The organism is Roseivirga pacifica (assembly GCF_900111145.1).
GTDB lineage: Bacteria > Bacteroidota > Bacteroidia > Cytophagales > Cyclobacteriaceae > Roseivirga > Roseivirga pacifica.
This window is the reverse complement of sequence record NZ_FOIR01000001.1, coordinates 180,514-238,184: the sequence shown is the minus strand read 5'-3', so window position 1 is coordinate 238,184 and position 57,671 is coordinate 180,514. Positions and strand designations below refer to the sequence as shown.

49 protein-coding genes (2 of these 49 only partly in view) are annotated in these 57,671 nt (G+C 42.0%); 32 read left to right on the top strand and 17 right to left on the bottom strand.

Translation table 11 applies throughout. The annotated features are described in order from the left end of the window. From BMW98_RS01070 to BMW98_RS01055, 4 genes are all read left to right on the top strand, one after another. Positions 1-226, top strand: the end of a protein-coding gene (locus BMW98_RS01070) for a glycosyltransferase family 2 protein (protein WP_245733456.1). It extends 575 nt beyond the left edge of the window; 226 of the gene's 801 nt are visible here — the last part of the coding sequence; its start codon lies off the left edge, out of view; its stop codon occupies positions 224-226. Between the two features lie 254 nt (positions 227-480). Further along, the gene (locus tag BMW98_RS01065) at positions 481-1,239 is read left to right on the top strand and encodes a TylF/MycF/NovP-related O-methyltransferase (protein WP_162844632.1); all 759 of its coding nucleotides are present in this window, start codon (positions 481-483) and stop codon (positions 1,237-1,239) included. Next, positions 1,236-2,000: a class I SAM-dependent methyltransferase gene (locus tag BMW98_RS01060; RefSeq protein WP_090256540.1), complete on the top strand. Its 765-nt coding sequence runs from the start codon at positions 1,236-1,238 to the stop codon at positions 1,998-2,000. The genes BMW98_RS01065 and BMW98_RS01060 overlap by 4 nt, the downstream gene beginning before the upstream one ends. A gap of 6 nt (positions 2,001-2,006) precedes the next feature. Beyond that, on the top strand, positions 2,007-2,672 hold the full coding sequence (locus BMW98_RS01055) for a CmcI family methyltransferase (RefSeq protein WP_090256539.1): 666 nt from the start codon (positions 2,007-2,009) through the stop codon (positions 2,670-2,672). A 51-nt stretch (positions 2,673-2,723) separates the two neighbouring features. Here the strand turns inward: BMW98_RS01055 and BMW98_RS01050 are convergent, their stop codons facing one another. Beyond that, the gene (locus BMW98_RS01050) at positions 2,724-2,948 is read right to left on the bottom strand and encodes a hypothetical protein (RefSeq protein WP_090256538.1); all 225 of its coding nucleotides are present in this window, start codon (positions 2,946-2,948) and stop codon (positions 2,724-2,726) included. Positions 2,949-3,138: 190 nt separating this feature from the next. On the opposite strand from BMW98_RS01050, the gene BMW98_RS01045 reads away from it, so the two are divergent. From BMW98_RS01045 to BMW98_RS00985, 13 genes are all read left to right on the top strand, one after another. Then, on the top strand, positions 3,139-3,876 hold the full coding sequence (locus BMW98_RS01045; RefSeq protein ID WP_245733454.1) for a FadR/GntR family transcriptional regulator: 738 nt from the start codon (positions 3,139-3,141) through the stop codon (positions 3,874-3,876). Between the two features lie 172 nt (positions 3,877-4,048). Next, positions 4,049-7,114, top strand: a complete 3,066-nt coding sequence (locus tag BMW98_RS01040) for a SusC/RagA family TonB-linked outer membrane protein (RefSeq protein ID WP_090256536.1) — start codon at positions 4,049-4,051, stop codon at positions 7,112-7,114. Between the two features lie 10 nt (positions 7,115-7,124). Continuing rightward, entirely contained in the window at positions 7,125-8,540 is a 1,416-nt protein-coding gene (locus tag BMW98_RS01035; RefSeq protein WP_090256535.1) for a RagB/SusD family nutrient uptake outer membrane protein, read from the top strand. Positions 8,541-8,558: 18 nt separating this feature from the next. Beyond that, on the top strand, positions 8,559-9,410 hold the full coding sequence (locus BMW98_RS01030; RefSeq protein WP_090256534.1) for a PKD domain-containing protein: 852 nt from the start codon (positions 8,559-8,561) through the stop codon (positions 9,408-9,410). Positions 9,411-9,418: 8 nt separating this feature from the next. Next, complete coding sequence (locus tag BMW98_RS01025) at positions 9,419-10,291, top strand: polysaccharide lyase family 7 protein (protein WP_090258171.1); 873 nt, start codon at positions 9,419-9,421, stop codon at positions 10,289-10,291. A gap of 25 nt (positions 10,292-10,316) precedes the next feature. Then, positions 10,317-12,578 carry a polysaccharide lyase 6 family protein gene (locus BMW98_RS01020; protein ID WP_222843591.1) on the top strand — a complete coding sequence of 754 codons (2,262 nt, stop codon included), beginning with the start codon at positions 10,317-10,319 and terminating at the stop codon, positions 12,576-12,578. Beyond that, entirely contained in the window at positions 12,575-14,818 is a 2,244-nt protein-coding gene (locus tag BMW98_RS01015) for a heparinase II/III domain-containing protein (protein ID WP_090256532.1), read from the top strand. Before BMW98_RS01020 ends, BMW98_RS01015 begins: the two co-directional genes overlap by 4 nt. Positions 14,819-14,822: 4 nt before the next feature. Continuing rightward, a complete protein-coding gene (locus BMW98_RS01010) occupies positions 14,823-15,200 on the top strand; it encodes a cupin domain-containing protein (protein WP_090256531.1) in 378 nt (125 codons plus the stop codon). Between the two features lie 24 nt (positions 15,201-15,224). Continuing rightward, positions 15,225-16,487 carry an MFS transporter gene (locus BMW98_RS01005; RefSeq protein WP_090256530.1) on the top strand — a complete coding sequence of 421 codons (1,263 nt, stop codon included), beginning with the start codon at positions 15,225-15,227 and terminating at the stop codon, positions 16,485-16,487. A gap of 26 nt (positions 16,488-16,513) precedes the next feature. Next, positions 16,514-17,275, top strand: a complete 762-nt coding sequence (locus tag BMW98_RS01000; RefSeq protein WP_090256529.1) for an SDR family NAD(P)-dependent oxidoreductase — start codon at positions 16,514-16,516, stop codon at positions 17,273-17,275. A gap of 69 nt (positions 17,276-17,344) precedes the next feature. Further along, positions 17,345-18,370 carry a sugar kinase gene (locus tag BMW98_RS00995; protein ID WP_090256528.1) on the top strand — a complete coding sequence of 342 codons (1,026 nt, stop codon included), beginning with the start codon at positions 17,345-17,347 and terminating at the stop codon, positions 18,368-18,370. Positions 18,371-18,382: 12 nt separating this feature from the next. Then, on the top strand, positions 18,383-19,597 hold the full coding sequence (locus BMW98_RS00990) for a 6-phosphofructokinase (protein WP_090256527.1): 1,215 nt from the start codon (positions 18,383-18,385) through the stop codon (positions 19,595-19,597). After that, a complete protein-coding gene (locus tag BMW98_RS00985) occupies positions 19,597-20,271 on the top strand; it encodes a bifunctional 4-hydroxy-2-oxoglutarate aldolase/2-dehydro-3-deoxy-phosphogluconate aldolase (protein ID WP_090256526.1) in 675 nt (224 codons plus the stop codon). Before BMW98_RS00990 ends, BMW98_RS00985 begins: the two co-directional genes overlap by 1 nt. A 77-nt stretch (positions 20,272-20,348) precedes the next feature. On the opposite strand, the gene rlmD is transcribed toward BMW98_RS00985, so the two are convergent. Then, positions 20,349-21,809, bottom strand: coding sequence for a 23S rRNA (uracil(1939)-C(5))-methyltransferase RlmD (gene rlmD, locus BMW98_RS00980; RefSeq protein WP_090256525.1), 1,461 nt, complete (start codon positions 21,807-21,809; stop codon positions 20,349-20,351). Between the two features lie 224 nt (positions 21,810-22,033). Here rlmD and BMW98_RS00975 point away from each other — a divergent pair, with 224 nt between their 5' ends. The 4 genes from BMW98_RS00975 to BMW98_RS00960 all read left to right on the top strand — a co-directional run bounded on the left by BMW98_RS00975 (position 22,034) and on the right by BMW98_RS00960 (position 29,085). Then, positions 22,034-23,623 carry a SulP family inorganic anion transporter gene (locus BMW98_RS00975; protein ID WP_090256524.1) on the top strand — a complete coding sequence of 530 codons (1,590 nt, stop codon included), beginning with the start codon at positions 22,034-22,036 and terminating at the stop codon, positions 23,621-23,623. A gap of 27 nt (positions 23,624-23,650) precedes the next feature. Further along, positions 23,651-24,460, top strand: a complete 810-nt coding sequence (locus BMW98_RS00970) for an SDR family oxidoreductase (protein WP_090256523.1) — start codon at positions 23,651-23,653, stop codon at positions 24,458-24,460. Between the two features lie 50 nt (positions 24,461-24,510). Next, on the top strand, positions 24,511-24,969 hold the full coding sequence (locus BMW98_RS00965; RefSeq protein WP_139177328.1) for a hypothetical protein: 459 nt from the start codon (positions 24,511-24,513) through the stop codon (positions 24,967-24,969). A gap of 111 nt (positions 24,970-25,080) precedes the next feature. Then, the gene (locus tag BMW98_RS00960; RefSeq protein WP_090256521.1) at positions 25,081-29,085 is read left to right on the top strand and encodes an AAA domain-containing protein; all 4,005 of its coding nucleotides are present in this window, start codon (positions 25,081-25,083) and stop codon (positions 29,083-29,085) included. On the opposite strand, the gene BMW98_RS00955 is transcribed toward BMW98_RS00960, so the two are convergent. The 4 genes from BMW98_RS00955 to recQ all read right to left on the bottom strand — a co-directional run bounded on the left by BMW98_RS00955 (position 29,082) and on the right by recQ (position 34,529). Then, on the bottom strand, positions 29,082-29,552 hold the full coding sequence (locus BMW98_RS00955; RefSeq protein WP_162844631.1) for a gliding motility lipoprotein GldH: 471 nt from the start codon (positions 29,550-29,552) through the stop codon (positions 29,082-29,084). The genes BMW98_RS00960 and BMW98_RS00955 overlap by 4 nt on opposite strands. Further along, positions 29,542-30,849 carry a PSP1 domain-containing protein gene (locus BMW98_RS00950; protein ID WP_090256519.1) on the bottom strand — a complete coding sequence of 436 codons (1,308 nt, stop codon included), beginning with the start codon at positions 30,847-30,849 and terminating at the stop codon, positions 29,542-29,544. Before BMW98_RS00950 ends, BMW98_RS00955 begins: the two co-directional genes overlap by 11 nt. Positions 30,850-31,006: 157 nt before the next feature. Next, entirely contained in the window at positions 31,007-32,296 is a 1,290-nt protein-coding gene (gene purD / locus BMW98_RS00945; protein WP_090256518.1) for a phosphoribosylamine--glycine ligase, read from the bottom strand. A gap of 34 nt (positions 32,297-32,330) precedes the next feature. Beyond that, positions 32,331-34,529, bottom strand: a complete 2,199-nt coding sequence (recQ, locus tag BMW98_RS00940) for a DNA helicase RecQ (RefSeq protein ID WP_090256517.1) — start codon at positions 34,527-34,529, stop codon at positions 32,331-32,333. A 73-nt stretch (positions 34,530-34,602) separates the two neighbouring features. On the opposite strand from recQ, the gene BMW98_RS00935 reads away from it, so the two are divergent. Beyond that, positions 34,603-35,571, top strand: a complete 969-nt coding sequence (locus BMW98_RS00935; RefSeq protein ID WP_090256516.1) for a KpsF/GutQ family sugar-phosphate isomerase — start codon at positions 34,603-34,605, stop codon at positions 35,569-35,571. A 23-nt stretch (positions 35,572-35,594) separates the two neighbouring features. Next, the gene (locus BMW98_RS00930) at positions 35,595-36,665 is read left to right on the top strand and encodes a mannose-1-phosphate guanylyltransferase (RefSeq protein WP_090256515.1); all 1,071 of its coding nucleotides are present in this window, start codon (positions 35,595-35,597) and stop codon (positions 36,663-36,665) included. Here BMW98_RS00930 and rlmB read toward each other — a convergent pair. After that, positions 36,662-37,414, bottom strand: a complete 753-nt coding sequence (gene rlmB, locus BMW98_RS00925) for a 23S rRNA (guanosine(2251)-2'-O)-methyltransferase RlmB (protein ID WP_090256514.1) — start codon at positions 37,412-37,414, stop codon at positions 36,662-36,664. The genes BMW98_RS00930 and rlmB overlap by 4 nt on opposite strands. Next, on the bottom strand, positions 37,414-38,628 hold the full coding sequence (locus BMW98_RS00920) for a GWxTD domain-containing protein (protein WP_090256513.1): 1,215 nt from the start codon (positions 38,626-38,628) through the stop codon (positions 37,414-37,416). The genes rlmB and BMW98_RS00920 overlap by 1 nt, the downstream gene beginning before the upstream one ends. 106 nt (positions 38,629-38,734) lie before the next feature. On the opposite strand from BMW98_RS00920, the gene BMW98_RS00915 reads away from it, so the two are divergent. The 6 genes from BMW98_RS00915 (at position 38,735) to BMW98_RS00890 (ending at position 45,440) form a co-directional block, all read left to right on the top strand. Further along, positions 38,735-39,508: a class I SAM-dependent methyltransferase gene (locus BMW98_RS00915; RefSeq protein WP_090256512.1), complete on the top strand. Its 774-nt coding sequence runs from the start codon at positions 38,735-38,737 to the stop codon at positions 39,506-39,508. A gap of 39 nt (positions 39,509-39,547) precedes the next feature. Beyond that, positions 39,548-40,576 carry a S1C family serine protease gene (locus BMW98_RS00910; RefSeq protein WP_090256511.1) on the top strand — a complete coding sequence of 343 codons (1,029 nt, stop codon included), beginning with the start codon at positions 39,548-39,550 and terminating at the stop codon, positions 40,574-40,576. 392 nt (positions 40,577-40,968) lie between these two features. Continuing rightward, positions 40,969-42,498: a carbon-nitrogen hydrolase family protein gene (locus tag BMW98_RS00905; protein WP_090256510.1), complete on the top strand. Its 1,530-nt coding sequence runs from the start codon at positions 40,969-40,971 to the stop codon at positions 42,496-42,498. Further along, entirely contained in the window at positions 42,495-43,442 is a 948-nt protein-coding gene (locus tag BMW98_RS00900; RefSeq protein ID WP_090256509.1) for a succinylglutamate desuccinylase/aspartoacylase family protein, read from the top strand. Before BMW98_RS00905 ends, BMW98_RS00900 begins: the two co-directional genes overlap by 4 nt. A gap of 5 nt (positions 43,443-43,447) precedes the next feature. After that, on the top strand, positions 43,448-44,806 hold the full coding sequence (mgtE, locus tag BMW98_RS00895) for a magnesium transporter (protein WP_090256508.1): 1,359 nt from the start codon (positions 43,448-43,450) through the stop codon (positions 44,804-44,806). Positions 44,807-44,885: 79 nt separating this feature from the next. Next, a complete protein-coding gene (locus BMW98_RS00890) occupies positions 44,886-45,440 on the top strand; it encodes a thioredoxin family protein (RefSeq protein ID WP_090256506.1) in 555 nt (184 codons plus the stop codon). A 52-nt stretch (positions 45,441-45,492) separates the two neighbouring features. Here the strand turns inward: BMW98_RS00890 and BMW98_RS00885 are convergent, their stop codons facing one another. The 5 genes from BMW98_RS00885 to BMW98_RS00865 all read right to left on the bottom strand — a co-directional run bounded on the left by BMW98_RS00885 (position 45,493) and on the right by BMW98_RS00865 (position 50,031). Continuing rightward, complete coding sequence (locus BMW98_RS00885; RefSeq protein WP_090256505.1) at positions 45,493-46,467, bottom strand: alpha/beta hydrolase; 975 nt, start codon at positions 46,465-46,467, stop codon at positions 45,493-45,495. Between the two features lie 6 nt (positions 46,468-46,473). Further along, on the bottom strand, positions 46,474-47,403 hold the full coding sequence (locus BMW98_RS00880; protein ID WP_090256504.1) for an aspartate carbamoyltransferase catalytic subunit: 930 nt from the start codon (positions 47,401-47,403) through the stop codon (positions 46,474-46,476). Then, positions 47,404-47,952: a bifunctional pyr operon transcriptional regulator/uracil phosphoribosyltransferase PyrR gene (gene pyrR, locus BMW98_RS00875; RefSeq protein ID WP_090256503.1), complete on the bottom strand. Its 549-nt coding sequence runs from the start codon at positions 47,950-47,952 to the stop codon at positions 47,404-47,406. Positions 47,953-48,058: 106 nt separating this feature from the next. Further along, on the bottom strand, positions 48,059-49,627 hold the full coding sequence (locus BMW98_RS00870) for a hypothetical protein (protein ID WP_090256502.1): 1,569 nt from the start codon (positions 49,625-49,627) through the stop codon (positions 48,059-48,061). Continuing rightward, positions 49,624-50,031 carry an EVE domain-containing protein gene (locus tag BMW98_RS00865; RefSeq protein ID WP_090256501.1) on the bottom strand — a complete coding sequence of 136 codons (408 nt, stop codon included), beginning with the start codon at positions 50,029-50,031 and terminating at the stop codon, positions 49,624-49,626. The genes BMW98_RS00870 and BMW98_RS00865 overlap by 4 nt, the downstream gene beginning before the upstream one ends. A gap of 89 nt (positions 50,032-50,120) precedes the next feature. Here BMW98_RS00865 and polX point away from each other — a divergent pair, with 89 nt between their 5' ends. The 3 genes from polX to BMW98_RS00850 are packed head-to-tail and all read left to right on the top strand — an operon-like array spanning position 50,121 to position 53,105. Next, on the top strand, positions 50,121-51,833 hold the full coding sequence (polX, locus tag BMW98_RS00860) for a DNA polymerase/3'-5' exonuclease PolX (RefSeq protein WP_090258170.1): 1,713 nt from the start codon (positions 50,121-50,123) through the stop codon (positions 51,831-51,833). Next, on the top strand, positions 51,826-52,839 hold the full coding sequence (locus BMW98_RS00855; RefSeq protein ID WP_090256500.1) for a glycosyltransferase family 9 protein: 1,014 nt from the start codon (positions 51,826-51,828) through the stop codon (positions 52,837-52,839). The genes polX and BMW98_RS00855 overlap by 8 nt, the downstream gene beginning before the upstream one ends. After that, the gene (locus BMW98_RS00850) at positions 52,836-53,105 is read left to right on the top strand and encodes a hypothetical protein (protein ID WP_090256499.1); all 270 of its coding nucleotides are present in this window, start codon (positions 52,836-52,838) and stop codon (positions 53,103-53,105) included. Before BMW98_RS00855 ends, BMW98_RS00850 begins: the two co-directional genes overlap by 4 nt. Positions 53,106-53,315: 210 nt before the next feature. Here the strand turns inward: BMW98_RS00850 and BMW98_RS00845 are convergent, their stop codons facing one another. The 4 genes from BMW98_RS00845 to argB all read right to left on the bottom strand — a co-directional run. Continuing rightward, positions 53,316-54,251: a M23 family metallopeptidase gene (locus BMW98_RS00845; RefSeq protein ID WP_090256498.1), complete on the bottom strand. Its 936-nt coding sequence runs from the start codon at positions 54,249-54,251 to the stop codon at positions 53,316-53,318. Between the two features lie 232 nt (positions 54,252-54,483). Further along, a complete protein-coding gene (argH, locus tag BMW98_RS00840) occupies positions 54,484-55,821 on the bottom strand; it encodes an argininosuccinate lyase (RefSeq protein ID WP_090256497.1) in 1,338 nt (445 codons plus the stop codon). 10 nt (positions 55,822-55,831) lie between these two features. After that, positions 55,832-56,905 (bottom strand): M20 family metallo-hydrolase, encoded by a 1,074-nt coding sequence (locus tag BMW98_RS00835; protein ID WP_090256496.1) that lies wholly within the window; start codon positions 56,903-56,905, stop codon positions 55,832-55,834. Beyond that, positions 56,905-57,671, bottom strand: partial view of an acetylglutamate kinase gene (gene argB / locus BMW98_RS00830; protein WP_090256494.1) — the 3' portion only. The gene runs 19 nt beyond the window's last position; only the last 767 of its 786 coding nucleotides appear in the window; its start codon lies off the right edge, out of view — the gene reads right to left on this strand; the stop codon is at positions 56,905-56,907. Before argB ends, BMW98_RS00835 begins: the two co-directional genes overlap by 1 nt.

Below are 57,671 nucleotides of genomic sequence, written 5' to 3'. Positions count from 1 at the left end.
AACCTTGAGGTTTCTTCTTAAGCATCGAATTGCTGTTGAGTATATCCCCGAGATATTGGTATACATGAGGACAGGCGGGAATAGCGATCAAGGAATTGCTCAAAGGATAAGGTCCTATAGAGAAGATAGAATAGCTTGGAAAAAGGCTGGTTTGAAACCAAGATTTTATACTGTTATTTTCAAGGTTTTGAGAAAGCTCCCTCAGCTTACCAAGCAAAAGCGATAAATGCCGAATTCGGTTTTGGCCTAATGTCAATTTTCCAGAAGAAGTAGATAGTGTTTAGCAGAGTAGCTTGTTTTTTTGGATATATAGTCTAAGCGAAAATTAGTTTTGACTAGAGTAAACGATTGTAAAACTAGGTTCTAATTTTCTTTAATCATTAAATAGACTATAATTGACTTATGATTTTTTGTCATCGGTTATAAATGCTGCCCTCTATTAACAAAAATGCTAACATCTTTTTTAAGCTTTTATCCAGGTTGCTCAACAAGCTTTTTGGGAAGTATTTATATGTAGCTATCATGACAGACTTTACCTATGCTAAGGATAATCTTTTAACTAAGAATTCGGCTTCTTTTCTTGAAGACCCTCAGTTTAGAAGAGCTTACCTTGCTGGTAAGCAGACTGATAAGGATCGTTTTTTGAAAGGGGTAGACCTAGAGTGGAGAGTTCATGTTCTTTGTTGGAGCGCAAAGTACGCCACTAACTTGAATGGAGACTTTGTAGAATTAGGTGTTAGGACAGGTTTCTTCTCTAAGAGTATTATGGAGTTTGTTAATTTCGAAGAATTAGACAAGCGTTTTTTACTTATAGACAGCTTTAGAGGAGTAATACCTGAGCTCTTGAATTCAGATGAGTTAAGGAGAGAATCAAATAATACTGATTCAGTAAAAGTTTGGGAGAGCGTATATAGTCAGTTGGAAAAAGAATATCAACACACCCCCAAAGTGGAGGTAATAAAAGGCATTGTACCGGAAGTTTTGTTTGGGGTTAAATTCGATAAGATTGCATTCATTTCTCTAGATTTAAATAGTGCTTTGCCCGAAAAACATGCATTAGAATTTTTGTGGGAATACATTGTTCCGGGTGGCATAATAGTATTGGATGACTACGGCTACCCCGGGTATGAAGCCCAACAAGCTGTGCATAACGCTTTTGCTAAGAGTAAGGGCACTCATGTTCTTTGTTTGCCAACTTGTCAAGGCATTATTGTTAAGCCAAATTTGGATTGTAAATGAAATGGACTGGCGAACGATTAGTCACTCATGTTGATGCTCATTTTGCCTATGAGCATTTGCATCGTTACTATATTGCTATGCAATTTGCAAATGGTAAAAAGGTGCTTGATGCGGCATGTGGCGAAGGGTACGGTAGTGCTTTACTAGCAAAAAACGCAGACAGTGTAACGGGTATTGATCTCAGTGATAAGGCAATAGACCACGCTAATGAAAAGTATGGTGATTATAAAACTAACTTCGTAAGAGCAGATGTATATAGTTTGCCATTTCCTGAAGGTGAATTTGATTTGATTGTTTGCTTTGAGACTATAGAGCATGTGAATAGTCCTAATAGAGCCATCGAGGAGTTGAAAAGAGTATTGAGCCCAAATGGCTTGTTAATTATATCAACTCCAGATCGTGACAGTAAACATCACTTAGTTAGTAAAGCACATAATCCTTTTCATTTAAAAGAATTAAACCAAGAAGAATTCCAACATTTAATTAATCAGAATTTTATCAATAGTGATTTTTTATATCAAAAAACAATCACGGCCTCTTTAATAACATCAGGAGAGTCCATAGGTGAATTAAAAGAATATTCTGGGTGGTTTGATGGTTATGCTGAGGTTTGTCCAAAGAATAATTCGCAATATATGATTGGTTTTTGCTCGGATAGTTCATTGCCATCAGTACTGAGCAATAGTATCTTAAGTTATGAGCCTATACATAAATCGCTCATTAAAAGGGTGATGTTGAAAATTAGAAATTTGTTTAGATAGATATAGATGAGCTTACTAAAGAAGGTGTTTAATCAGTTTAGGTCTGCTAATGTTAATTCGGATATAGTTTTTCAAACTAATTTAAAACTCATAGAAAAGGCTCACCATCAAACAAGTTATCGAGGAGTAACTATGGTCAAATGTCCTTTTGACTTGGTATTGTATCAAATGATAATTTCAGAAGTTTGTCCCGATCTCATTATAGAAATAGGAACAAAGAAGGGAGGATCCGCTCTTTATTTTGCTGACCTCCTGAGAAATATTGGTTGTGGGGAAGTACATACGATTGACATAGAGCAGGCTGTCGATGAAAAAGTATTAAAGGCAAAAAATATAACTCTTTTTGAGGGCGGTTGGCAAAATTACCTTCTTGAAAACTGTCAGGGGTTTAAGAGAATAATGGTGATTGATGATGGTTCTCACGTTTATGATGAGGTCTTAGCGGCTTTTGAAAAGTTTAATAAGTTAGTTTCAGTTGGATCCTATTATATCATAGAAGACGGGATTATAGATCAGCTTAATATAAAGAAGGCTTGGTACAATGGCGGCCCCCTTAAGGCTTCCTTGGATATTTTAGATAAAGAACCTTCATTCGTTTTCGATAAGAAATACAATGATTTTTTTGGCCCTAACGCCACTTTCAATCCTTTAGGTTATCTAAAGAAGGTTTAAATATTAACCATGGTGGTTATAGAGTAAAGGGAGGCATATTTCATAAATCTCTTATTTAGGTAGCTGGCTCTCCAGCAGCATCACACTTTCCACATGGCTGGTGTGAAGAAACTGATCTACCAAATTGAATTTTTGTAGGACGTACCCTGCTAGAGAAAGTTGCTCAATATCTCTGGCTTGGGTGGCTGGATTACACGAAACATAAACCATTCGTTTAGCCTCCGAGTCAATGATTTTCTTGAGGGTTTTGGGAGCAACTCCCTCCTGTGATACGATTCACGCCATCTGTTGTCTAGAGTTTTAAATGTATAGACAGTAGTAATATTCGGTGATAATATGTTGTTGCAGTGGAAATGCGTGGCTTATCCATTAGGCAATCGTTTGCAATTTTTTTACGAAAGGTTTTGGAAGAACAATTTTTTTTGCAAAATTGGTCAACCAGTTACTGGTAAACTAATCTTGAATTGTGAAAGAATTACTAAATAGTTTTAGCGAAATAGTTGTTGAAAAGCCTTCTGATAAGATCATTCATCAGATTAAGGAGTTGATTTCATCGGGACAATTAAAGCCTGGTGATAAGCTGCCTTCTGAAAGGCAACTTAGTGAGCGTTTTGCTGTAGGCAGAACTTATGTAAGAGATGCCATACGTAAGTTGGAGTTCTACGGGATACTAAAAACGCTACCGCAAAGCGGAACGGTGGTTGCCGGTTTTGGTATTGCTGCTTTGGAAAGTTTGATTACCGATGTACTTAAGTTAGAGGGTACAGACTTTCATTCACTTGTTGAGACTCGGGTAGTACTTGAGATCAACTCTGCCAGGTTTGCTGCTCTTAGAAGAACGACTGATGATATTGTCGCATTGAAAAATGCTTTAACCTCTTACGAGAAGGCTGTTTCGACCGGTAAGGCTGCGGTTGAAGAGGACTTGCTTTTTCACCTTACAATTGCAGAGGCCAGCAAAAACTCTGTGTTGAAATCGCTGATGTTAATTGTTACTCCTGATATACTTACCTATTTCAAGGAGAACGATGTATGTAGCGGAAACAGACCCCTGACGGCTTTGGAAGATCATCATGTTATTCTCGATCATATTGTTAATCAAGAGCCTGATAAAGCGGGCGAATCGATGCGCGAGCATTTGAGTGACATTCTAAATTTTTCGAACAAAAACTTAAAACCCAATGAACATATAAAGTCGAAATAAAAAGAAAATGGATTGACAAAGCCAATCCATTAAAGAGCAGGAAATACAAACAGTACAATAGCCAAAAGTCCAGTATGTATCTACTCTATGTCATCAAAGATAGATGATGGTTGAGTAATTATCAAATTCATAGATCCTGCCTCTATACTTCAATCCATCTAAAAACTAAATAATGAAAAGATTTCTTAAGACTACATCATGGGTCATTGTCCTATTCATGATGATGAGCAATCCGCTGTTGTTTGCTCAACAAACTCAAACCATAAGGGGAACCATAACTGGTGATTTTAATGAAACAATTCCTGGCGTAACTATTAGAGTTAAAGGAACAGAGTTAGGAGCAATATCAGATGCAGAAGGTAAGTTCACAATTGCTGCATCACCTACTGATACACTTGTTTTTTCCTTTATTGGCTATGTTACACAAGAGGTAATGGTTGGTAATAAAACCACTTTAGAGGTGGTGCTAAAGACCGATGTTAAGGAACTAGACGAGGTGATTGTTATTGGTTACGGAACAGAGAAAAAGTCACATTTAACGGGTGCTATTTCCAAAGTAACTAATGAAAACCTTGATAAGCTACCTGTTGCCAGAGTTGATGATGCGCTTGTAGGCCAGGTATCGGGTGTTAATATTAGTAGCACTGAAGGAGAGGCTGGTTCTGCCCCAACCATAAGGATTAGAGGTACGGGTTCGGTTAGTGGTAGTTCGTCTCCATTAATAGTTGTAGACGGTTTGGTTGTAGACGAAGATTACCTGAGTGCGCTTGATATGAACTCAATCGAGTCGTTTGAGGTATTGAAAGATGCTGCCTCGGCAGCTATCTATGGTTCTAGAGGTGCTAATGGAGTAATTATAATTACCACAAAACAAGGGGCTGCAGGAGATACCAAGTTCAGCTATAACGGTTATTACGGCCTTAAAGAAGCCAGACAGAGCGATGCCTACTACTTTTCTATTGCAGAAACAGCTGCCGCAGAATTGGAGGCCAATGGTGAGTTATCGGACAGAACGCTTTACAAACAGCTCATTGGTGTAGATAGAGATTGGCAGGATGTGATTTTTGATGGTGGGGCTATTCAAAGCCACTCTATTACTGCGCGTGGGGGAAATGACCGAACTAAGTTTAGTACCGCCTTGAGCTATTTGCACGATGAAGGTGTGCTGTTGACAGATGACTTTAAGCGTTACACCTTTAACCTAAATGTTGAAACTCAAGTAAGTGATAAATTTAAGTTTGGCGCTCGATTCTCACCTTCATACTCAGACAGAAGAAGGTTTGATGGTTCTACACACGATATTTTAAGACAGACACCATGGCTACCAGTTTACCACGATGAAAACACAATTCAGTTTGTAGATAGAAATGTGTATCCAGATGTTCAGGTAGGAGATTATGCCCTACAAAGACATTTCGATAACTATGACTTGTATGGAGATGGTAGTGTTCTGGTAGATATCAGCAATACATCGAATACCAACCCTGCGGCAAAGGTTCTTGAACGAGACAGAAACGATTATAAGTTCAAGGCTTATGGGCAAATTTTTGGTGAATATAAGGTTTTAGATGGCCTTAAGTTTAGGGCTGTTTTAGCGGCCGATTACCAAAACACGAGAAGAGATAGATGGCAGGGTGTTGAATCTAGCCGTAATGGTGCCGCTGCAACTCAATACGATCTTTCTTCATTCAATAGAATCCATTTAGTTTCAGAAAACTATTTTTCCTACAACAAAACTATAGAGGATCATGAGATAAGTGCCGTGGCGGGTTTCTCGGCAGAAACTTGGGACACACATGCTGAAAGCACTACAGGTACAGGCTATGATTCTGATCTGTTAAGAACGCTTTCTGCTGCTACAACAATCGCTTCAGCCACATCTACCAGTTATAGGGAAACGTTCCAGTCTTATTTTGCTAGGGTTAATTATGCATTTGATGATAAGTATTTAGTATCTGCAAGTTTTAGAAGAGACGGTAGTTCTATTTTTGGGCCAAATAATAAGTATGGTAATTTTCCTGCCATTTCAGCTGGTTGGAGAATTTCTGAAGAAGCATTTCTATCAAATAATTCAATTGTAGACGAGCTTAAAGTAAGGGCTAGTTATGGTTTTACCGGAAATAAAACATTGCAAACAGGTAATGTTCTGGTAGATAATTACCCATACCTGTCATTAATGTCGCCAGGCACCGCGGTTACAGACGCAAGCCTAATTGCATCTTATCAAGCAATTAACATCGCCAACCCAGACCTTAAGTGGGAACGTTCCGAAGAGTTCAATCCGGGATTAGACTTTAGTTTGTTCAACGGAGTTCTTTCTGGCTCTTTAGATTACTACATACGCACAAGTGACCAGCTACTTTTAAATAACCCTGTTTCTACTACCACTGGCTTTAGCAATGCACTGGTTAACCTAGGAGAAGTTGAAAATAGTGGAGTTGAAGTGGAGTTTAGAACAAGAAATGTTAGCAACGAAACCTTTGAGTGGAATACCACGCTGCTTGTTTCTAAAAACAAAAACGAGCTCAAAAACTTTGGTGAGGCAAACGGACAAATTCAGAATGTAGACTCCAAGAGAGCTGCAGAGTGGATTAACCTTGAAGGAAATCCAATTTCATCTTTCTATGGATGGGTTGTAGATAGAGACATTCCCTTAGAATACCTAAACAACCCATATCACCCAGTGGGTGGTGAGGCTCAGGACGTATACGTAAAAGATTTGAATGGTGATGGTATAATAGATGATGACGATAAAACCATTATTGGCAACCCTTATCCAGACTTGATCTGGAGTATGATCAATGCTGTAAGTTATAAAAACTGGGATTTGAGCATAATGATTCAGGGAAGTCATGGGGCAGAGGTTAGAAATATGGGTGATCAGTATTTATTCAATCACTTCAATAGTTCTCAAGATTTCGATCCATCTATAACTCCAGACCAAGAATTCATTCGCGAAAAAATCTTTACAAATGATATCGTACAAGACGCGTCTTACATTGCTATACGCAACATTACGTTAGGTTATAATTTCCCTAGCTCGTTAGCAGGTAAGTTAAAAATGAACAGCCTGCGTGTGTATGCCTCTGGTCAGAACCTATTCTACTGGACAGCAGATGACTACACTGGATTTAACCCAGAGTCAATCTACAGCACTAGCCCAACAACTTGGGGTTATCAGCGTGCCGGATCACCAATTTTCGGCACAGTCTCACTAGGTATCAATTTAGAGTTTTAAGAAAGTAGATATGAAGAATCATATAAAAATATCAATCCTATTTCTCTTTGTGCTAATGGGGTGCGAAGACTTCCTGGACATAGCGCCAACTGCGGCAGTTAGTAGTGGCAACTACTTTGTTGACGACCAGCAGTTAGAAACAGGTGTAATTGCTATGTATGATGCTATTCAAGGCGTGAATTCAACATCTACAAGCGATAATCACTCAATTCAGTATGAATTTTACATAACCGAAATGAGGAGTGACAATACCCGAACTAAATCAAGTGAGGGTGAGGCTGCTCAGTTTGAGAGTTATACTATTCAGTCTACCAATGGTATTGTGCTCGATTACTACCGAAGTATGTATAACGTTATATACAGGGCTAATTTAGTACTGGAAAACATTGATGTGGCTTCAGATGCAAATCGCGATCAATTCGAAGGTGAAGCTAAGTTTGTAAGAGCATATGCCTATTTTAATCTAGTAAGGTTATTTGGCGATGTTCCTTTATTAGATAGAGTAATTGGGCCAGAAGATGAGGCCTTAAGCTTTACTAGAACAAGCACAGCTGATGTTTACAGCCTAATTACAAGCGACCTTCAAGATGCAGTAGCTAAGCTGGGCAAGGTTTCTATAAACCGAGCCTCAAAGGCAGCGGCTCAGGCCATGTTAGCCAAGGTATATTTAACCCAAGGCACCAACTACGTTGAAGCACAACAGCTTTTAGAAGCTATCATTGGAACAGAGTATTCTCTAGAAGATGATTTTAGAGATGTGTTCTATAGTGAATCAAACGATGAAGTGATTTTTGCTATCGGTTATTTGCCAGACTTAACAAGCGATAGTCAAAACTTTTCTTCAGAATGGTTAAATGCCGTTGGCCGTACCTCGGGCGTTAACTACGTAACCACAGAGGCCAGAGAGGCATTAGACAACTTAGGTGGTGCAAGAACCCAATATTCCTATAGACAGGACCAAAGGCAGCCAACAGAATACCAAGTAGTAAAGTATTTACCAGATGGTGATGAAAGCTTGGGAATACCTGCAACATCTACAGACCCGACCCTTGCTGGTAACGACTGGATTGTAATTCGCTATGCAGATGTTTTGCTAATGCATGTGGAGGCTATAATGGCGGGAGCAAATGAAACTTCATCGGGTAGCGCTATTTCATCCTTTCAGCAAGTAAGAAGTAGAGCAGGCATTACTACTCCTGTGGCCACTATTACTAAAGAAGATTTGCTCAACGAAAGAAGGGTTGAGCTTGCTTTTGAAAACCACAGATGGTTTGACTTGGTGAGGCTTGGTGTTGCCAGAGATGTCCTATCAGCCTTCTCTGCTGCAAATAACTATTCATTCTCAGATACAGATTTATTGTTGCCAATACCTCAGGCCGAAATAAATCTTAGTAAAGGGCTGCTAACACAGAACCCTGGTTATTAACCTCAAAAGGATATAAAAATGACTACTAAAAATAACAAAGCGTTTTTGAGTGTATTGATGGGTGTAATCATTACTTCAATACTAACTTCTTGCGATTTTACTTTTGAGTTGCCAGAGGAAGGCTCTATTCCAGATCAGACTCCTCCTACTGCAAGTTTTTCGGCTACTCAAAATGATACTGATTTTCTTCAGTACGACTTCTCCAATCTATCTAATAGTGCAACAACTTACTTATGGGACTTTGGAGATGGTAATACTTCTACCGATTTGGACCCTTCGAATACATATCCTGCTGAAGGTACCTATACGGTAAAGCTCACTGCATCGGATAACTTAGGAGTAACCGATACTTATGAGGCGGTAATCGAGGTAATTGAGCCAGAAGCTCCTCCGGCAATTATTCCTAATATTCTGGAAGCTGGTTTTGAAGATAATAGTTTGCCAGATGGTACTGGTGACGGAAGGGACTCTTGGAGAAATGATTTTGGGGGAGTGATTCAAATTACTTCCAGCCCAGTTCATGAAGGTTCTCAAGCATCTAAATTTCCCTCTGCTGGTGACCGTATAGCCTATCAGGAAATGGAGGTGTCTCCCAATACCGATTACATTCTAACATACTATTATACTCTGAAGACTGATAACCCAGGTGCTTTAACTGTAACAGTGTTGGGGGGAGGTATTTCGGATCTGTCTGAAGTTGCTGGTGCTACATTGGCCGCTTTTGAAGGTACGGACCAAACAGATGCAGATGCCTATGTAAGAGTTGAATTACCGTTTAATTCTGGAGCAAATTCAACAATGGCCATTTTAATCACCAATCAAGGGGTTGAGGCTAGGGCTGATGCACTTTCTATTGACCTAGCACAATAATGTACCTAATGAAATACCTTTTCATACTGTCGGTAGTGTTGCTCGTATCGGCTAGCGCGTGTAAGAAGGAGGCTCTAACACCAGAGCCTCCCCTTATTCAGCGTAAATACAAGTTGCCGGAAATAGATCTTTCTAACTGGAAAGTTACGCTGCCCATATCAAATTCATCAGGAAAGCCAGTTGAGGTAGAACCTCCAGAAATTTTGAGTTATGCTACTAATGAGCAACTACTGCCATTTATGTATAACGACTCTACGGATGCTGCCTTGGTTTTTTATACATACCCAGAGTCTTCTACGGCCAATTCTTCTTATTCCCGAACAGAGTTGCGCGAGCAAATGGTACCTGGAAGCAACAATACCAACTGGACTTTTGATCAAGGAGGTAGAATGAGAGGCACGTTGGCGGTAGAGGATATCTCTTCTGATGGTGATGGCAAACCTCACCGAACCATCATCATGCAAATTCACGGTAGGCTAACCAACGAGCAAAGGGATCTGATAGGCGAAGATGATAACAATGCCCCCCCTATTCTAAAAATTTATTGGAACGATGGGAAAGTAAGGGTTAAAACAAAGGTGCTAAAAGATTTAAACGCATCAGATACCGAGATACTTCATACGGCTGCTTGGGGAGACGATGAAGGACGAAATTTTTCAACCATTGTGGGGCATGAGAAATTCACATTAGAGGTAGTAGCATCTGCTGGTAGGCTAGAGGTAACACTTAACGATGACGAGACCTTTGTATATGGCGATGTGCATATGCAAAAGTGGAGTGTCTTCGAAAACTACTTTAAAGCTGGTAACTACCTAGCTACTACAGATGATGGAGCCTACGCCACTGTTAAATATTATGATTTAGAGGTTACTCACGATTAGTGCAAAACCTGAAAAAATTGTTCGAATGATAAGATTAACCATGCGCTTGAAGCAAAAAGCACACGCTTTACTTTTTATATTATCAATAGTTGTACTGTCGTGCAGCCAGCCTTTCGAAGGCACTTTAGTTCAAAACTTGGAAGAGTACGAAAAGGCAACTAAAGATCTAAAACCAGGCGAAACCATTGTTTTAGCCAATGGTGAATGGCACAATGCTGAGTTGAGGCTGAAGGCAAAAGGCACTAAAGAAAAGCCGATTACTTTAAAGGCAGAAACTCCAGGAAAAGTAATTCTAACGGGGCAGTCAAATCTGGCGTTTTCAGGGGAGTTTATTGAAATTTCTGGTTTGGTTTTTAAAAATGGTTATACCCCAACAAGTGAGGTAATCTCTTTTAAAACGGGTAAGTCAGAACTTGCAAACAATTCTCGGGTTACAAACTGTGTTATCGATAGTTTTTCCAACCCTGAGAGGTTCGATGGAGATACCTGGGTGGCCATATACGGAAAAAACAACAGGTTTGACCATAACTCGCTTATTGGTAAAGGAAACAGAGGGGTTACTCTTGCAGTAAAGCTAACCACTGAAGAAAGCCGAGAGAACAACCATGTAATTGAAAAAAACTACTTCGGTCCTCGACAAGTTTTGGGTTCTAATGGTGGCGAAACCCTTAGGGTTGGCACAAGCCACTACTCCAGAACTTACTCTAATACCATAGTTCGCAATAACTACTTTGATAGGGTAAACGGAGAACATGAAATTATCTCGAATAAAGCTTGTGGCAACCAATTTACCGGCAATGTTTTCTTTGAAAGTCAAGGCACGCTAACAATGCGTCACGGCCACCATACATTGGTCGAGCAAAACTACTTTTTAGGAAACAGAAAGGCTAATACTGGTGGTATTCGAATAATAAATGAATACCAAACTGTGAAGAACAACTACCTGTCAGGCTTAACTGGCCACAGGTTTAGAGGGGCTTTAGTGATTATGAACGGAGTGCCCAACTCACCAATAAATCGCTATAACCAAGTAGTAGACTCACATATGGAGAACAATATTGTGGTTAACTCAGATTACATTCAGTTATGTGCTGGTAGTGATGAGGAGCGGTCTGCAGTGCCTATTGGTTCTTCTTTTAAGCACAACCTCATTATATCAAAAACCAACCTCAACCCATTTACTATTTATGACGATGTATCCGGTATTGAGTTCGAAGGGAATTTGATGAATGAAGAAGCCGAACCTCCCTTTAACAATGGCTTTGGCAAAGTCCCTTTTGCATTGGCTAAAAATGAAAATGGACTTGTAGCACCTGATAAAGAACTAACCGATAAAATAAACTTTGGTGAGGTAAAGTTACCCATCAATAAAAATGAAGTGGGAGCAAGTTACTACCCAAAAGATGGCAGTGTAAAGGCATTTAATTCGGGTAAGGTTGTAAAAGTTGCTGCGGGTACAAATACCATTTTAGAGGCATTGGAGAATGTGCAGCCAGGCGATGTGCTTGAACTGGAAAATGGTGGGGAGTATTTGCTTACGAAATATGCTTATATCAATAGCCCAGTTTCTATTGTAAGCCCACAAGGAGGCGATAAGGCTAAGATTTTATCTGAAAAGCAAAGCTTCTTTAAAATAGAAAACGGAGGAGCTCTTCAGTTAACAAACGTTCATATTGATGGTGCCGAATCTCCGGATCAAGCCGGTAACAACGTGGTGAGCACCAGCAAGTATTCTATGAATAAGAACTATGCATTGGTGGTGGGAGACTGCGAGATAACCAATCTAGACAAAAACCATTCATTCGATTTCCTAAAGTCCTTTAAACACACATTTGCCGATTCTGTGGTAATAAGGCATTCTAACTTTGTAAATGTTACCGGTGCCATTATGACAATGGACATGGAGGTTGAAGATCTGGGTATTTATAATGTAGAAAATGTTCGTATTGAAAATACCAGATTTACAGATGTGCAGGGTGCTATTGCCAACATTTATAGAGGGGGCACGGATGAAAGCACATTTGGGCCAATTGTTTCAGTGGCTGATGTAACAGTGAATAACAGCAGCAAAGGAAGCCGAAACAAAGTGAACGCTGCATTTAGGTTTCATGGAGTTCAAAATTTAAATGTTGAGGGAGTAAAATTCTCGCAGAGTGCCGGAATAGACCTGTTCATGACAAATGGAGAACCAATTTCAAGGTTTGCCAATATTGCTTTTAATAAGTCTGATGGGCTAAATGCCAATAAAGGGCATTATGAAAAAACTAATGTAGTAGTAAATAAATGAGGTTAGTTACTGCTATTATATTACTTGTATTAGCCGTTTCATGTGCAAAAAATGAAGCAGGCAATGGACTGCAGCACCCAAATCTTATACTCACGGCACAAGGGGTTTCTTTAATGCGCTCTAGCTTGGGAAAAGTGCCTTTGTTCGACCAGTCCGTAGAAGAGGCAAAACAGGCAGTTCAGTCAGAAATGGAATTGGGGATAGAGGTTCCTATTCCAAAAGACCTAGCTGGTGGGTATACTCATGAAAGGCACAAGGCGAATTATTTTGCCATGCAAAAAGCAGGGGTGCTTTTTCAAATTACCGGAGAAGAAAAGTATGCCATTTACATCAGGGATATGTTGTTGGCATATGCCGAAATGTGGCCAACAATAGGTAAGCACCCAGCAGAGCGTTCCTATGCACGAGGGAAGTTGTTCTGGCAGTGCTTAAACGATGCCAATTGGCTTGTATATACAAGCCAAGCTTATGACTGTATTTACGATTGGCTCGATGAGGAAACTAGGATTAAACTCAACAAGGAGCTGTTTAGGCCATATGCCGAGTATGTATCGGTAGAAAACCCTCAATTCTTTAATAGAATACATAACCATAGTACATGGGGCAATGCCGCTGTGGGTATGATTGGTTTGGTAATGAACGATGAGGAGTTAGTAGACTGGGCGCTTTATGGTTTAGACTTAGAGGTGCCTGGCGATTTTGTAAAAGACAATGATGGAGGTGCTATTCAGTTGGAGGGACAGAAAGAAGCTGGCTTTTTAGCACAAATAGATCATTCTTTTTCGCCCGATGGCTACTACACCGAAGGTCCTTACTATCAACGATACGCCATGTATCCTTTCTTGATCTTTGCTCAGGCATTGGCAAATAAGAAACCTGAGTTAGGGATATTGAACTACAGAAATGGGCTATTGACAAAGGCTGTCTATGCGCTGATTAATCAAACCAACGCTCAAGGCGAGTTTTTCCCTATTAACGATGCGCAAAAAGGTATGTCGCTAGCTTCTAGGGAGCTAGTAAATGCAGTGAGTATGGCCTATCACTACGGTGGGCAAGATGCTGGCCTACTTTCAATTATTAAGTCCCAAGGTAGAGTACCGCTTAACGACTCTGGTTTAGATGCGGCTAAGGGTGTGGCAGATCAAGAGGTCGTAAAGTTTCCTTACAAAAGTATAGAACTAAGAGATGGAGCAGATGGCACTGAAGGTGCAATCGGTATTCTGCGGAGTAAGAGCTTGACTTTGGTGATGAAATACGCTAAGCACGGAATGGGGCATGGGCATTTTGATAGGCTCGGATTTCTGCTTTATGACGAAAAAGGGGAGGTTATTCAAGACTATGGTTCCGCACGCTGGGTGAACATAGAGCACAAAGATGGAGGTGGCTATTTAAAAGAGAATCACAGCTGGGCCAAGGAGACCATAGCTCATAATACACTTGTTGTTAACAAAGACTCTCACTTTGATGGAAAGGTTGACGAAGCAGAAAAGTCCTCTGGTGTTCCTTACTTCTTTTCAGCTACACCTAGTGTGCACGTGGTTAGTGCTAAAGAGCCTAAAGCCTATAAAGATGTTGAACTGCAAAGAACAATGGCTGTTGTGGACATTGCTGAATTAGAGCATCCATTAGTTATTGACTTGTTTTCTGCTCAAGCTCCTGTCGGTACTAGATTCGATTTACCGCTTTACTACAAGGGTGAGTTTATGGCGTCAAACCAACAGTTTAGTGCTAATAATAACTTGGCTCCTATGGGGGAAGAATCTGGTTATCAGCATCTATGGGCAGAGTCACAGGCAAAATTAAAAAACGACTTGTTGCAGATTACTTGGTTCAATAACCAAAGGTTTTATACGGCTACCTCTGTTATAGAAGATGGAGATGAAGCCATTTTGACAAGGATTGGAGCCAACGATCCTAACTTTAATCTGAGACGGGATCCAGGTCTAATTCATAGAAGAAAGAGTGGTAATACCCTGTTTGCAAGTGTGTACGAGATACACGGCAGTTACGATTATGCGACCGAACGACCACTTAATCTATTCTCATCTATATCTCACCTGACGGTTTTACATCAATCAGCAGATTATGCAGCAATAGAACTTACGCTAGAAAGTGGAGCAACTTATCAATTCACTTTTTCACTGAACGATGATAGCAAAGCTAGTAACCATAGCATAAGTACTTCAAAAGGAAAAATTGAGTGGTCAGGAGTATATCAATTCATAAAAACAGAAAAATAGAAGCATGAAAAGGAATAGCGAAAAATACATTTTAACTGAAGGAATGGAATGGGAGAAACTCGGTGGAGGGGTTTCTAGAAAAATGCTCGGTTATGATAACCAAATAATGATGGTGTTGGTGAATTTTGAAGAAGGAGCAATAGGTACACCACATAGCCACTTCCATACACAAGCTACTTATTGTGTAGCAGGCAAATTCGAGTTTGAGATTGATGGTGTTAAGCAAGTTGTTATAGCTGGTGATGGTGTTTACATAGAACCCAACCTAGTACATAGCGCAGTTTGCTTAGAGGCAGGTCAATTAATTGATACGTTTAGCCCTGTTAGAGAAGATTTTCTTGACGGTTCTGGGGTCGCCTATTTTGGCGATAAGGAAGAATAATTGATTCACCACAAATTCTAAGAAATGAAACTTAAAGGACTCAGGTGGTGGATCATTGGGTTGGTTTGTTTGGCCACTATCATTAATTACATCGACAGGTCGGCATTGGCCATAATGTGGCCAGATATTTCGAAAGACTTGGGTATGGATAAAAACGACTATGCCCTTATCCTAAATATATTTCTGGTCGCCTATGCTATTGGTCAGTCGGTTTCTGGAAAAATGTTCGATAAAATAGGCACACGCGCAGGTTTTGTCGTATCTATAACCCTTTGGGGCTTGGCCACAGCACTACATGCATTTGCTAAGGGAGTGCTTTCTTTTAGCTTTTTCAGGGTGCTTTTAGGCCTTGGTGAAGCTGGTAATTGGCCAGGTGCTGTAAAGAGTAATGCAGAGTGGTTCCCAGCCAAGGAAAGAGCGTTGGCGCAAGGTATTTTTAATTCGGGTGCGGCCATGGGCTCTATTGTAGCGCCTCCTTTAATTGCAGTGGTTTGGGTGGCCATTGGGTGGAAATATACTTTTGTCCTTTTGGGCTTACTAGGTATACTTTGGGTCATTCCGTGGCTTATTATTAACAAATCTATTCCTGCTAAGCATAAATGGATAACCGAAAAAGAGCGGGAGTATATACTCTCTGGTATAAAGCAAAAGGAAGAAGATCCTTCAAAACCTGGGCTTAGTATGAGACAGATTTTGTCTCATAGAGAGGCTTGGGCTGTTTTAGCATCTCGTTTTTTTGTCGAACCTATTTGGTGGCTCTTTGTAGGCTGGATGCCAATTTACCTAGCCGATGTGTATGGCTTTGATGTAAAGGAGATTGGCTTTTTTGCTTGGGTGCCGTATGTAGGAGCCGCTTTAGGAAGTTTGTCGGGGGGGTATTTTTCTGGCAGATTAATGATAAATGGCGCCACGGTTGACCAAGCCAGAAAACGCACTATTCTGGTAGGTTGTGCTATCATGTTTGTAGGCCTCATAGCCACCATTCTAGCGGGAGATACAGCCCTAAAATTTGTGGCAATTGTAGCTGTAGTACTATATGGTTTTCAGTTCGTAATATCAAATATACAGACCATTCCAAGCGATTTGTTTAGTGGGAAATCTGTGGGCTCCTTAGCAGGGCTGGGCGGTACTGTCGGCATATTCTCTGTAATCATTATGAACTTCTTGGTACCGGTTATTACCGAGCGTTATTCCTATACGCCAATATTTATCATGATTGCTGTATTCGTGCCATTAGGGTATTTATCAATCAACTTCTTCGCAAAAGAAATTAAATCAATTGACTAGAACATAAATATTTATAACAGAACAAAATGGAAAACACTAATAGAGTAGCAATAGTAACAGGAGCAACCGGAGGCATTGGCTTTGAGGTGGCTAAAAGACTTGGAAAAGAAGGGTATACCGTTGTGCTAAATGGTATTGAAGATGAGAAAGGTGCCGAAAGAGTAGCAGAACTCTCAAAAGATGGCATTACCGCAGAGTACTACGGTTTTGATGTGACAAAAGAAGATGAAGTAACATCCAACATCAAAGCAATTGGCGACAAGTATGGCCGAATTGATGTTCTGGTAAATAATGCGGGGGGCTTAGGTGGTAGATCTAGGTTCGAAGAAATGACCACTGAGTTTTATAGAAACGTAATGGCGCTGAACCTAGATTCTGTGTTTTTTGCTTCTAGAGCAGCTATTCCGTATCTCAAAAAGGGAGAGAATGCTTCAATTATTAACTACACCTCAATAGCTGGTTGGAATGCCGGTGGACCAGGTGCAGGTATCTATGGAACTTCAAAAGCAGGCGTTCATGCAATAACCAGGGCTTTGGCCAAAGATTTGGCAGAATATGGTATTCGTGTAAACGCAGTATCTCCAGGTACTATCGATACACCATTCCACGCACAAATTAAGTCTACCAAGCCCGAGGTGTTTGCCTCTTGGAAGAACAACATTCTGTTGGGTAAGCTAGGGCAACCAGAAGAAGTTGCTTCAGTAGTAGCCTTTTTAGCTGGTAAAGATGCCTCTTTTATTACTGCCGAAACAATTCAGGTTGGCGGTGGCCAAGGGTTAGGTATTTAATCCAAAACAATTACAAAACTTAACTAGACTTATTAACGGAGGGCATTGTGCCCTCCTAAACGCTTTAAGATGAAAATACTCAGCATAGGCGAGCTGCTAATGCGTTTGACCGTACCCGATAACCTTAGGTTTACTCAGGCAAATGAGTTTCGCCTAAATATTGGAGGCTCTGAAGCTAATGTAGCTATGATTTTAGCCCAGTTGGGTTGGGATGCAAGTGTGCTTAGCGCTTTGCCAAATAATGATTTGGGAGATAGAGTTTTGCAAGAACTGCATCGGTTCAAGGTAGATACAGCGCATATTGCTCGCATTGGAGAGCGCGTGGGGCTATACTTTTTAGAAGAGGGAAGCTCCATTAGAAGCAGCAGAATAATATATGATAGAGGGCACGCTTCAATAAACGACCTTACACCAGAGCATATAGATTGGGATGCGGTTTTTGAAGGAGTGACACACTTGCACTGGTCGGGAATAACACCTGCGTTGTCACTAAATGCAGCTATGGTTTGTCAAGAGGCTGTTGACCGTGCCTATGATTTGGGCGTATCCATTTCATGTGACTTGCACTTTCGGAAAAACCTATGGGCTTATGGTAAAAAGCCTATTGAGGTAATTTCGCCATTATTAGAAAAGTCGGCTACGGTTTTAGGTGACCCCTCTACTATCCAATCGCTTACTGGTTTAGAGATGGAATCTAAGAAAATCACAGCAATTGAAAGTGTAGATCAGTTGTTGCCCGACTACAGGAAGTTAATGGATCGTTTTCCTTCAATAAAGGGCGTTTCGATGCTCTTACGCACAATTCAAAGTGCGAGCCACCATAACCTAAAGGCAGTTTTAGTAACAGATAACGAGGCATTTGAAGCACCTACAATAAAAATAGACAACATAAAGGATAGGATTGGTGGTGGCGATGCATACATGGCTGGCTTACTGTACGGATTAAATCACTACAAAGACAAACAAGATGGGCTGAAGTTTGCCTTAGCGATTTCGGCACTTAAGCATACTATTAGTGGCGATTATTTTACAGGCAAAGTAGAAGAAGTAGAGCAAATTATGAACGCCACCCAACTTGGAAAAATCATTAGATAAAAATATAGCCAAATGAAACCTAGCGTTGTGATCATTTGTGGTGGTGGACCTGCCCCTGGTATTAATGCTGTAATTGCAACTGTGGCCAAAACGTTTATGTCTGACGGTTATAGAGTTTTAGGAGTGCATTACGGTTACCAGGGGCTTTTTTCAGAAAGCCCTGATATAAAAGAGTTTGATTTTGACCATGCAGATAGAATAGCGAATCGTGGTGGGTCAACCTTAATTATGGCCCGATTTAAACCGAAAGACAGTGATTTCAATACAGGGATATTTAAGCGAGAGAATGTAAAATTGTTGGTTACAATTGGAGGGGATGATACTGCCTCTACTGCCAATAGGATTTCAAAATACCTGGCAAGCCAACACATTAATATATCCAACATTCATGTGCCTAAAACCATTGATAATGACTTGCCCCTGCCTGATAGAAACCCCACATTTGGATTTCACTCTGCCAAGGATGAGGGAGTAAGAATTGGCAATGCTGTTTATGAAGATGCTAGAACAAGCCGCCAATGGTTTGTTATGTCAGTAATGGGCCGGTCGGCTGGTCATTTAGCTTTTGGAATAGCCACTGGCTGTCATTATCCTATTATGATAATTCCTGAAATGTTTAACAGGACCAAGGTTACCCTAGACAAAATCACCGACCTAATTGTTTCGTCAATCATCAAGCGAAAGTTGATGGGGGTTGAGTATGGTGTGGCCATAATAAGTGAAGGCGTATTCCATAGTCTCGATATGAATGAAGTGATAGATGCCGGGATTGACCTTACCTATGATGACCACGGGCACCCGGAATTAGGGAATGTATCAAAGGCACATATTTTTAATGTGCTGTTAAGCAAAAAACTAAAGTCCTTAAAAATTGATGTTAAAACTAGGCCTGTAGAGCTCGGCTACGAGTTGCGTTGCGCTAGGCCAATTGGTTTCGATTTAACTTTATGTTCACTGTTGGGCTTAGGGGTTAAAAAGTTATATAATGAAGGTAAAACGGGCTGTATAGTTAGTGCCAATTCTACCGGAGATATAACTCCATTGTACTTAAGTGATTTCGAAAAGGATGGGAAAATCCCTCCAAGGTTAGTGGATATGAATTCTGAAATTGCTAAGCTCTTTTTTGAAAACATGCACTACATTACTCCTAATGATTACAAGGGAGCTAAAGCGTACCTAAGTGGCCCGCAAATTTATGATTTTAAGAAAATACTGAACTGGAAATAATGGCAAGATTCACCAGAATAGAAGTTGCACAACAAATGCACCAAACAGGAATAGTTCCTGTGTACTATAATGAGGACTTAAAAACCTGCAAAGAAGTATTGAAGGCTAGTTATGCAGCGGGCGTACGTGTTTTCGAATTTACAAATAGAGGTGATCAGGCACACGAGATTTTTAGTGAGTTGTATAAACTATGCAAAACGGAATTGCCCGAAATGATGCTTGGCGTAGGCTCTATTGTTGATGGAGCAACGGCTGCTTTGTATTTACAATTGGGAGCCGATTTAATTGTTTCGCCTGTGTTAAACCATGAGATAGCCAAGGTGTGCAATCGCAGAAAAGTACTTTGGGCGGCAGGCTGTGGAACGCTTTCGGAGATTAATCAGGCAGAAGAATGGGGAGCAGAAATAGTCAAGCTTTTTCCAGCGCAAGAATCTGGTGGGGCTAGCTTTATCAAATCCATTGCTGGGCCATGTCCATGGACATGTATTATGCCAACGGGCGGTGTTGAACCTACCCATGAAAGTTTAAAAGAGTGGTTTGGAGCTGGTGCGTATTGTGTAGGCATGGGTTCTAAGCTTATGGATAAGAAACTAATAGCCAACCAAGAATTTACCAAGCTTACGGAGTTTATTCAAGTAGCATTAAACTTAACAAGAACAGTACGTATGGGCTGATCTTCGAGATGTAATGTTTAGTTAAAATGAGTTGCCACAGCAACTCATTTTGTTTGTCCGAGCCATTTCTATCGCTCTTACCCTTCCTTCTCCAGCAACATCACACTTTCTACATGGCTGGTGTGAGGAAACTGATCTACCAAGCTGAATTTTTGCAGGACGTACCCTGCTAGAGAAAGTTGCTCAATATCTCTGGCTTGGGTGGCCGGATTGCACGAAACGTAAACCATTCGTTTAGCCTCCAAGTCAATGATTTTCTTGAGGGTTTTGGGAGCAACCCCCGCTCTAGCTGGGTCTAAAATAACTGTGCCTATTTTGCCTTTGTACGCTGGGTGGTCTCTTAAGAATTTACCTACATCTGCAGCGAAAAACTTAAGCCCTGTAATGTTGTTGCGGCTGGCATTTTCACGTGCGTCTTTAATAGCCGACTCTACAATGTCAACCCCAACTATTTGTGCATTTTCACTTTTTGAAGCAAGTATCTGCCCTATGGTTCCGGTGCCGCAAAACAGGTCGAGCACAATACTATCATCGATTGTGTCCTTGCGTTCCAAAGCATACTCAAGCACCTTTGAGTAAAGCTTTTCGGCCGATTTTGGGTTAGTTTGGAAAAAGCTCTTCATGCTGATCTCAAAGTTCAGACCGAGCAATTCTTCTACAATCTTATCTTCTCCATATACCAGTCTAATTTTCCCTGTCGTAGCAATGGTTCTATCTGCAACCTCATCGTTGGTGGTGTGCAAAAGCCCGGCTACGCGGTCGCCAAAAAGGGAAACCAAAAACGTTGCGAACTTCTTCAAGTCAAACTTTGGTAAGTCTGCAGATGTGGTGACAAGGTTAAAAAGTAGTTGGTTCGTTTTGAAAGATTTTCTGACCACAAAGAATCGGAAAAATCCAGCTTGTCTTGGGCCATGCCAAGGGCTTAAGCCAGTGTTTTCGCAATATGCTTTGATGGCGCTTAGCTTGTTTTCTAATTCCTCATCAAACAAGCCAGAATCTTTTTTTAGGTCATCGCCACACCACCAAGTGCCTCTTTTTTTGAATCCCAGCGTAAACTCATCCACGTCTGTTTTTTGTTCATGGTCGTAGCCAATGGCCGAAAAGGCATACTCCATTTTGTTGCGGTAATGGAATGTGCTGGGCGATGAGATAAATTCATCGAAGTAAGATTCGATGTTTTCTACCTTTCCTATTCGCCTGAAAAGCTCCAACGTACTTTGTTTTTTGTACGTGTGCTGTAGCTCAATGGGAAGTTTAATGTAAGGAGCCCCGGGGATTTCTTGATAAGGCATATCAACTTCGTTCTGAGAAGCCTCAAGCACTTCAAGTAATTTACACTCAGCAAAAGTTTTGCTTGCCTTTTGAACTTGCGCTTTTACGAGCTGGCCTGGTAATGTATTGGGCACGAACACCACAAACTCCCCGTGTTCGTTCTGAATTTTCCCTATGCCTTTTCCTCCAAATGCATAATCCTTAATGCGGATTTCGAGTATTTCTCCACGCTTAACAAACTTGTTGCTTCTTCTTCCCTGGGTCATAGCCGCAAAGATAGAGAATTGAGTTTAGCTGCATATCCTTTGCGTATCAAATAACAAACCTGATTTTTGGTTGAAACTTAACTGATTAGGTGGTTTTTGATGTCGATGATCACCACTGAATTTGGTTTTTCCTAAGCCATCGTTTTCATAAAGTCTTTACGCTCAGGGCTGTGTTTTGCAATAGAAGCCCTACCTTTGCGCGCTAAGCTAGAAGAGAGATTAAAATGAAATTCAGAGAGGCCTTTTCCATCATCGATAAGAATCGAATTAGTACCAAAAGCGATATATTCTCGGGTTTAACTGTGGCGCTAGCCTTGGTGCCAGAAGCAGTTGCATTTGCCTTTGTGGCAGGTATTTCGCCAATCATTGGTCTTTATGGTGCCTTTATGATGGGGCTTATTACCTCCATTTTTGGCGGTCGACCGGGCATGATCTCTGGAGCAACCGGAGCTTTGGCGGTGGTAATGGTGCATTTAGTAGCCGAAGGCGAAGCACTTGGCGAAGGTCAGGGGCTTCAGTACTTGTTTGCTACGTTAGTGCTTACCGGAATTGTGCAGATGTCAGCCGGCTTCCTCAAGCTCGGTAAGTTCATCCGAATGGTGCCTCACTCTGTAATGATGGGTTTTGTGAACGGTTTGGCCATTGTGATCTTCATGTCGCAATTGGGCATGTTTAAGGCAGGTGGCGAATGGTTGGCAGGAAAAGACCTTTTCATAATGCTTGGTTTTGTACTGCTGACCATGGGGATTATGGTTTTCCTTCCTCGTGTTAATAAAAATATTCCGGCTGCTTTGGTAGCCATTTTGGTGGTTTCGGGTATTGTTATTTTGGGTGGTGTGGAAACCGCTACAGTTAAGAGCTTTATTCAAGATGGTGGCGGAACTGGCATTAAGGCCGGTTTGCCTTCTTTCAATGTACCTATCATTCCTGTGAACATGGAAACCCTAAGCTTTATCTTTCCTTATGCGGTGATTTTGGCAGCGATTGGTTTGATTGAATCCTTAATGACACTCAACCTTTTAGACGAACTTACAGAAACCAGAGGCAATGGAAATAGAGAGTGTATTGCACAAGGTTTGGCTAACCTAACCAACGGATTCTTTGGCGGTATGGGAGGCTGCGCGATGATCGGCCAGAGTATTATCAACGTAAAGTCTGGCGGTAGAGGTAGACTTTCGGGCGTAGTTGCAGCGCTGGCTTTGTTGGCCTTTATTCTATTTGGTTCTACCTATATCGAAATGGTGCCTATTGCCGCTTTGGTAGGTGTAATGTTTATGGTGGTAATAGGCACTTTTGCCTGGAGTACCTTCAAAATCATCAATAAGGTGCCTGTTTCCGATGTTATCGTAATTGTTCTGGTGACAGGTCTTACCGTGATTTTTGACTTAGCTATTGCTGTATTTGCCGGGGTGATTGTTTCGGCTTTGGTATTTGCTTGGGAGAATGCCTTGAGAATTCGTGCGCGCAAATCGGTTGATGAACACGGTATAAAACACTACGAAATTTATGGGCCACTTTTCTTCGGTTCGGTAAGTCTTTTCAATGCTAAGTTCGAAGTAAAAGAAGATCCGCAAGAAGTGATTATCGACTTTAAAGAGTCTAGAATCGTGGACCAATCGGCTATTGAGGCCATTAACAAACTTGCTGAAAAGTATCAGAAAGAAGGCAAAACCATTCACCTTCGCCATTTAAGTAAAGACTGTACGCGCCTTATCGAGCGTGCCGAAAAGATTTGCGATGTGAATGTGCTAGAAGATCCTGACTACTTTGTGGCGATAGATAATTATAAGAAGTATAAAGAGGCGACTTCTTAAACCTGCACTTTCATTTATCTTTAAAACATGAAAAACAAAGTCGCAATTGTTACCGGTGGCTCATCGGGTATCGGAAGAGGTTTGGCGCTGGCTTTTGCCAAGCAGGGTTGCAAGTTGGTGATTACCGGCCGAAATGAAGATCGCCTGAATGCTGTAGCCGAAGAACTTGAGGCTATGAATTGCCCTAACCTTTGTCTAAAGCTCGATGTGGCACAAGAAGCCGATAATAAATTGCTCGTTGACGAAACCATTAAAGCTTTCGGTCAGATTGACTTTTTGGTGAATAATGCCGGCATCAGTATGCGCGCTTTGTTTGAAGAAATTGAGTTAGATGTCTTCAAAAAAGTAATGGATATCAACTTTTATGGAACGCTCTATGCGACTAAATACTGCTTGCCGCATATCTTAAAATCCAAAGGTTCAATTGTGGGTGTATCCTCCATCAATGGCTATCGTGGCACCCCAGCCCGAACGGCTTATACGGCTTCTAAATACGCTATGAATGGCTTTTTCGAGTCGTTGCGCACCGAGGTAATGCACCGAGGAGTACATGTATTGGTGGCTTGCCCTGGCTTTACCGGAACCAACATTCGCAATGCAGCATTAACGGCAGATGGTTCTTCTCAGGGCGAATCGCCTCGCGATGAAGGCAAGATGATGACTGCCGAAGAAGTGGCAGAAGGCATCATCTCAGCCATTAAAAAACGCAAGCGAGATATCGTCTTCACTACCCAAGGCAAGTTGGCCGTTTTCTTAAACAAATGGATGCCTAAGCGAATGGACAAGATCGTTTTCAACGTATTTGCTAAAGAACCAGATTCTCCTTTCGGGAAGTAGTTATCGGTAGAATAAAATTAGCATACTTGTGATACTCAATAAGTAGACTGGTGAAGAAAAGAGCAAATGTCTTAACTCCTTATTTTTTAACATTATTTGGATGCTTTATCTACTGGTACTTTAATGGAGTTATGTTTGGTGTATCAGCTGGTGTTGACAGTTTAGTGTGGGTGTCTTTTGTAGCTTGCATTTTAGACTTGGGCTTGGGCTCTTGGCTGTTTTTGCACACCTTAAAAACAGGTCGATTGATTTCAATTGGATTGAGTACAATTACACTTTTAATGCCAGTCACTAGCCTCGTTTCATTGATGAAGACTAACGAACCTTATGGTGTTTACTATATTGTAGTTTACGTAATCTTTATTCTCATCTTTGGTACGGTTATAATAATTCACATTATCCAATTCAAAAAGCAGGTGAATGTTCCGAAATGGAATAAGGTTGTGCTATCAACCATACCATTGGGGCTATTGATAACATATTTGTCATTTCTATTCGGATTTAGCTAACTTTTATACTGTGTCTCCTGATTTCCGGTTAACGAGTAACTAATCAACCATTAACTTTTACTATTTTCGGATAAGTCTGTAATTAGCAAAACTGCTACCATCAGCCATCGAATGAGAGACATCCTCCAGTCATACCTTAAACGCCTCACCAACCTTTCGGGTAACAACCGATCTCTAGCGCTTTTAAAACTTCCTGCCGATCAGTTTATCGATTTGCACGAGTTCAATTTTGTGGATGGGAATCCTTCTTGGCGCATAATGGACGAACTGATTACCGGCAAAAATAAGATCAAGTTGGCCCCAGTTTCAGATCCACGCGACCCACATTCCAACAAGTTGTCCACTCGCCTAAAGAAATTGGTCCGAAGGGAAGAATTTATCTTTCAAGAAAGTGGTGCGCGCGATTTATATATCGGCTGGCCATTTATTCATGGCAAATTCAATGATGATACCATTGTAAGGGCTCCACTCTGCTTTTTCCCTATGGAATTGAAAGTGGAGAAAAACCACTGGGTGCTTTGCCCTAAGCAGGAGGTAAACATCAGTTTCAATAAGAGCTTACTGCTGGCCTTTGCGCATTACAACCAGGTGGAACTGATGCAGGATTTGGTGGAATACACTTTCGATGATTACGAGAAGGATTCAACCGCCTTTCGCAACGTGCTGTACGAAACCATACGCGATAGCTTGATGCAACTGCGTTTTGATAGAGCCTATTATGCCGATGAGCTGATAGCTTTTGAACCAACTACTCGCAAGGAGTTTGAAGAGGTACATCGCACTGGAGAAGTGAATGTGAAGATGGAAGCGGTACTCGGTATTTTTCCGCAGGCCGATTCTTATCTGGTGCCCGATTATGACTTTATGCTGGCCCATGAAGATTGGGAGCATATGGACGATTTCTTTGCTAATAAGTCGCTGGATGATACGAGCAAGGAAGATGGTTCGCTCGATTTGGAGCGTTACTTCCTAAACATGGTCAAAGAGGAAGAGTCATACACGCCTCTGCCCATCGATGCACACCAGGAAAATGCACTGAATGCGGTAAAAAAAGGCAATTCTATAGTGGTTCAAGGGCCTCCAGGAACTGGCAAGTCGCAGCTCATTGGTAACCTAGCGGCCGATTTTATTGCTCGTGGCAAAAAGGTGCTGGTGGTGAGTCAAAAACGGGCAGCGTTAGATGTGGTTTACGAACGGTTGAAGGCCATAGATATTCAGGATTTCATTGGCCTAGTACACGATTTTAAATCCGACAGACACGACATTTATAAACGAATTGCTTTACAGATTGAGCGCCTGCAGGATTATAGCCGTAGCAATAATAACCTCGATGCAATTCAGCTTGATAGAAACTTCAAAAAAGCGAGCTTAGAAATTGAAGAAACCATCGATCAACTCGATGAGTACAAGGCTGCACTTTTCAAGGATACAGAATGCGGGCTTTCGGCCAAAGAACTTTACCTCACCTCTGACCCCGATGCCGAGGCTATTTCGCTTACCCAAGAGTACAATCATTTTCATTTTAATGAACTGCATGAGTTTGTAAAGAAACTCGATCTCTATATCGATTATGCCAAAAAACTCGATGTGGAAGACCATCCATGGTCTGATCGGGTGAGTTTTGCCAAGTTCGGTACTAATGACTTGAAGCAAATCGTATCGTTGTTAGAAGAGATTCCGAAGGAGGCAAAGGCATACACCAAGGCAATATCTAAGATTGTAAACGAGGAGGTGGATTTTGATTCTTGCCGAACCTTTAGCGATAACCTGGAGAAGCTAAAGGAGATCAACAGCTACTTAAAGAACAAAGATATTTATGCTGTTTTTAAACCAATGGTGGGCTTTAATAACAGCGAAACCGAACCGCTTTGGATCAAAAATACCAGGAACCTCATTAACAAATGTTTTGAGGGAGCAGGGGTAGAACAAAGCATTGAATCGGGAAAAGTAGGGGAGGTTCAGGTAATTCTGAAGCAGCGACTAGATGCAAAATCGAGCGTTTGGAAATCGTTGAGATGGAATTTTTCTAAAGAGAAATTGAGGCTGGCCAGAATACTTGTGGCCAATGGCTTGAGTGATGATAAGGCTGGCTTGCAAGTGTTAACAGAGAAGCTCGACAATCGCTTGAATTTGCAGCACCAGCTAACCAAGATTAACAGCGTGGGCTGGATAAGCGAAGTGCCTCGTACGACCAGCCAGGAAGAACTGAACGAGTGGTTCGATCGCTTGGATATGGCTGTGCAAGCTAAGTTACGATTTAGCTCCTTCTCGAATTTCAGAGAGTATTTTCCGCTCCATCAGCTTACGACTAAGGAGCTGCGTGCTGTCATAAATGAGATTCACGATGCGCTGAAAGATTTGCCAGGCAAGCGCCAGCGATGGAATAAATATGTGCTCCCAAGGCAGATTGACTTGCTTTTGGGTAATGATGCTTTCTTAAAAGCATTAAGAAGAACCATTAAGCGTGATTTTGATACCTTATGTGAGTTGGATCAGTTACGGGATGCTTTCCATGAATCGGAGCTTGGTGTAGTTGATAAGCTTACCGAGTATATGGATCGAGATAAAAAGGAATTGTTATCACTTTTTGATAATAGCATTCGCTTGGCGTGGATCGACCACTTAGAAAGCAAGTACCCGATTCTGCGTTCCGTTTCTACCCTAAAGTTCGATAAGCTTACCACAGATCTGCGCGAGGCAGTTCACTTAAAACAAGAGGCCAGCCAGCAAATATTGCTGCAGCGAATTCGTGAGCAAACTTATGAGGGTATTGAGTTTAATCGCTTAAATAATCGGGTTACGTATCGCGATTTAGAGCACCAGGTGAATAAGCAACGTAGAATTTGGCCGCTAAGAAGAATCATTTCCAATTTTTCAGAAGAGCTTTTTAAACTGATTCCATGTTGGCTGGCATCGCCAGAAACTGTTTCAGCTATTTTCCCGATGGAGCCGCTTTTCGACTTAGTAATTTTTGATGAAGCCAGCCAGTGCTTTGCAGAACGCGGATTGCCGGCTATTTATCGTGGAAAACAAGTGGTGGTGGCTGGAGATAGCCAACAGCTTAAGCCTTTCGATTTGTATCGTGTACGTTGGGAGGAAGACTCAGATGAAATGGCATTAGAAGCAGAGTCTTTGCTCGACTTGACAAAGCAATACTTGATGGAAGTTCACCTGAAGGGACATTATCGTAGTCAATCACTTGCATTGATTGACTTTTCGAACCAACATTTTTACAAAGGAAAGCTGCAAATGCTACCCGAATTTGGCAGAGCTAACTCTGTGGAACCAGCCATTGAATACATTCAGGTGGAAGACGGTGTTTGGGAGAAACAGACCAACCAGCAAGAAGCTGAAAAGGTACTGGACTTGCTAAAGCAGTATGCCAAGCCAGAGACTGAGCTTTCCGTTGGTGTGGTAACTTTTAATGCCCGACAGCAAGAACTGATTAACGAGTTAATTGAGGAGTCGGGGCTTTCTTTCTCTGAAAAATTGTTTGTGAAGAACATCGAAAATGTTCAGGGAGATGAGCGGGATATCATCATTTTCTCGTTGGCTTATGCTAAAAACAGGCAGGGAAAAATGAATGTGCAGTTTGGGTCGCTTAATCAGGCTGGTGGCGAAAATAGACTAAATGTGGCTATTTCCAGGGCCAAGCAAAAAGTGTTTTTGGTCACATCAATTGCACCAAGTGAATTGAAGGTAGAACAAACCAAAAATGAAGGACCAAAGCTTTTGAAGGCTTATCTAAGTTATGCTCAAGAAGTATCCGAAAAGCAATACACGCCACATGTTGAAAGAAAGGAAGAACATCCGCAGGCTTGGTACCTTTCTCAAAAACTAGCAGCATGGGAAAAGGAGTATCCTTTCCGTACTGCGCTAGATTTACCATATGCCGATATTACGTTAATGAGGCGAGGAAAATACTTGGGCTTACTTTCTACCGATGATAACTCGTATTATGAGAGTTCATCGAATAAAGAAACCTTTGTGTATAACCCTGATTTATATGAGGCTAAGAATTGGCCGCATCGCATTATTCATTCCCGCGAATATTGGATTGACAAGGAATCGGTAAAGGAAAAAATTGGCCGATTTGTGGAGGTGCACAATGGCTAGTTTTCGCTATTGGTTACGGTAACGCCAACGGAAAGAACACCTGGTAACTCTGCCATGCGCATGTATTGCGCTACGGAAACTGTATAAGTACCGGGAGTAAAATTATAGCCTTCCAACACGGGAGCGGCATACTGATAAATGCTATTTCCTTTGCCCTGAGGTTTACCCGTTTCTTCATCGTACAGCACAAAGTTTACCAAATCGCTTGCTAATTCAGTGCCTTGTTGATCAGTTATGGTGTATTGTAGGTAAAGGTTGTAATACGGATATTCTAGGTTGCTCCTTACCTTAATGGCCACATCTTGCAGCGGTTCATTGCCAATTTCGAACTCAAAACTAGGGATAGAGTCCATGTTCCAAAGGCCTTCCTGAAAGTCGTGATTGTCTGAAAAAGTTGCGTCAAAATTGCAGGCACTAAGTAGTAGCACCAGCATTATGGCCACTACGGCTTGAAACTTATTGATCATTGGTTTTCTTCTTTCTTTTGAAACGCTTGTTCTTAGGTTTCTTATTGCCGTTTTGGTTACTGTTTTGTGGTTTGCTGCCACCATTGTTTTGGTTAGGACGCTGTTTTTGCCCGCCTTGACCTTGGCCTTGCTGTTTGGCTTTTGGTTGTTGGTTGGTGCTCTTGTTATTAGGGTTTTGCCCGCCACGATTCTTGTTATTGCGCGGTTTTGGCTTGCGCTTATTTCTGTTGGCTTTCTTGCGGAACTTCTCATCCATTCGCTCTAAATCGCGATTGATGGCCGTGTCTTTTACCTCTAGTTCAAAAACGTCTTCAGTTAAAGTTTCAGGCAGTTCACCTTTCTTATTTAGCGCAATAATTTCTTTTACTCTGTCCGTAGCAATTGGGTACCAAGTATTCTCTTCCGCAAAACTAAACCACATCAACTTTCTAAAGATGTCGGTCTTTTCAAGCTTGGCATCTCCTTTTTTGGTTTTCAGCTTGGTCACCTCAGGAATGTCCTCCAGCGCTTCCATGTAGGTGTCGAGCTCATAGTTGAGGCAGCACTTTAGGCGGCCACATTGGCCTGAAAGCTTGCTTGGGTTAAGGCTGAGGTTTTGGTAGCGCGCAGCGGAAGTTGAAACACTTTTGAACTCCGTGAGCCATGTAGAGCAGCAAAGTTCGCGGCCGCAAGAGCCAATGCCGCCAAGTCGGCCAGCTTCTTGACGCAAGCTAATTTGGCGCATTTCTACCCTGATCTTGAATTCTGAAGCCAGGATTTTAATCAGCTCACGAAAATCAACGCGTTCGTCTGCCGAGTAAAAAAATGTGGCTTTAGTATTATCAGATTGAAACTCAATGTCTGTGAGTTTCATGGCGAGCTTCTGCTCCAGTATAATGTTTCGGGTGCGGTAAAGCGCTGGCATTTCGCGCTTCTTTGCCTCTTCGTATTGCTCTAAATCTTTTGTGCTGGCTTTACGGTAAATCTGACGAATTTGATCATCATCTTTTACGCCTTTCTTTTTCATTTGAAGGCGAACTAGTTCACCCTGAAGCGAAATAAAGCCCATGTGATGCCCGCCTTGAACATCTACAATTACGGCTTCGCCAGTAACAACATCGAGCTTGTTGGTATTGCGATAGAAGTCTTTTCGGCCATTCTTGAAGCGAACTTCAACAATGTCGAAACGGTCTTGACTGGGTATGTCCATATTGGACAGCCAGTCAAAGGTGTTGAGTTTGTTACAACTTCCGGTGGCGCAGCCGCCATTGTTGTTACACCCTGCTGTTTTACCTTCTACTCCACAACTACAACTCATATGTATCTATTAAAGGCTCTTGCTCATTTATCGTCATTCAATTTTATGCCCGAATAATCGGGGCTGGTTGGAGTAATCTCGAAAAGTATTATGAGATTACACTATCCGATAAAACGGATTTCTGAAGACGAAAAACTGAAAGAGTTCTTTGTTCAACTTATTTCAAAAGCTTCAGAATATCTTGGCCAATATCTTTTCTGTGATATTCGTCTTTCCAAGAAATCTGAGCTACTCCATTATACGCATTTTCCAGCGCATTTTCTACACTATCACCCTTTCCGGTGAGTGCAAGTACTCTACCACCGTTTGTAAGTACTTCACCTGCATCGCTCAATTTGGTACCTGCATGAAATACGGTGGCCGATTCTACTGAATCAATGCCCGAAATAACATTCCCTTTTTCATAACTACCTGGGTAACCGCCAGAAACCATTACCACTGTAGTGGCAGTTTCTTCAGAAATGCTGTAAGGTACTTTGTCCAGCGATTGGTTGGTAGAAGCTTTCAGAAGTTCTACCATATCAGAATCTATTCTGGTGAAAACCGCTTGTGTTTCTGGGTCGCCCATGCGCACATTGTATTCAATTACGTAAGGCTCACCGTTCATGCTCATCAAGCCAATAAAGATAAAGCCAGTGTACTCAATACCTTCTGCTGCCAGTCCGTTAACCGTTGGTTTAATAATGCGCTCTTCTACCTTGCTCATAAACTCGGCATCGGCAAAAGGTACTGGGGTAACAGCTCCCATTCCGCCTGTGTTCAGGCCTTCGTCATTTTCGCCAATGCGTTTGTAGTCTTTTGCTTCAGGAAGGATTTTGTAGTTTTTTCCATCAGTTAATACAAAAACAGAAACCTCTATTCCTTCTAAGAACTGCTCAATTACCACGCGACTCGATGCCTCGCCAAACTTAGCGTCAACTAGCATTTCCTTCAGGGTTTCTCTAGCTTCTTCATTGGTTTGTGCTATGATCACGCCTTTGCCGGCAGCAAGCCCATCGGCTTTTAGCACAACCGGGGTTGGATGACTCGAAACGTAGTTCAAGCCTTCTTCCAAAGTGTCTTTCGTGAATGTTTTTGAACGCGCAGTAGGCACCTTGTACTTGCCCATAAACTGCTTAGAGAAGTCTTTGCTTCCTTCTAAGCGAGCGCCAGCTTTAGGTGGGCCAACAACGCCAATTTTGCTCAGTGTTTCGTCAGCTAAAAAGTAATCCTTAATGCCATTCACCAATGGGTCTTCAGGGCCAACAACTACCATTTCGATGTCGTTTTCTAGTACAAACTTTCCGATTGCCTCAAAATCGTTTACGTTAATGGCTACGTTGGTGCCAAGGCCGGCAGTTCCGGCATTTCCTGGGGCTATAAATAGTTTATCGCAGTGATTGCTTTGACTGATTTTCCAACTGAAGGCATGCTCTCTACCTCCGCTTCCTAACACAAGGATGTTCATAAATTCACGGGATTAATTCGCGGGTCAAAGGTAATTAATTTGCGTATTCTGAAAGGAATTTTATGCGAACAAGACGCAAATCTTCGTCAATTACGTCTTCATCCTCAAATTCCTCTAACGCATCATCAATATTGTCCGACTCGGCATTCATAAAGTAGTCCATGATGTCGTCAAGCTTTTCATCGTCCATTATTTGCTCTAGGTAATAATCGATGTTTAGCTTAGTGCCTGAGTAGCAGATAATTTCCATCTCCTCAAGCAGGGTGTCCATGGTCCAGCCCTTTTGCTCGGCTACTTCTTCCAAATCAATCATTCTGTCGATTTGCTGAATGATGTAGATTTTGTTTTTAGACTTAGAACCAGCTGTTTTTATAACAACCACATCTTCAATATCGATGTTGTTGTCTTCGACATATTGGTTGATGAGCTTTAGAAAAGAGCCTCCAAACTTGTTCACTTTGCCCATGCCTATGCCATTTACATTGGCTAGCGCTTCTTTGGTGGTTGGGTAAGTGGTGGCCATTTCCTGCAAAGAAGGATCTTGAATGATGACATAAGGCGGTAAATCCTTTTGCTTGGCAATCTTTTTTCTTTCGGCCTTTAATAAGTCATAAAGGACTGGGTCGTAAGAATTGCCCTTGCGTGGAGATGTTGGTAGCTCGTTCGACTCGTCTTCTGTAGCGTCAACATCACTAAAGTCTAAGTCTTTGGCAATTTCTACCGGATGTGGGTTTTTAATAAAGTCTAAGCCTTTTTGGGTGAGCTTTAGTAACCCTATATTTTCTATGTCTTTCTCTATAAATTCATTTAGCAGGGTTTGGCGGACAATAGATTTCCAGTAGTGGTCGTCCTTGTCTTTTCCCTTGCCGAAAATTTCAAGTTTATCGTGAGAATAACTCTTTACATATTGATTTTGCGACCCTCTGATTACACTAATTAGTTGGGTCATGCCAAAGCGCTGTTCGGTTTGCTGTACCGTTTCAATGGCGATTTTTACATCCTCTTGGCCATCGAAAGTTTCGCGTTCGTAGCGACAGTTGTCGCACATTTTATTTTCTGTGCATTCGGTACTGGTGTATTCTTCGCCAAAATAGTGGAGCAGCTGTTTTCTACGGCAAACGGCAGATTCTGAGTAAGAGGATATTTCCTCTAGTAGTAGCTTAGCATTTTCTTTCTCAGTTACCGGTTTGTCTTTATTGAATTTTTCCAGCTTTAGAATGTCGCTGTAGCGATAGAACATAATGCACTGACCTTCCAAACCATCGCGGCCTGCGCGGCCTGTCTCTTGGTAGTAACCTTCCAAAGATTTAGGTACATCGTAGTGAATCACAAAGCGTACATCTGGCTTATCGATACCCATTCCGAAGGCGATAGTCGCCACAATCACGTCTACTTCTTCATTCAGAAAGTCGTCTTGGTTTTTCATCCTAATACTAGGTTCAAAACCGGCATGGTAAGGGGCTGCATTAATGCCATTTACTTTCAGGAACTCGGCAATTTCTTCAACCTTTTTTCTGCTCAAACAATAGATTACCCCCGACTTACCTTGGTTCTCGCGAATGAATTTAATCAACTGCTTCTTCACCCCCTTTTTAGGGCGAATTTCATAGTAGAGGTTGTCGCGATTAAACGAAGATTTAAACACATCGGCATCTTCCATATTTAAGTTCCGCTGAATATCGAGCTGAACTTTTGGAGTGGCGGTAGCCGTAAGGGCAATAATTGGCACATCGCCCACTTGGTTGATGATGCTTTTTATTCTTCTGTATTCTGGTCTGAAATCGTGCCCCCACTCCGAAATACAGTGTGCTTCGTCAATGGCGGCAAAAGATATTTTAGTTTGCTTCAGAAAGTCTATGTTTTCCTCTTTGGTGAGCGATTCGGGTGCTACGTAAAGTAGCTTGATGTCGCCAGCCAAAGTAGCTTTCTTTATTCTGTTAATTTCGGTTTTTGATAAGGTAGAGTTAAGAAAGCGGGCGTTTATGCCTACTGCATTCATTTGGTCTACCTGATTTTTCATGAGCGCAATTAGGGGAGAGATAACGATTGCAGTTCCCTCTTGAACAATGGCAGGTAATTGATAACACATTGACTTCCCAGCGCCTGTAGGCATAATCACGAATGTGTTTTTGCCATCTAGAATGTTTAATATGATCTTTTCCTGGTTCCCTCTAAAATTGTCGTAACCGAAAACTTGTTTCAGTTTCGCTCTTAATTCATCTACACTTACCATATTGTTATGAGCTAATCTGTCAAGGATTTATGGGTTTCCTTATATTTGCTCGACACTTAAAAATGCCGTTTAATTGAAGTTAACTAAAAATATTCAAACCATTGCTAGAAGAACCTTATTGAAGGAAGCAGAAGCAATACAAAAGGTAACAGCTTTCATTGATGATAAGTTCGAATTGATAGTCAGCGAAATACTGGCTATGAACGGCAGGGTAATAGTGACAGGTATCGGGAAAAGCGCGATAGTGGCAAACAAAATTGTCGCTACCCTTAATTCCACCGGTACTCCATCGATATTTATGCACGCTGCAGACGCTATTCATGGCGATTTGGGCATGATTCAAGCAGATGATATGGTGATGTGTATTTCCAAAAGTGGGAATACCGAAGAAATAAAAGTGTTGATTCCGCTTATTAAGCACTCGGGAGCAAAGGTGATTGGGCTGGTAAGTAACATGGACTCTTACGTAGCCAAACATGCCGACTTTGTTTTGAACGGTACTATTGATGAGGAGGCTGACCCGAACAACCTAGCACCTACCACAAGCACCACTGTGCATATGGCCATTGGCGATGCTTTGGCGATTAGCTTGCTGAACGCTCGGGGCTTCACGTCAAGAGATTTTGCCAAATACCATCCTGGCGGATCGCTCGGCAAACAGCTCTACCTTAAGGTGGATGATATTTACCCTAAAAATGAATTACCAATTGTAGTTCAAACCGCTTTAGTGAAGGACAGCATTTTGGAGATTTCCAGAAAGCGTTTGGGAGCAGCGGCAGTGGTTGACGAAAAAAGTGCTTTGGTGGGCATATTTACGGATGGTGATTTACGTAGAATGCTGGAAAAACACACCGATTTTTCGCATATTACAATCGGAGAAGTGATGACTCCAAACCCAAAGACAATCAATAAGGGAGAATATGCTATTCATGCCTTGAACAAAATGCGCGAGTTCGATATCAATCAGCTCATAGTTGTTCATGAATCTTCGGTTGTCGGTTTTCTTCACATCAGCGACCTTTTGAACGAAGGGATTGTATAAACGATTTAACCTTAACCTCGACAATGGCACAAAATTACGTAGTAATAATGGCCGGTGGCATAGGTAGCCGCTTTTGGCCCTATAGCCGTGCGGCTAAACCAAAACAATTTTTAGATGTCCTCGGTACCGGCAGGTCATTAATTCAAATGACTTACGACCGTTTTTTAAACATCTGCCCAAGCGATAATATTTATGTAATTACCAATAAAGACTACAAGGGGCTGGTTCAAGAGCAGCTTCCTGAGCTTTCGGACGACCAGATTCTTTTGGAGCCAATTGGTAGAAATACTGCCGCAGCAGTGGCGTACCCAGCCTTCAAAATAAAGCAGAAGGATCCGGAAGGAATTATGATTGTAGCTCCTTCGGACCATGTAGTGTTTAAGGATGCTGTTTTTAAAGAAAACCTTACCACTGCTATCGATGCGGCTACAGGGACTAGCAAGCTAATTACTTTAGGCATAGTGCCAACCCGACCAGAAACAGGTTACGGGTATATTCAATACCACTCTAACAAGGACGAAAAAGTAAAGAAGGTAAAAACCTTTACAGAGAAACCAGAGCTGGAATTGGCCCAAAAATTTATTGAAAGTGGTGATTTTGTGTGGAATGCCGGGATATTCATATGGTCTATAGATACCATTACTAAAGCTTTTAATAAGTATCTAAAAGACATAGCCGTAATCTTTGAAGAAGGCGCAGACAGCTACTATACCGATAAGGAACAAGCGTTTATCGATAAGGCTTATTCTCAGTGTAAAAGTATTTCCATTGACTATGGTATAATGGAAAAGGCGGATGATGTTCACATGGTAAAAGGCCTTTTCGACTGGTCTGATCTGGGGAGCTGGGACTCTTTGCACGAGGCAAGAAAGAAAGACGAACACAACAATGTGGTTGATGGTAAGGCGGTCCTTTACAATTCGCAAAATTGCTATGTAAAAGGTGATGATGATCTGCTAATTGTAGCGCAAGACCTTGACGGTTACCTTGTAACCAAATCGGGCAACGTGGTACTAGTTTGTAAAAAGGATGCTGAAAAGAAATTCAGAGAGTTTCTTAGCGATGCAAAAGATGTTGGAGAGGAGTTTGCCTAGTCGGCAATACTCCTTTGCCTAATAGCTTCATATATAAATACGCCAGTTGCTACCGATACATTGAGCGATTCAATGTTGCCCGACATAGGTAGTTTGGCGTGTTTATCTGCCATTTTCAAATATTCTGGCGAAATACCTTCCTCCTCAGAGCCCATTAAAAGTGCGGTGGGCGCTTTTAAATCAGTATCATAAATAGAGTCGTTGGTCTTCTCTGTACAGGCCACTATTTGAACCCCGTTATTCTGCAGCTCTTCAATTGTTTGCTTTAAGTTCATCGATCGGCAAACCGGAATATAGCTGAGTGCCCCGGCTGAAGTTTTCATTGCATCGGAGCCAATTTGAGCACTGCCGCGGCTTGGAACCACTATGCCGTGTACACCCGCACATTCTGCTGTTCGGGCAATGGCGCCAAAGTTGCGCACATCAGTAATTCTGTCTAGAATAATCAGGAGTGGAGTTTCAGCATTGCCATAAGCCTCGCTAATTATGTTGTCCAATGAAGCAAAAGTGATTGGCGTAATAAAGGCAATGGCTCCTTGGTGGTTTTTTCGTGTAATGCGGTTCAGCTTTTCAATTGGCACACGCTGATAAGGAATGGTGTGCTGCTGTGCTGTGCGAATTAGTTCGCTGGTAAGTTCATTGTTTACATCGCGCTGAATCATCAGCTTGTCAACTTCCTTACCCGCTTCAATAGCTTCAATAATGGCACGAGTGCCATAAATAAAATCAGATTTGTTCTTTTGGTGCATTACTCAATTATTCTGCCTGCGCGCCATTGGGTTACGGCTGTCATCCAATCTTCGCGGTAGCGCTTTCCCCTCAACAGCTTATATTTTCTCAACCCGTCTTCAATAGTTAATTCAAAAACGAATCGCATCTTTCCTCCTTTAGCCGAAGAATAAACCCAAAGCTCGGTATTTTCATTGCGAAAAACTTGAATTGGGTCGCCAAAAATTTGATAAACCATACCGCGATCGGTTTTCCATCCTTCTCTATCAGAAGAAAACAACCAAGCCGATTTTCTGAGCCTGCGGTAATAATACTTAATAAAGTCCTTGGCCATTTTTTCGTTAGAAGAAATGGTGTTCTGAACAAAAAGCTCAAATGCTGCACGGGTATCGGAGTCCGCTCTAAGTGAGGTGAATTCCTCATTTGTACTTAAAAAAACCAAAGGTTTTACCAGCTCCGAATAGTCTTCGTAATAAGGATAAAAGTTATCCATAACTAATAAAGGAACCACTGCCTCAGTGTTATTGCTAGCACTTATTTTGTAAAAGCCCTGGTTGTGAAAGGTGAAAACTTCATTCTCATTTGCACCAAAAAGCGTATCGATAGAAATTCTTAACGGAGCGCCTCTTTCTGCCTCGTCAAAAGGTGGGGCAGGAAAAGCCCTGTTGTTTTCCATGCCCGAAATCTGATAGTTTGATTCTTGACCAAACACTTTCTTAAATCGTACAGGAATTCCCTTGTTTAGGTATTTTTGAAAGAGTGGGATGTCTTTTTCTGCCTGATAAACAAGGAATGAAGCCGGAGCAGTTTCTCCAACTTTAAGTGGTATGTCGTAATAGTAGTGTTTGTCTTTTTGAATGTTGTAAACGTCTACCACCATTATCGTTTCGTTGTTTTCAACACTAAAAGGCACTTCGAAAACAAACTCTCTAAAGGCCACATCAATAACATTTGTAGAGTCGATCTGGATGCTGCTGTTTACGTCCCGTTCATCCATATAATCGCTGCGCAGGTCGTATTTTATTTCGAAATCGCTGATTTTTACATTACCGCTGTTCAGGCTAAAATGCAAGAACAGTTTGTATTCACTGGCTTGAGAGGCCAGTTTGTGGCTCATTAAAAACTCGTTTTGCAGATTGTATTGATAGCTCAGTTCTGCGCTGCTCATTCTGCTTTGCGCATGTGCTGCAAGGCTTGTTGCAACCAAACAAATGCCAATTAGCCAACTTCTCATAGTTTAAAGTTATTCTTATTCTCTTTAGAAAACATCTCTGCTCCAACATTTTTGCCATTGGTAGGGCAATCTCAGCAATTGCATTAATTTTGCCCAAAATTCTATTATGGCTACTTACACAACGGAAATAGCGTCAGATCAGTTGGTTTCAGACAATCCAATCCATCAGCGGTTGCTGCAGGCTTATTATTTGGCCATGCCCTACGTAAGTGGAAGTCTGTTGGAACTGGGCTGTGGTGAAGGCCGTGGTGTGGCTTTGCTTTCACCTTTGGTGGAGCATTATACAGCCTTAGATAAGATTCAGGAGGTGATTGATAAGTTAAAGCCGAAGTTTCCAGAGGTGACTTTTGAGCAGGCTGTTTTTCCTCCGTTTTCCAACCTTAGCGACAACACTTTCGATAGCATAGTCTCTTTTCAGGTAATTGAACATGTGAAGAAGGATGCGGAATTTTTAGCAGAAATCCATCGTGTGCTAAAGCCGGGAGGAACAGCCGTGTTAACCACTCCGAACATCAAAAAAACCCTGACCCGTAACCCTTGGCATGTACGAGAATATACTGCGCAGCAATTAACGGATTTGGCCAAAAAATACTTTTCTGAGGTAGAAGTGAAGGGCGTTGCCGGTAACGAAAAGGTGATGGAATACTACGCGCAGAACAAAAAGTCGGTAGAGCGAATTACCCGTTTCGATATTTTGAATTTACAATACAGATTGCCCGCACCGATTCTTCGTATTCCTTACGACATTCTGAATAGAATGAACCGTAACAAACTGAATAAAGGAAATACAGGACTAGTTGCAGAAATCAATCACGATGATTACTTCTTGAGCGAAAATGCCGATGAGGCGCTCGACTTATTCTTAGTAGTTAAGAAATAATTTTATCAACTTAGGTGGAAACAATTCCACTTAACTAAGATGAAAAATATTTCCTTCAGGCTGGTGTGCTCGCTGGCGCTCTTGTTCACTTTTTCATGCCTCAATGCCCAAGATTTAAACAAGGTTTATAAAAAAGTAGTAGACGGTGTTGCGATTATAGAAGTAACCGAACACGAGATTGTAGGCAAAAGCGACCATAAACAAGAAGTTTCCGTTAGTGGACTTGGTACTGGCTTTCTGGTTGATGAGCATCATTTAATGACCGCAGCGCATGTAGTGCAAACTGCCGAAAGCATTCTTATTCATTTTCGCGATGGCGAATCGATTCCTGCCGATGTAGCGGCTATTTCCAAAACGGCCGATGTAGCCTTGCTCAAACTCAATTGGGCCAAAAAGAATCCAACCATTATTGAACTTGGCGACAGCGATAAAATGGAGGTGGGTAATCAGGTGTTTATTATAGGAGCACCTTTAGGGCTTACTTACTCCTTTTCTTCGGGCTACATAAGTGGAAAACAAAAGAGCAATAAGATTTCGAATGCACTGGTTAGTTTGGAGTTCTTTCAAACCGATGCGGCTATAAACAGAGGCAACTCAGGCGGACCAATGTTTAATACCAAAGGCCAGGTGGTAGGCATAGTAAGTTACATTTTGTCGCAGTCGGGCGGTTTTGAAGGCATTGGCTTTGCGGCTACCTCCAATATTGCTAAAGAAGTGCTTTACAACGAAGGCCTCATTTGGACAGGAATCGATGGCTACATGCTCACAGGTGATATGGCCAAGATTTTCAATCTGCCTCAGGCTAATGGAATGTTGGTGCAAAAAGTAGTGTTGCTTTCGCCAATGGGGCTTTTAGGAGTAAAGGGCGGTACCGTTAAGTCTGTAATTGAGGATGAACCGATCTTGTTAGGAGGAGATATAATTCTTGCCATTAACGGAATTAAAATAGCAACGGACGAAGCGAGCATAAATAAACTGGCCGAGGCCTTAAAAGCACGAGAAGGGGAGCAGCCAAAGCTTGAGCTAACCGTACTGCGAGCCGGGGAAGAGGTGGTGCTGAAAAATTAGCGAGCAATTTTAATTGCCTCGATCTAAACACAAAGGAGTCCCGTAAGGACTCCTTTTCTTCAACCAAAATATATAGTATATGAACTATAAATTATCTACTTAACGAAAGAGTATGTAGAGTATATTGTATGAACGCTGTTTTAACTAAATAGTATTTTTTTAACCTGAAATAATTACTTCGCTAAGTAGTCTTTTTTGTAATACTGTATTAAAGTTCAATTATTTAACCTAATAAGTCAAGATATTATTGTTTTAAATACCCGCTCATAAATTAAACATGCCTATACACAGTCTGCAGGGCAATTTTTTAATCAGTAAAGGCACAAAATCACTTAAATACTTATTTGCTAATCAAATCAATTCATTCTTGCTTTGCTTATATTCAAACACGAATGAAAGAGATACAGAAAATTGAGCTGAGGCATTTGGAGCTAAGCGACTTTGCCAATTTGCAAGAGTCGATGCACGAGGCCTATAGCAACTGGACTGGTGACTTTTGGAATAAAGGTCATATTCAGAAGTTGATCGATGTTTTTCCTGAAGGTCAGTTGGTAATTCTGGCCGATGGACAAATAGCGGGTTGCGCTTTAAGTTTGATTTTGGACTACAAAAAGTATGGAGATAACCATACTTATGCTCAGGTTACGGGTAACTATACCTTTAGCACGCACGACTCAAAAGGTAATGTGCTGTACGGAATAGAAATGTTCATTAAACCTGAATTTAGGGGAATGCGCTTGGGTAGAAGGTTGTACGATGCCCGCAAAGAGCTTTGTGAAAGTTTGAATTTAGAAGCTATAATGTTTGGCGGAAGAATTCCGAATTATCATAAGTTTTCCAAGGAGCTGAGGCCTTCGCAATACATTAAAAAAGTACAGCAGCTCGAGATTCACGATCCTACACTCAATTTTCAGTTGAGCAACGATTTTCACGTACTCAAGGTGCTGCGTAATTACATGCCTGATGATGCCGAGTCGAAGGAGTTTGCGGTACTCATGGAATGGAACAATATTAACTACGAGGAGAACGATGACAAGATAAACCTTCCGAAAACGGTAGTTAGGCTTGGGCTTATTCAATGGCAAATGCGCCTTTATAATGGCATTGGCGAATTGTTCGATCAAGTGGAGTTCTTTGTTGATGCAGTAGCCAGTTATAAGAGCGACTTTGTGCTCTTTCCAGAGTTTTTCAATGCACCATTAATGGCCGAATACAATGACCTGACAGAGGCTCAGGCTATTCGGAAACTAGCCGAGTATACCGATGAGATCAGGGAGCGTTTTTCGCGGTTGGCTATTACGTACAATGTGAATATCATAACCGGTAGCATGCCTAAACTGGAAGGCCAAACCTTGAACAATGTAGGTTTTTTGTGCCGAAGAGATGGTACTTACGAGCAGTACACCAAGCTGCATGTAACACCAGACGAAGAAAAATATTGGGGACTAACAGGTGGCAATGAGATCAAGGTGTTCGAAACTGACTGTGGCCCAATTGGCATTTTGATCTGCTACGATGTGGAGTTCCCTGAATTACCGCGAATTTTGGCCGAACAGGGAATGAATATTCTCTTTGTGCCGTTCCTTACCGACACCCAAAACGGTTACTCGCGTGTGCGATATTGCGCTAGGGCAAGGGCTATAGAAAACGAATGTTATGTGGCCATTGCCGGTAGTGTGGGCAACCTGCCAAAAGTAGAAAACATGGATATTCAGTTTGCACAGTCGGTGGTGTTTACGCCATGCGATTTTGCCTTTCCGACAACGGGTATAAAAGCCGAGGCTACTCCAAATACTGAAATGATTTTGGTGGCCGATGTAGATATGGACCTACTTTGGGAGCTGCACAACAATGGCGCGGTGCGCAACTTGAAAGATCGTAGAAAAGACCTCTACGATGTGATTACTAAAAGAAGCTTATGAGAGCACCTTTAATTATTAGCGGAAAGCAAATTTTGCCGGGCGAGGAAGCCGTTATCAATGTGAACATCGGCAAATTGCCTTCGCATTCTTCTATAGATTTGAACATAACTGTAGCAAGGGCCATGGAGGATGGCCCAACGCTGCTGCTCAGCGGAGGCCTTCATGGCGATGAAGTAAACGGAATTGAGATTGTAAGACGAATTATTGAGCACGAATGGCATCGACCTAAAATTGGTACGGTCATTTGTATTCCAATCATCAACATGTACGGTTTTATTCACTTTAGCCGCTATGTGCCCGATGGCAAAGATGTAAACCGTTCTTTTCCGGGAAATAAAAATGGCTCTTTGGCTTCGCGTGTGGCGCATTACCTTACGCACAATATTATCCCGAAGATAGATGTTGGCTTAGACTTCCATACCGGAGGGGCAGAGCGAACTAACTTTCCGCAATTGCGCTGTGTTTTAAAGGACGAAAAGAACGCCAAAATAGCCGATGTTTTTCAGCCCCCATTTATCATAAACGCGCCATACAGACCAAAATCGCTAAGGCAAACTGCTGCGCGAATGGGTAAGCATATTTTGGTGTATGAAGGTGGCGAGTCTACCCGATTTGACGAATATGCTATTGAGCAAGGAATTGAAGGAGCCTTACGTGTTATGAAATACTTGGGCATGCGCGAGCGGGCACCGGTAGCTGATAGAAAACCTATAACCGTAAAGAACTCATCGTGGGTGCGGGCAAAAAACTCTGGAATTTTCCATACGCTGATAGCCTATGGCGATGAGGTGCACAAAAACCAGATAGTGGGCTATATTAGCGACCCGTTTGGGGCTTCGAAAAGCCGAATTAAAAGCCCAGCAAACGGTTATGTAATTGGTTTAAACCATAACCCAATTGTGCATCAGGGAGATGCAATAATGCACATTGGTGTGAAAAAGTAGATTGAATGGAGAATATCGAGAAGCGGAATATCGAAATACTAGAGTCGCTCATTGAGGCGGGTAACGAAGATGACTTGCATGATTTGTTAGAAGCCATGAAGGCGGATGAAATTGTGCATGCATTTAGCCACCTGAATAAAGAGCAACGGGCCTTGCTTCTCGATCTTATTTCTTCTGAAAATGGCGCCAAGTTGCTAGAACTGGTGCCGCAGTCGCAGGCTGTTCAAACCATTGAAGAAATAGATAACGAAACAGCCGCTTCCATTCTGAATGAGCTTTACAGTGACGATCAGGTAGATATTATCGCTGAGCTGGATGAGGAAGATGCCAATGCTATTCTGGATGAAATGATTCCGGCTGAGGCAGAGAATGTGCGCAAGCTCATTGGCTACGACAGCGATTGTGCGGGTGGTTTAATGGTGACGGAATACTTAGCCTTTGAAGCCGACATGACGGTGGGACAGATTACCGCAGAACTGCAGCAAAAAGCAGATGTTTATGAAGATTATCATGTGCAATACATTTATGTATTGGAAGAAGGGCGCTTTTTAGGCGTACTGCAAATGCGCGATGTGGTGCTTTCTCGTGGCAATACTAAGCTGCGCAGTATCGTGAACACCAAGGCATTTACAGTACGCGATTCCGATGGATTGGACGACCTGATTGAGTTTTTTCATAAGTACGATTTCTTTGGCGTGCCAGTGGTTGACGAACAAGAGCAGTTGCTCGGTTTGGTGCTGCGTAGAGATGTGCAAGAAGCGGAGTCGGGCAGGAGTAATTACGAAATGCTAGAGACCCAAGGTATCGTAGGTGGTGAAGAGCTGAGGACCATGCCAGTTTTGCTGCGTTCTAAGCGAAGGCTGTCTTGGCTTTCGGTAAATATTTTGCTCAATATAATTGCGGCAAGCGTTATTGCGCTGTATCAAGATACGTTAGAGCAGGTGATTGCATTGGCGGTTTTCCTTCCGGTAATTTCCGACATGAGTGGCTGTTCTGGTAACCAGGCTGTAGCGGTAAGTTTACGCGAGCTTTCGCTAGGTGTGGTAAAGCCATATGAACTGGCGCGTGTACTTTGGCAAGAAATAAAGGTAGGTTTAATCAACGGAGTGGTACTGGGAATTCTCATCGGTATTGCGGCCTTTTTGTACCAAGGCAATGGCTATTTGGGTTTGGTAGTAGGTGGTGCTTTGGCCATTAATACAATTGTAGCGGTTAGCATAGGCGGTACTATTCCGCTTTTCCTTAAAAAGCTAAACACCGATCCGGCTTTAGCTTCCGGTCCTATTTTAACCACCGTAACCGATATGCTTGGTTTCTTTTTAGCCCTTACCTTTGCCGGTATGGCAATGGGTTATTTGGTGTAGAAGGAACATCTTCTATCCCTTACCAGTTAACCAATTATCTAATCCACTAATTTACCAATTACCTAATTCACTATTAACCATGGCCAGAACACCTTCAAATATGTTACCCTTGGGCACTCAAGCCCCAGACTTTTCTTTGTTCGATACCATTTCGGGTAAAAAAGTAAGCCTAAACGAGCTGAAGTCAAACAAGGCTACGGTGATTTTGTTTATCTGTAACCATTGCCCTTTTGTAAAGCATGTAGATGCCGGAATTGTAGCACTTGCCAAAGACTACCAAGCTAAAGGTGTTGCATTTATTGCCATAAGCTCCAACGATGTACAGAATTACCCGCAAGATGGGCCAGACCTGATGAAGGAAGAAGCCGAAAAAGTGGGCTACAGTTTTCCTTACCTATATGACGAAACTCAAGCCGTGGCCAAGGCCTACGATGCCGCCTGCACACCCGACTTCTACATTTTCGATGCAGAAATGAAGTGCGCTTACCGAGGTCAGCTAGACGGCTCTCGCCCAGGCAACGGTGTACCTGTAACAGGGAGTGACATGCGTGCCGCACTAGACGAAATTTTGGACGGAAAGCCAGTTTCCGCTCAGCAAATCCCTAGCCTAGGTTGCAATATTAAGTGGAGGTAGATGTGATTCTCTTTGTTATAGATTGAGAAAGAGAGCAGAGATAAAAAACACCCTAAAAAGCCATCCTTAAGAACTCATTCACCTTGTCGCCATAGCGTTGCTTGTATTCAGGGCGCGTGTAGATCTGTACATGATCAGCATTTTTGAAGAGGATTGGGTATACATTGTAAAGCCCTTCTACTTCTTGCTCCAAAATGGGTGCTGGAGTTTGCTTGTCGGTATCGGTGTAAAGCACCAGTGCCGGTAGCTTATTGTTCGAAAGCAAATAGGAGAACTTCATTTTGTCGCTATAGCCTTCTGTTTGTTTGTCGAAGTCGTTCCAAGCCATGTTAAAAATGAATTTTGGCAAGCCCATTTCTTGCGCTCCGGCCCAGGCAGTTTCTTTAATGTTGCTCAATGGACTAGCCAAAATCAGCTTGTTCACCTTAACGTTATTCAAGTCCATATACTCAACTAAGTCTGGGCGATTAACAGCTGTGGCACTGGCCATAGCCCCCATAGAAAAGCCCCAAAGTACATAGTCTCGTTGGTTGTTTCGCTCCTTAAGCATAACCATAGTAGCCACTATATCTTCAGCAAACTCATAGCCCAAGGCTGTTTTTGCCTCGTCAGACTTGCCCGAATTTCGTAAGTCTGGAATGAAAACATTGTAGAGCGTATCCAAGCCGTAATCGCTTACTAGCTCTAAGTATTTCATGGTTTTTAGTCTGTTGGAGGTTCTACCGTGACTAATGATTAACGTTTGGTCAACTTCTTTTTTGGCAGGGATATACCAGCCATTCAAATTGAGGCCATCAAAAATGGTTTTGTAGCTTACTTCTTCAAAGTTGGCATACCCATAATCGGCTGGCGTTCTGTTATCGGCTATACCGTAGGCTTCCACCATTTTTGGGTTTTCGGTTACATACTCAAAAGTGTAGCGATCGTAATCAGTGATCAGGCCTGTGAAATACGGAATACCAAGAAAATAGAAAGCTACCGCAACCAGCACTATGCCGATAGCGAGAAATTTGAGAAACTTTTTCATGTTGTGTTATTTTGAAACAGACGCCAGCAAGTACAGCACTGCCATACGAACTGCCACCCCATTTTCTACTTGGTCGAGGATAATGGCATGCTCTGAATCTGCTACATCGCTGCTTAGTTCTACACCACGGTTAATTGGCCCAGGGTGCATTACTGTAATCTCTTTGTTAAGCGAATCGAGCAGTTTTTTGTTCACCCCATAATAGAGTGAATACTCCCTAAGTGATGGGAAGTATTTGATGTGCTGGCGCTCCAACTGAATACGTAGCACATTGGCTACATCGCACCATTCGAGTGCTTTTCTTACATCTAGCTCCACTTTTACACCAAGCGAACTAATGTACTTAGGTAACAATGTAATTGGTCCGCAAACCATTACTTCGGCACCCAATTTTTGCAAAGCAAAAATATTACTGATGGCCACTCTTGAGTGAAGAATGTCTCCAATAATAGCCACTTTCTTTCCGGCTACATCGCCCAGCTTTTCTCTAATAGAATAAGTATCGAGCAGGGCTTGTGTAGGGTGCTCATGCGTGCCGTCACCTGCGTTTACAATATTGGCATCAATGTGTCGTGACAGAAAATGCGGGGCACCAGGGCTTGAATGCCGCATCACAATCATGTCCACCTTCATGGAAAGAATGTTGTTTACGGTATCCAGTAAGGTTTCCCCCTTTTTTACAGAACTATTGCTGCTAGAAAAGTTAATTACATCGGCAGAAAGTCTTTTTTCGGCCAGTTCGAAAGAGAGTTTGGTTCGCGTAGAATTCTCGAAGAAAACATTGGCAATGGTGATGTCTCTAAGAGATGGCACCTTCTTAATCGGACGATTAATTACATCCTTGAACTCATCGGCAGTTTCAAAAATCAGTTGGATATCTTCGGTACTTAACCCTTTGATCCCCAAAAGATGCTTCGTGCTCAACTGCTCCCCCATTTACTGCGCTTTATTTTGTAACCAAATATTATCTTCTTCAATGCCCGCTTGGCCCTTCCACTCAACCACCACATTTTGGCTTTCCATGGTATTCACTTCTTTGCCCACATAGTCTGGATAAATAGGCACGTGCTGCGAATACTTACGCTTGATTAGCGTTAGTAGCTCAACCTTCTTCGGCCTTCCGTAGGCAATCATGGCATCTAGTGCAGCCCTTACTGAGCGACCTGTATAGAACACATCGTCAATAAGAATTACATTTTTGCCCTCAATCAAAAAGTCGATTTTGGTTTCGTTGGCCTTTACTGGGCTGTCTCTTCTACGAAAATCGTCTCGGTAAAAAGTGGCATCTAAATAGCCCAATGGAACTTCACGTTCTACAAACTCTTTCAGGCGTTCCTGAATGCGTTTGGCCATGAAAACCCCACGTGGCTGAAGCCCAAGAATAACGGTATTATCGAAATTTTGATGGATTTCTATCAGTTCTTGACAGAGTCGGCCGATGGTAATGGCCAGTTGCGGATGACCTAAGAGAAGTCTGCGTTGCATTTCAAGGTACAAATATAGTAAAAGGAATGTTTCAGAGAAGTTAAGCTAAAGAATATTGAAGACTTAGTGTTGTTAAGGACAACATTCACTTCTGAATGAAAAGCAATCAGTCAATATCGGCTGGCTTAAAGTTTGGCCCAACGGTTACGGCATTAATAAAAAACACCTTTCTATTTGGCTCTGCTGGGTCGAGTGTTTTTACACTCTGAATGCCCCAAACCAGGTATTTATCGTTCCACTTTGTAATACCACGAAAGTCATCGTCTTCATTACGCAGTTCTTCATTTTCATTCATCAGGTTAAGCGCCTCTACTTGTGGCTCCTTTTCCTCGTTGGCTGTTAAGTGCTGAAAGGTGAACTCTTCATCATCATAAAAGGCAAAGTATACTTCACCGTTACTCAAAACAAACTCTCCGAAAGACTGCAACTCACCATCAATATTTTCGTCCAATTCAAAAGCCTTGTCCCATTGTATTTGCCCATTTTTACCCAAACTAATGGCATAAGCATGGGTGAATTTATAGTCATCGTATGTGGACTCCATTTCTCTTTCAACTCGGGTGCGGTTACCGGCATTTATGGTGGCTGCATTGCGGTTATACCAAGCCGGATCCATACGTCTTAGTTCGCGCATATCGGCAGTAGAGCGATTCCATGGGCGATAGAACTCACCCAAAAGCAACACCCGGTCTTCTTCTTCAATTATTTCTTCAAAAAGCACATCTATTTTGTATCTAAATGGCTTGCCTCCATTCTTTTCTGCCAACGACTTCTTTTTAAAGCGCTCACTTCGCTTTTCACCTTCATGCTTAAAGAATTCATCCATCTCGCCAAAAGGAATGTACCGCATGTTTTGCAAGCCAGAGCGGCTTACATGGTTGACATAAAAACCACTTGGCGATGCTCCGAATTTTACACCATACAGGCCAAACACCATTTGCTCCTTATTATAAATGGAAGTAGAGACGCCCGACAAAAGCTGATAGTCTTGTTTGGTAACCAAGGTGTAATCTCTAATAGCATTGCCTTCGTAATCGTAGGTATTCACGGTAATGGTTTGGTCTTTTTTCTGATCCTTTTCGGTAGCCAGCACATTAAAGGTTACACCATCTTCATTGATATGTATATCCAGTACCTCTGAGTTGTTTTGGTAAACATTGGAAAGCGCATTCACCTTGTCATCTTCTAGCAAATAGGCAAAAACCACAGGCCTGTCCTCCACATAGCCACCCAATATGGCCGTGTTTTGAATTACCTGAAATTTGGTCACCACCATTTCTGTGAGCTCTTTAGGCTCAAATTCTTTAATCATTTTTTCAACCACATCAACAATCACAATTTTCACTTCGTGGTTGTTAAAGCGGTCTTGCAGCAAAAAGAAGGTTTTACCATCTAAATAATGAAAGCCCTTTAGAAATAAGTCCTTAGCTACATCCAGCGTTTCTTCCCACTCCAGCTCCAGCTTATCGTTTAGTAAAGTGAAGTGTACGGGAAAGCCACCATCCTTAACTTTATATTCCGACTGCACCAATAGCACACCATTTTCTTCGTTCGAAATGACAATAAAATCATCTGTCTCCCATTTGTATTCTCTTTCGAAACGACCAGCGTGCCCCATTTGGCCAAAGGCAGTTGCACAAATTAGTAGGAGTGATATGGTTAGCAGGTTTTTCATGCTTCTGACATTGCTATAATTTTGTCGAACTCTTCTTTTTTAACTGGCTGAACCGAAAGTCGGGAGTTTTTCACTAGCACCATTTCCGACAGTTCGGGTACTGCTTTTATATCGTCTAGGGTTACCGGCTTTTTCAGTTTTTCTTTTGGCACAAAATCAACTACCACCCAGCGGTCGTCATCGGTGGTGGGGTCTTGATAAAACTCGCTCGCACATTCGGCTATGCCCACCACGCTTTTTTCTTTTACCGAATGATAAAAAAGTGCCAAATCGCCCGGCTTCATGGCCTTCATATTATTTCTCGCCTGGTAATTTCTCACGCCATCCCAATGATCTTTTCCTAACTTTACGAGGTCGTCCCAAGAATAAGTATTGGGTTCCGATTTGATGAGCCAATAATTCATAAATTGATTTTATTCACTAGTTTTCGAATGATAAGATAACAGGATTCGCGCTTAAAGTAAACTGACAAATTCTCTTAAATAAATTGACCTTGGACAATCGATCAATCATAAAACAACTGAAACTACAAGCTGCACTTATGGAGCTGCACGATGAAAACTCATTTAAGATTCGTGGCTTTAACAATGCAGTGTTTAATCTGGACAAAGTAGAAGTTGAATTGGCAACCCTTTCTCAGCAAGAATTGGAAGGGCTAGAAGGCGTAGGAAAAAGCATAGCTACCACCATTTATGAGATTGTTCAAAAGGGTGCGTCACAAGCACTAGAAGATTATTTTGAAAGCACTCCGCAGGGTATTATCGAACTGCTCGACATGAAGGGCATTGGCCCCAAAAAGATCAAAGTACTGTGGAAAGAGCTGGGGATTGAAAGTGGGCATGAGCTTAAAGAAGCGGCCAACTCTGGCTTAGTAGCCAATTTGAAAGGCTTTGGAGAAAAAACGCAGCAGAAAATTATTGAGGCACTTGAGTTTAAAGAGGCCAACGCCAACAAGCTACATTATGCAGAAGCAGAGCTTTTGGCTGAGGTGTTGATGGAAGAACTTAGCGGCTTGAAAAACATAGGCGATGTGGCGCCAACAGGAGCTTTAAGGCGCAAAATGGAAGTAATTGAAGTAGTAGAACTGCTGGTTGCTGCTGATGATTTTGATAAAGCCGAGGAAGAAATCAATGCGCTTGAAGGTTTTGAGCAAGATGTGAAAGCGAGCGGACCAATTAAGTGGGTTGGCTTATTGGCAGAACACGCCACACCAATTTGCCTCATTTTCTCAACACCCGAAAAGTTTGTTCAGAACCAGCTATTGTATTCTGGCAGTGTCGCGCACTTAGCCACTACAGTTGCCGAAAAGCAAACCATCCGCGAGCTTGTGCAAACCAAGGAATTCGATACTGAAGAAGGCTTTTACAAAGCGATTGGCCTAGATTACATAGCACCAGAACTACGGGAAGGCTTTTTTGAGATTGAGGCTGCAAAGAACCAAAAGCTGCCAAAGTTGGTAGAAATGGAAGACCTGAAGGGTATTTTACACAACCACTCAACCTATAGCGATGGCAAGCATAGCCTAGAGCAAATGGCTACTTATTGTAAAGAACTAGGCTATGAGTACCTGGGCATGTGCGACCACAGTAAATCTGCATTTTATGCCAATGGGCTTGACGAAGATCGCATTATTAAACAGCACAAAGAGATTGACGAGCTGAACGAAAAGCTCGCCCCCTTCAAAATTTTTAAAGGCATTGAATCGGACATTCTTTATGATGGTCAGCTAGACTATGCCGATGATGTGCTGGAGAGCTTTGATTTCATAGTGGCTTCTGTGCATTCACAATTGAATATGAATGAGAAAAAGGCTACTGAACGCCTACTCGCTGCTATTGAAAATCCATACACTACCATTCTCGGCCACCCAACCGGCCGCCTTTTGCTAAGAAGGGAAGGCTACCCAATTGACCATAAAGCGGTAATTGACCATTGCGCCAAGCACAATGTGGTAATCGAGATCAATGCCAACCCGTGGCGACTCGATTTGGACTGGCGCTGGGTGCATTATGCCATTGAACAAGGTGTGCAATTATCTATTAACCCAGATGCCCACGAAATGGATGGCTATCACCACATGAAATTTGGTTTATTGACTGGAAGAAAAGGTGGCTTAACTGCCGAAATGACCTTCAATGCCTTACCTTTGGCGGAAATTGAAAAGCATTTCGTGCAAAAGAAAAGTCAAGTAAAGGCCAATGCCTAAAAAGGTTCTTATCATTCGGTTTTCGTCCATTGGCGACATTGTACTTACCACGCCCGTTATTCGAGCAGTAAAAACTCAGGTAGATGATGTGGAAGTGCATTTTTGCACCAAATCGTCTTTTCACGGTGTTTTAGAGGCAAACCCGTACATTGATAAATTTCATTTGTTCGATGGCGATTTGAAAGAGCTTGCCAAAGAACTGAAAGCCGAAAATTTTGACTTTGTAGTTGATCTACACAATAACCTACGCACCCGCAGGCTCAAATACATGCTTAAGGTGGAAAGTAAGTCTTTCCCAAAACTGAATTGGGAGAAGTGGCTTATTGTAAACCTGAAAATTGATAAGCTGCCCAATGTGCATATTGTAGACCGCTACATGGAGGCGGCCGCTCCGCTTGGCGTTAAAACCGATGCTCTGGGGCTAGAATATTTTATTCCCGAAAAAGACGAAGTGGAAAAGGATTGGCTTCCTGAAACACATCGGCAAGAGTTTGTGGCTTTTGTAATTGGCGGTAATCATGCCACCAAACAATTGCCACTCGATCGCATGATTGAACTCTGCGATAAGATTAACAAGCCGATAGTCTTGTTAGGAGGAAAAGAAGACGCGGAGATCGGTGCCAAAATCGAAGATTTCTTCGACAAGAAATACGAGACAGCCGACTTTAAAGAGCCGCTAGAAACGCTCGGCAAAAAAGCGGTGATCTACAATGCCTGCGGCAAGTTCAACTTCAATCAATCAGCTAGTATTGTAAAAATGGCCACCTATGTTTTTACCCACGACACCGGTTTAATGCATGTGGCTGCCGCGCTTAAAAAGAACATTTTTTCCATTTGGGGCAACACCATTCCGGAGTTCGGCATGTTTCCTTATCGTACCAAGTTTACTATTCTGGAAAAGAAAGGCTTGAGCTGCCGACCTTGTTCTAAAATTGGCTACAACAAATGTCCCAAAGGGCATTTCAATTGCATGAATCAGATCATTTTTGACTTTTGGCTACCATGAACACAAAACGCCTACAACTTGCATCAATCATTTTGCTCATTGGTTCATTACTCGTTGAACTGAGCGAAAGTCAGGCTTGGGTAGCTTACGCCAAAAAGGAAGTGGCTATGGGTATTTCGCTTGGGCTTATTCTTTTTTCTCTATCGTTTAATGTAAAGATTATTCGTACACTTGGCCTACCCAAACCTGCCAAGAAAAAGAGCCTGCTGCTCGTGCTAATTTCTACGGCTTATGTGTTCCTAGCCTACGCTATCGATTTGTTTTAAGTAAGGTACCTAAAGGCACATTGAGTTCTACGTTGTGTAATCTCCTACCCATGTGCAGTTCCTAGCGTGACTAGAAAATTCTTGACCTGTCTGTTAGTTTAGTGTAGAATCAGCCTCACAAGGAGCAAAGCTCGGATAACCGAATCACTCTACGTTTCTATTGAGTGCTTTTAGGTATTCAAACTGAGCACAGAGCAGGAGCATCGATATTCAATTCTTCGTCTTCCGATACTTTTTCTTTTCTCGCTTCGACATTTCCGCCATAATCACCTCTTCATTAATAGCTGCTGTGTACTTCAGTGGTTTCTCTAGCACTATGGCATTTTCAGTATCAAATGCAGTGATGAACTTCGGCTTTAAATATGCCCAAGAATACTCACCGGCATTACCACCGTCTCCATCAGCATCATACTTCAAGTAGCTTACCACAAGTCTTGTATGAAGTCCAGACTCATATTTTTCGCCACCTGCCAATGCTATAGGAGTTCCAGTCAATATCTCATCGCTTAATTTTACCATGGCAGAGTTTTTCTTGAACACAGAATAACGCGCTTGTGAACCGTCTTTATGCTCAATCACTATTTGATTGCGAGTACTAGAAAATCTAAGGTTTTCTAAGTCCGACTCCTGGTCCTGAATTAGGTCAATCACCTTGCCGCCTCTTGCTGCACATATGGTATCCCCTTCACTCAACTGAAAGCCAATGGCATAAAAATCTTCTTGAGGCACTCGGTCTGTGTATAATTCTTCGAGCGATTTAAGAGGAATCATTCTAACCTTCGTACCAGCAGTAACTGGCAATACATAAGGCACTTCCTTAAGGTCCGGATTGGCAACGCCCTTTTTATATGTGTAACCCCAATTAAAGTTCGGACTGTTTAGACCAAATTGCGAAAGCTTTAAAATCCGGGTACGTCCAGAAGATATGTTTTTGCCAGCAGGAAGTTTCGTGTCTGCAGTAAGCCCTGTTAGGTATTTGAAATAGACTGCAACATGGTAATTGAAGTCTGATTTATTGGTAGCATAAAAAATGTAGTCATTGTCATCCGTTCTGTCATACGAAAGTTCAATGGGTCTCGCCTGCCCAAAGCAAGCCAAAGAAAATAAGAAAAGAGTGAGCAAAGTAAGGTTAGCGCGTGTGTTCATAGTGCTAAGTATTTGATCCTTTAAAATCCGAATACCGATTTAAAAAACCAAGATGGATGGGCCTGTATTGATAATCGAAGCCTAAATCTATATAGGTGTAGAAACTTAGGGAATGGGCGTATAGTACAACATGTTGCCATGAAGTATAACCTTAAGCTATAACCAAACTCTTGTCACTGTCAATAATGGAAATTGTACTGTTAATTAATCTTGTTTAGAGGAATAGCAAAGATTAGCTATTCCCCACTAAACTCTTCAGTGCCTTTTCAACCTTATCGAAATTGAATTGGGCAATCACGGATTTCATTTCTGTAGCGATTTCTTCCAAATTGAGCTGACCGATACTGCCCGCGTGGGTATGGTTTACGGTTCTCTCGGGAGTGAATTCTCCTCGTTCTACCGCCAAACCAACTTGCTTGTAAGCATCGCGGAAAGGCACACCAGAAAGCACCAGTCTGTTTACTTCCTCCACAGTAAATAGGTAGTTATACTTTGGTTGCTCAATTAGGTCTTCTTTAATGATTATCTGCTCAAGCATAAATTCAGCGACATATAGTGACTGTTTTAAGTCTTCCAAGGCAGGGAAAATGAGTTCTTTCAAGAGTTGCATTTCTCTATGGTAACCAACAGGAAGGTTGCTAATTACCATGGCAATATCGTTTGGTAAGGTTTGAATTCTGTTGCATTTACCGCGAATCAACTCGAATACATCGGGGTTCTTTTTGTGCGGCATAATGCTAGAGCCTGTGGTCAGTTCATCAGGGAAAGTTAGGAAGCCGTAGTCTTGCCCCATGTAAAGACAAACATCCATAGAGAATTTGCCTAACGTAGCCGCTATGGCCGACATGCCCATAGCAAGCGATTTTTCAGCTTTGCCACGCCCCATCATGGCGTATACCACATTGTAATTCAATCCATCAAAACCTAAGAGCTCAGTGGTTAGCTTTCTGTCTAAAGGAAAAGAAGAGCCAAAGCCTGCCCCAGAACCCAATGGGTTCTTATTCACTATTTCGTAAGCTGCTTTGAGCATGCGTAAATCATCTACCAAACCTTCTGCATAAGCGCCAAACCAAAGTCCAAATGACGATGGCATAGCTACTTGCATATGTGTATAGCCTGGAATTAATACCGATTGGTATTTTTCTGACAATCCAGACATTCGCTGAAAGAGTTTTTCCGTCAAAACCACCAATTCCTGAATTTCAGCACGCATAAACAGCTTTAAATCCACAAGCACTTGGTCGTTGCGCGAGCGGCCGCTGTGAATCTTTTTGCCCACATCTCCCAGCTTTTCGGTTAGCATGATTTCTACCTGAGAGTGAATGTCTTCCACATCGGGGCGCATTTCAAACTCACCGGCTTCGATGCTTTTATATATGGCTTTAAGCTCCCTATGAATAGTCTCTTTTTCATCCGCTTCAAGCAGGCCAATTGATGCGAGCATTTCGGTGTGTGCAAGCGAACCCAGTACATCGAATGGCGCCAAGTGGATATCGTATTCCAAATCGCGACCGACCGTAAAACGCTCAACTATATCTGCTACTTTCGTTTCTTTCTCCCAGAGTTTCATTGATTATTCTTTATGATGCTGAAGGTCCTTCGCTCATTAACAACTGCCCCAAAAGGCTTTGATAGATAGCGATACCTTCTTCAATTTCTTTTATATAAATGTATTCGTCTGCTGTGTGTGATCTGGCCGAATCTCCCGGCCCAATTTTTAGTGATGGATAAGGCATTAACGCCTGATCCGAAAGTGTTGGTGAGCCATATGTGCTCAATCCCAAATTCTTCCCGGCCTTCACAATTGGATGGTCCTGCGGAATTGAAGATGGATTCAATCTAGTGGAACGTGCGTTCACTTCGGACTTTACTCCAGCTTTGATCAATTCAAGCAACTCCACATTAGAATAGGCATCGGTGCTGCGTACATCCACTACATATTTGCATTGGTCTGGTACTACGTTGTGCTGGCTGCCCGCTTCAATTTGCGTTACCGACATTTTAATCGGCCCGAGTGTTTCGGATACCTTTTCGAACTGATGCTTGTGAAACCAATCAATGTCTTTCATGGCTTCGCTAATGGCATTTACCCCTTCATTTCTGGCAGCATGTCCGGCCTTTCCATGTGCTATACAGTCTAGCACCATTAGGCCTTTTTCGGCTACGGCCATTTGCATAAGCGTTGGTTCGCCCACAACGGCAAAATTAATGGGCTCCAATTCTTTTAATATGCTCGCCACGCCATTTTTACCGCTCACTTCCTCTTCGGCCGTACCAGCAAATACTAAGTTGTACGCCAATTTTGGTTGGTGATAAAAGTTGACAAAGGTGGTGAGGAGTGAGACTAGGCATCCGCCAGCATCGTTGCTGCCTAAGCCATAAAGCTTTCCATCTTCTACAATAGCCGAAAACGGATCCTTTGTATAGCCAGCATTGGGCTTTACTGTATCGTGGTGAGAGTTGAGTAAAATTGTTGGCTTTTTAATATCGAAGTAGCTGTTCTTTGCCCAGACATTATTGCCACTTCTGTGCGCAACCACTCCTTTGCTTTCCAAGAAAGCCATCAGAATGTCAGCCGTTTTATCCTCCTCTCGACTTAATGAAGGCGTTTCAATCAGTTGTTTTAATAGTGCTATCGCTTCGTTTGCCTGCATTAGATAATTGTGGTCCCTTGTTGGTTGTCATTCATTAGGTCTTCCAAGTTTTGGAAGTGTCCGATTTTCACTTCTTTCACGCCCGATTCTTTTGCATTGAATGCATTTTGAAGCTTGGGTAGCATGCCCGTAAAAACCACACCATCCTTTTCGTACTGCTCGTATAATGGTCTGTCTAACTTGCTTACCACTGTTTTTTTATAGTAATCGGAAAGCACACCGTTTTCTTCAAAACAGAAATTGAGCGATACATCAAAGTGTTCTGCCATGGCAATGGCAAAGGTTGCTGCAATTGTATCGGCATTAGTGTTGAGCAAATTGCCCATACCGTCATGCGTAAGAGCTGGCAATACCAATGTCAGGTCCAGATCGAGTATTTTTTGCACCATGTCAACATTGATCGATTCCTTTTCAATATCGCCCACATAGCCAAAATCTACTGGATGTTTCGGACGCATTTTTGCCTGAATAAGGTTTGCATCAGCACCAGTGAGACCAATAGCAGACTCGCCCATTCCCTGTAGCATGGCTACAATTCTTCGGTTTACAAGGCCACCGTATACCATGGTTACTACCTCTAAAGTATCGCGGTCCGTAATTCTACGGCCTTTCTCCATTCTTGGAGGCACGCCAAGCTTTAGCCCAACCTGGGTGGCAATTTTTCCGCCACCATGAATAAGTACTTTCTTGCCTTTTACCTTAACGAATGACTTTAGGAAACTCTCTAACGAACCCTCGTTATCGACTACTTTTCCTCCGATTTTAA

Excerpts from the sequence above, each read along its gene's own strand:
- BMW98_RS00880 (WP_090256504.1), bottom strand. The coding sequence starts at position 47,403 with ATGGGGGAGCAGTTGAGCACGAAGCATCTTTTGGGGATCAAAGGGTTA.
- BMW98_RS00890 (WP_090256506.1), top strand. The coding sequence starts at position 44,886 with ATGGCCAGAACACCTTCAAATATGTTACCCTTGGGCACTCAAGCCCCA.
- BMW98_RS01025 (WP_090258171.1), top strand. The coding sequence starts at position 9,419 with ATGAAATACCTTTTCATACTGTCGGTAGTGTTGCTCGTATCGGCTAGC.
- BMW98_RS00955 (WP_162844631.1), bottom strand. The coding sequence starts at position 29,552 with ATGATCAATAAGTTTCAAGCCGTAGTGGCCATAATGCTGGTGCTACTA.
- rlmD (WP_090256525.1), bottom strand. The coding sequence starts at position 21,809 with ATGACCCAGGGAAGAAGAAGCAACAAGTTTGTTAAGCGTGGAGAAATA.
- BMW98_RS00920 (WP_090256513.1), bottom strand. The coding sequence starts at position 38,628 with ATGAGAAGTTGGCTAATTGGCATTTGTTTGGTTGCAACAAGCCTTGCA.
- BMW98_RS00865 (WP_090256501.1), bottom strand. The coding sequence starts at position 50,031 with ATGAATTATTGGCTCATCAAATCGGAACCCAATACTTATTCTTGGGAC.
- BMW98_RS00905 (WP_090256510.1), top strand. The coding sequence starts at position 40,969 with ATGAAAGAGATACAGAAAATTGAGCTGAGGCATTTGGAGCTAAGCGAC.
- recQ (WP_090256517.1), bottom strand. The coding sequence starts at position 34,529 with ATGGTAAGTGTAGATGAATTAAGAGCGAAACTGAAACAAGTTTTCGGT.
- BMW98_RS00885 (WP_090256505.1), bottom strand. The coding sequence starts at position 46,467 with ATGAAAAAGTTTCTCAAATTTCTCGCTATCGGCATAGTGCTGGTTGCG.
- BMW98_RS01005 (WP_090256530.1), top strand. The coding sequence starts at position 15,225 with ATGAAACTTAAAGGACTCAGGTGGTGGATCATTGGGTTGGTTTGTTTG.
- BMW98_RS00970 (WP_090256523.1), top strand. The coding sequence starts at position 23,651 with ATGAAAAACAAAGTCGCAATTGTTACCGGTGGCTCATCGGGTATCGGA.
- BMW98_RS00985 (WP_090256526.1), top strand. The coding sequence starts at position 19,597 with ATGGCAAGATTCACCAGAATAGAAGTTGCACAACAAATGCACCAAACA.
- BMW98_RS00910 (WP_090256511.1), top strand. The coding sequence starts at position 39,548 with ATGAAAAATATTTCCTTCAGGCTGGTGTGCTCGCTGGCGCTCTTGTTC.
- BMW98_RS00990 (WP_090256527.1), top strand. The coding sequence starts at position 18,383 with ATGAAACCTAGCGTTGTGATCATTTGTGGTGGTGGACCTGCCCCTGGT.
- BMW98_RS00995 (WP_090256528.1), top strand. The coding sequence starts at position 17,345 with ATGAAAATACTCAGCATAGGCGAGCTGCTAATGCGTTTGACCGTACCC.
- BMW98_RS00930 (WP_090256515.1), top strand. The coding sequence starts at position 35,595 with ATGGCACAAAATTACGTAGTAATAATGGCCGGTGGCATAGGTAGCCGC.
- BMW98_RS00870 (WP_090256502.1), bottom strand. The coding sequence starts at position 49,627 with ATGAAAAACCTGCTAACCATATCACTCCTACTAATTTGTGCAACTGCC.
- BMW98_RS01040 (WP_090256536.1), top strand. The coding sequence starts at position 4,049 with ATGAAAAGATTTCTTAAGACTACATCATGGGTCATTGTCCTATTCATG.
- BMW98_RS01035 (WP_090256535.1), top strand. The coding sequence starts at position 7,125 with ATGAAGAATCATATAAAAATATCAATCCTATTTCTCTTTGTGCTAATG.
- BMW98_RS00960 (WP_090256521.1), top strand. The coding sequence starts at position 25,081 with ATGAGAGACATCCTCCAGTCATACCTTAAACGCCTCACCAACCTTTCG.
- BMW98_RS01060 (WP_090256540.1), top strand. The coding sequence starts at position 1,236 with ATGAAATGGACTGGCGAACGATTAGTCACTCATGTTGATGCTCATTTT.
- BMW98_RS00850 (WP_090256499.1), top strand. The coding sequence starts at position 52,836 with ATGAACACAAAACGCCTACAACTTGCATCAATCATTTTGCTCATTGGT.
- BMW98_RS00915 (WP_090256512.1), top strand. The coding sequence starts at position 38,735 with ATGGCTACTTACACAACGGAAATAGCGTCAGATCAGTTGGTTTCAGAC.
- argH (WP_090256497.1), bottom strand. The coding sequence starts at position 55,821 with ATGAAACTCTGGGAGAAAGAAACGAAAGTAGCAGATATAGTTGAGCGT.
- BMW98_RS00835 (WP_090256496.1), bottom strand. The coding sequence starts at position 56,905 with ATGCAGGCAAACGAAGCGATAGCACTATTAAAACAACTGATTGAAACG.
- BMW98_RS00950 (WP_090256519.1), bottom strand. The coding sequence starts at position 30,849 with ATGAGTTGTAGTTGTGGAGTAGAAGGTAAAACAGCAGGGTGTAACAAC.
- BMW98_RS00855 (WP_090256500.1), top strand. The coding sequence starts at position 51,826 with ATGCCTAAAAAGGTTCTTATCATTCGGTTTTCGTCCATTGGCGACATT.
- mgtE (WP_090256508.1), top strand. The coding sequence starts at position 43,448 with ATGGAGAATATCGAGAAGCGGAATATCGAAATACTAGAGTCGCTCATT.
- BMW98_RS01010 (WP_090256531.1), top strand. The coding sequence starts at position 14,823 with ATGAAAAGGAATAGCGAAAAATACATTTTAACTGAAGGAATGGAATGG.
- pyrR (WP_090256503.1), bottom strand. The coding sequence starts at position 47,952 with ATGCAACGCAGACTTCTCTTAGGTCATCCGCAACTGGCCATTACCATC.
- BMW98_RS01055 (WP_090256539.1), top strand. The coding sequence starts at position 2,007 with ATGAGCTTACTAAAGAAGGTGTTTAATCAGTTTAGGTCTGCTAATGTT.
- BMW98_RS01015 (WP_090256532.1), top strand. The coding sequence starts at position 12,575 with ATGAGGTTAGTTACTGCTATTATATTACTTGTATTAGCCGTTTCATGT.
- BMW98_RS00845 (WP_090256498.1), bottom strand. The coding sequence starts at position 54,251 with ATGAACACACGCGCTAACCTTACTTTGCTCACTCTTTTCTTATTTTCT.
- BMW98_RS01030 (WP_090256534.1), top strand. The coding sequence starts at position 8,559 with ATGACTACTAAAAATAACAAAGCGTTTTTGAGTGTATTGATGGGTGTA.
- BMW98_RS00900 (WP_090256509.1), top strand. The coding sequence starts at position 42,495 with ATGAGAGCACCTTTAATTATTAGCGGAAAGCAAATTTTGCCGGGCGAG.
- purD (WP_090256518.1), bottom strand. The coding sequence starts at position 32,296 with ATGAACATCCTTGTGTTAGGAAGCGGAGGTAGAGAGCATGCCTTCAGT.
- BMW98_RS01020 (WP_222843591.1), top strand. The coding sequence starts at position 10,317 with ATGATAAGATTAACCATGCGCTTGAAGCAAAAAGCACACGCTTTACTT.
- BMW98_RS01000 (WP_090256529.1), top strand. The coding sequence starts at position 16,514 with ATGGAAAACACTAATAGAGTAGCAATAGTAACAGGAGCAACCGGAGGC.
- rlmB (WP_090256514.1), bottom strand. The coding sequence starts at position 37,414 with ATGCACCAAAAGAACAAATCTGATTTTATTTATGGCACTCGTGCCATT.
- BMW98_RS00975 (WP_090256524.1), top strand. The coding sequence starts at position 22,034 with ATGAAATTCAGAGAGGCCTTTTCCATCATCGATAAGAATCGAATTAGT.